Here is a 56,060-nt window from a genome sequence, read left to right as displayed (position 1 = left end):
CCGTGACGCACAGCGCCATCGCCGCGGTGATCAGGATCATCGCGGTCAGCGTCCCGCGCAGCCAGTGTCCGAAACGGGCGCGATGCCGCTGTTCCACCACGTCGATGCTCGCGGCGATGTGCTCCGTCACCATGCGGGCCACATAGGTCTGTTCCGCGAGATACCAGCGTTCGATGTCCGTCCTCTGGTCCTGCGTCAGCCCCGTCTCCTGCGCGGTGAAGTCCGCGACCCGCTGACGTGCCGCTCGCAGATGGGCCTGCCGGTAGAGGAAGTCCTGGATGTCGCTCAGGCCGCGCGCGGCCTCCTCGTTCGTGTCCATGGTGTGCTCCGCAGGTGAGGCGGCGGCGGTCCGGCCGGTCACTGTGGTTCGGGCGCGGTGTACGCGCGTCAGCGCCGGGGAGGAGAGCAGCGCGCACGAACGGTAGGGCCGGGACTGGTCGGGCCGGCGATCTCGCGAACGCCGCGCAGAGAGCTGGAGCAGACAACGTGAACGACCAGCGTGGCAACATCCGCGTGAAGCCGCAAGGGCACCGGCACGGCAGTGTCCTGTCGCCGCGATCTCGCCACGGCTCGCCATGACCGTGACGGCTGCTGCGGGACTGGCCACGGACGGCGAGCACGCGCGTCGGGCTGTTCGAGAAGGCGCCGACCGTACCCGGCACCGATCGCCGACCGTTCGAACTACCCGGGTACGGCTCGCCTACGGCGAACGGCGAACGGCGGTGGCGGTGGCGGTGGCGGTGGCGGTGGCGGTGGCGGTGGCGGGTCGAACGGCTCTTCCGCTCCCCGCGCACCGTCGCCGTCCACCTGCACCAGCTCTTCCTCAGACCGAGCGTGCCCTCCCGCGGCGCCCTGCGCGACGCGCCGGCGGACGACGACGCCTGACCAGCAGGGGACTTGAGGCACGCGCCCGGGTGCCCGTTCCCACCGGCACGCCTCGTTCCAGTCGGTCAGCTGTCGTAGTCGACCGTCAGTTTCTCGGAGACCGGGTACGACTGGCAGGTCAGCACGTAGCCGGCATCCACCTCGGCCGGTTCGAGGGCGTAGTTGCGGCGCATGTCCGCTTCGCCGTCCGTGATCCGTGCACGGCAGGTGCCGCAGACGCCGCCCTTGCAAGCGAAGGGGAGGTCCGGGCGGATGCGGGCGGCGGAGTCGAGGAGTGCGGTACCGCGCGGAAGCAGGGCGGTGGTGGAGCGGCCGTCCAGGGTGACGGTGACCTCGCTGGCCGGGCCCGTCGCCGCCGCCTCCTCGTGGCGGACGGGTTCGATCGGCTCGTCGGCGAAGAAGAGTTCCTGGTGGATCCGGCCGCCGGGGACGCCCAGCCCGGCCAGGACCTGTTGGGCGTCGAGCACCATGCCGTGCGGGCCGCACAGCCACCAGTGGTCGGCGAAGGCAACGTCGATCAGCCCCGCGACGAGGGCGGCCAGACGGTCACTGTCCAGGCGGCCGGAGAGGATTTCGGCTTCGCGGGGCTCGCGGGACAGGACGTGGGCGAGGTGGAAGCGGGTGCGGTACTCGTCCTTCAGGTCGGCCAGTTCGTCGGCGAACATCACGGTGTCGGTGCGCCGGTTGCCGTAGAACAGCGTCACCTTGGAGCGGTCGTCGGCCGCCAGGACCGACTCGGCGATGGACATCATGGGGGTGATGCCCGAGCCGGCCGCGATCAGCACATGGTGGCCGGGCACCGTGAGGTCGGGGGTGAACGCTCCGGTCGGGGCCATCACCTGGACGGTGTCGCCGGGCCGCACCTCGTGGACCAGCCAGGAGGAGAAGAGTCCGCCGGGTACCTCCCGGACGCCGATGCGGGGCGGCGCGCCGACGGGCGAGCAGATCGAGTAGGAGCGCCGCTCGTCGCGGCCGTCGATCTCGCGGCGCAGGGTGAGTGACTGGCCGGGGCCGAAGGCGAACTCCTCCGCCAGGGCCTCGGGGATGTCGAAGGTGACCGCCACGGCGTCCTCGCACAGGCGCTGGACGGCGGCGACGCGCAGGGGATGGAAGGCTGGGCGGCGCCGGCGGACTGTCGTCGCGTGGGCACCGGCGGTCGGTGCCATCAGCTCTGCCATCAGATCTCCTTGACGTACTCGAACGGCTCGCGGCAGGCCAGGCACCGCCACAGCGCCTTGCAGGAGGTGGCCGCGAAACGGGAGGTCTCCTCGGTGTCGGCCGATCCGCAGCGCGGGCAGGTGACCGTGCGCCGGGTCGGTGACAGGTTCAGCGGGACGGGACCGGTGGGGTGCCGCGGCGCCGTCGTGGGCGGTGCGATGCCGTGTGCGGCGAGCTTGCGGCGCCCTGCGGGAGTGATCCAGTCACTCGTCCACGGCGGGTCGAGGACCGTACGGATCTCGACGCGGTCGAACCCGGCGTCCCGCAGGCACGCGGCGACCCCGGCCCGCATCTCGGCCATGGCGGGGCAGCCCGAATAGGTGGGGGTGAGACCGGCGACCACCGTGCCGTCGGCCTCGATCGTCACGGTCCGCAGCACCCCGAGGTCGGCCAGGGTGAGCATGGGCAGCTCGGGGTCGGGGACCTGTTCGGCGAGGTCCCGGGCCCGCCGGACGTCGGACAGGACGGTCACCATGTCGCCTCCGGGTGGGCGCGGGCCACGCTCTGCAGCTCGGCCAGGAGCGGGGCGAGGTGTGCGGTGTGTCCGCCGTGCCGACCGTGGCCGGGCAGGGCCGCGGTGTGCGGCACTGGGAGTCCGGCCGCGTCCAGGACCTGCTGGAGATCGGCGAGGACCGCCTCGCGCACGTCCTGCGCGGCGAACAGTTCCTCCCAGTAGGGAGCCTGTGATTCCAGAGCGGTCAGCATGCGCGCGTGGGACTCTTCCGTGCCGTCGCCCAGGCGTACGACCCATTCGGCGGCGTACTGCCGGTGGTAGGTCAGTTCCTTCACGCCCTTGGCCGCGATCGCCGCGAGCACCGGGTCGGGTGCCGAGGCAAGTTCGGTGAAGTGGGCGAGGCGCCAGCTGGCGAACACCAGCAGCCGCAGGACGGAGAAGGCGAAGTCGCCGTTGGGGAGTTCGGCGAGGCGTACGTTGCGGAAGTCGCCGGCGTCGCGGAAGTAGGCGTAGGCGTCCTCCGTACGGCCGGTGCCGTCCGTCTGGCCGCAGCGCGCGTACAGCAGCCGTGCCTGGCCGAGCAGGTCGAGCCCGATGTTGGCCAGCGCCACCTCCTCCTCCAGCTCGGGCGCCCGGGTGACCCATTCGGCGAGCCGCTGGGCCAGGACCAGGGCGTCGTCGCCGAGCGCCAGGCACTGGTCGGCCAGCGCGGCGGCGTCGACGCCCTCGGGTACCGCGGTGTCGACGCCGTACAGCGGGTCTTCGAAGCCGGTGCCGAAGGCCCAGCGGGCGTCGCCGTCGTCGTGGCCCTCGGCCAGCGAAAGGTAGACGTGGTCGTCACTCATCACCGGCTCCTAGATGTGCGGGACATCGTCGGGGATGTCGTAGAAGGTCGGGTGCCGGTAGACCTTGTCGGCGCTGGGGGCGAAGAAAGGGTCCTTCTCGTCCCGGCTGGAGGCGGCGATGTGGTCCGAGCGCACGGCCCAGATGCTGACGCCTTCGTTGCGCCGGGTGTACAGGTCGCGGGCGTGGGTGAGGGCCATCTCGTCGTCCGCGGCGTGCAGCGATCCGACGTGGACATGGTTGAGGCCGCGCTTGCCGCGGATGAACACCTCGTACAGGGGCCAGTTCCCCGAGTCGCTCATGCGACTGCCTCCTTACGTGCCCGGGCGGCCTGCTTGGCGGCATGCGCGCCGGCGGCCGCACGCACCCAGGCGCCCTCCTCGTGGGCCTCGCGCCTGCGCTGCATCCGCTGTGCGTTGCAGGGGCCGTTGCCGCTGATGACTTCCTTGAGTTCAAAGAAGTCGGGGGTGCCGAAGTCGTGACGCCCGCGCTCCTCGTTCCAGCGCAGTTCGGGGTCGGGCAGGGTCACGCCGAGCTTGGCCGCCTGGGGCACGGTCATGTCGACGAAGCGCTGACGCAGTTCGTCATTGCTGTGCCGCTTGATCTTCCAGGCCATCGACTGCGCGGAGTTGGGCGAGTCGTCGTCGGGCGGACCGAACATCATCAGGGACGGCCACCACCAGCGGTCCACCGCGTCCTGCACCATCTCCCGCTGGGCATCGGTGCCGCGCATCATGGTCATCAGCAGTTCGTAGCCCTGCCGTTGGTGGAAGGACTCCTCCTTGCAGATCCGCACCATCGCGCGGGCGTAGGGCCCGTAGGAGCTGCGGCACAGGGGGACCTGGTTGCAGATGGCCGCGCCGTCGACGAACCAGCCGATGACCCCGACGTCCGCGAAGCTGGGCGTGGGGTAGTTGAAGATCGACGAGTACTTCTGGCGGCCTTCGAGGAGGCGCTGGGTGAGCTCCGCCCGGTCGATGCCCAGGGTCTCGGCGGCCGAGTACAGGTACAGGCCGTGGCCGGCCTCGTCCTGGACCTTGGCGAACAGGATCGCCTTGCGGCGCAGCGAGGGCGCCCGGGTGATCCACTCGCCCTCCGGCTGCATGCCGATGATCTCCGAGTGCGCGTGCTGGGCGATCTGCCGGACCAGTGTCCTGCGGTAGCCCTCGGGCATCCAGTCGCGCGGTTCGATCCGCTGGTCGCGCGAGATCGTCGTCTCGAAATGGGACTCCAGGTCGTGCTCGGCGTCCCTTCCGGCCGCTTCCGTCATCTCCACCCACTCCCTACCGACCATTCGTTCGGTTTATCATAAGGTATACCCTCCCTGATCTGGCAAGAGCCGTACCGGACCGGTGCCGGCAGCAGACGGCCGCCGTGGCGTCCGGGGACGGCCCGGCACGGTGATACGGCGGCCGGCCCGCGCCGGTCACCAGGTGTAGAAACCCTGGCCCGTCTTCTGTCCCAGTTCGCCGCGGGCCACCTTGTCGCGCAGCAGCCGCGGCGGGGCGAAGCGGTCGCCGAGGGTGGCGTGGAGGTGTTCGGCGATGGCGAGCCGGACGTCGAGTCCGACCAGGTCGGTCAGGCGCAGGGGCCCCATGGGGTGCTTGTAGCCGAGCCGCATCGCGTCGTCGATGGCCTCGGGGGCGGCGACGCCCTCCTCGACCATGCGGATCGCCTCCAGCCCCAGGGCCAGGCCGAGCCGGCTGCTGGCGAAGCCGGGCGAGTCCTTGACGACGACGTCCTGCTTGCCGAGCGCCCTGGTCCACTCCAGGGCGGCCCGGACGGTGTGCTCGGCGGTGTCGGGGGCGACGACGATCTCGACCAGCGCGGAGGCGGGCACCGGGTTGAAGAAGTGCATCCCGAGGAACCGGTCCGGCCGCCTGAGGACGGCGGCGAGATCGGTGACCGACAGCGAGCTGGTGTTGGTGGCCAGGACGGTCGTGTCGCCCACGGCTTCCTCGGCGGCCTTCAGGAGGCGGGCCTTGAGCGCCGCGTCCTCCGGTACCGCTTCCACGACCAGTTCGGTCCCCGGCGGCAGGGCGTCCACCGTGGGGACGACGCTCACCCGGCCGGCCACCCGCTCCGCGGGCTCGCTCAGACGGCCGCGCTCCCCGGCCCGCCGCAGACTGCCGCCGATCCGCTCCAGCGCCGCCGCGGCGGCCTCTCCTCCACTCTCCACCACGGTCACGGCGGAACCGGCGGTGGCGAAGGACTGGGCGATCCCCGCGCCCATCCGGCCGCCGCCGATCACCGCGACGGTGTCGGGTGCCGACGTCATGCGCGACTCCTCTTCTCAAGAGAACCTGTCATGCGGTCCTCGACGATCACGCGGCCGTTGACGGTGGCGCGGGCCTCGGGGCGGTGGCGGGCGACGACGACCCGGTCGGCTCGCTCCGCCACCGGCGGCGTGCCATACGCGTACGCGTACGGCGGAGAGCTGGTCACACCCGCTCCACCAGGAGCGCGACGCCCTGGCCCACGCCCACGCAGAGCGTGGCCAGCCCGCGGCGGCCGTTCTCCCGTTCGAGGCGGCCGAGGAGGGTCAGCAGGATGCGGGCACCGGAGCAGCCGAGCGGATGTCCGAGGGCGATGGCGCCGCCGTCGGCGTTGACCTTGTCCTCGTCGAGCTTGAGACGGCGGATGACGGCCAGGGCCTGCACGGCGAACGCCTCGTTGAGTTCCACGGCGTCCAGATCGTCCGGCTGCCAGCCGGCCCGGGCCAGCGCCTTCTGGGTGGCGGGGACCGGGCCCAGACCCATCAGGTTGGGCTGCACGCCGGCGGAGGCCGAGGCGACGATCCGGGCCCGTGGGGTGAGGCCGTAGCGCTCCACCGCCTCGGCTCCGGCGACCATCAGGGCCGCCGCGCCGTCGGACAGCGGGGAGGACGAGCCGGCGGTGACGACGCCGTCCTCGCGGAAGACGGTCCGCAGGGAGCCCAGCTTCTCCAGGGTGGTGGCGGGGCGGGGGCCCTCGTCGCGGGTCACCTCGCCGTCGCGCACGGGGACGGGGACGATCTCGCGGTCGAAGCGGCCCGCCTCCTGGGCGGCCACGGCCCGCTGGTGGCTGCGCAGGGCGAAGGCGTCGGACTCGGCGCGGGTGATGCCGTCCAGGGCCGCGACCTCCTCCGCGGTCTCGCCCATGGACAGCGTGACCTTCGCCGTCTCCGGTCCGGCGTCCTCGGGGACGGCCCGGTCGGCGGCGGTGAAGCGCGGGTTGGTGAACCGCCAGCCCAGGGCCGTGTCGTGCACCTGCCCCGGTTTGGCCCACGGGGTGCCGGGCTTCTCCATCACCCAGGGTGCCCGGGTCATCGACTCCACTCCCCCGGCGACGACGAGGTCCGCCTCTCCGGCGCGGATCGTCTGGGCCGCCGAGGCCACCGCCGTCAGGCCGGACGCGCACAGGCGGTTGACGGTGTAGCCGGGCACGGTGTGCGGCAGCCCGGCGAGCAGCACCGCCATCCGGGCCACGTCCCGATTGTCCTCGCCCGCCTGGTTGGCGGCTCCGAGGACGACCTCGTCCAAGGCCTCGCCGGGCACTCCGGCGCGCCGGACGGCCTCGGCGACGACGAGGGCGGCGAGGTCGTCGGCGCGTACGCCGGCCAGGGCACCGCCGTAGCGGCCCTGCGGGGTGCGGGCCCCGTCGATCAGGTAGACGTCCGGCATCAGGCGGCCTCCTCGGCTGCGGTGGGGACGGGGCGGCGCGACCGCGGGGCGGCGAAGACGAGGCGGACGGGTCCGAACCACTTGCGGGACCGGTGGTCGCGGCCCGTGACGGCGTCCGCCGCACGCTCGATCAGCGTGCGGTGACACGCGAAGTGGTCGGGTCCCTCAGGGGTCTTGCGCGGCATGCGGTGCACCTCTTGACATGCGGAGGGCTTGCTGGATTACTTGACCACACCGCACGCTAACCGAATGTTCGGTCGGTCCACAAGGTGGTGGAAATGACGACCCGGGTACCGGATACGACGCCTGGCCCCGTCGAGACGATGTTCGCCGCGGACGAGGCGTCACGAGGGCTCGGCATCGAGCTGCTTGAGCACGGCGAAGGGACCGCCGTGCTGCGGATGACCGTGACGTCCTCCCAGGTCAACGGGCATCGGATCGCCCACGGCGGCTATCTCTTCCTCCTCGCCGACACGGCGTTCGCCTGTGCCTGCAACAGCCACGGCCCCGTGACCGTCGCCGCAGGCGCCGACATCGACTTCATCGCACCCGCGTACGAAGGCGATGTGCTGGTGGCCACGGCGCGGGAGCGCGTTCGGTTCGGCCGCAGCGGTGTCTACGACGTGAGCGTTGTGCGCGGAGACGAAGTGATCGCGGAGTTCCGCGGGCGCAGTCGCACCCTCCGCGCACGGATTGAGGAGCCGTGATGAGCAGCGAAGTGATCGCGCAGGAGCCGAGGGCCACCCGCCGGGGGGAGCCACTTCCCGAGGCACTCCTGGACGACGCCGAGCGGATGTCCCGCGAGGAGCTGGCGGCGCTCCAGCTCACCCGGCTGCGCGCGACGCTGCGGCACGCGTACGACAACGTGGAGCTGTACCGCAAGAAGTTCGACGCGGCCGGCGTGCGGCCCGAGGACTGCCACACCCTGGCGGACCTCGCCCGGTTCCCCTTCACGACCAAGGCGGACCTGCGGGACACCTACCCCTTCGGCATGTTCGCCGTCCCGATGTCCGAGGTGCGGCGCGTGCACGCGTCCAGCGGCACCACCGGCCGTCCGACCGTGGTCGGATACACCGACAACGACCTGTCCATGTGGGCGGACGTCGTCGCCCGCTCCATCCGGGCCGCCGGTGGCCGGCCCGGGCACAAGGTGCACATCTCCTACGGCTACGGCCTGTTCACCGGCGGCCTGGGGGCCCACTACGGCGCGGAGCGCGCCGGCTGCACCGTGATCCCCGCCTCCGGCGGCATGACCGCACGCCAGGTGCAGATCATCCAGGACTTCCGTCCCGAGATCATCATGGTCACGCCCTCCTACATGCTGACCCTGCTCGACGAGTTCGAGCGTCAGGGCATCGATCCCCGCTCCACCTCCCTGGAGGTCGGCATCTTCGGCGCCGAACCCTGGACGGAGGAGATGCGCCGTGAGATCGAGGAGCGCCTGGACATCCACGCGGTCGACATCTACGGGCTGTCCGAGGTCATCGGCCCCGGCGTCGCGCAGGAATGCGTGGACACCAAGGACGGGCTGCATGTCTGGGAGGACCACTTCTACCCCGAGGTCGTGGACCCGCTGACCGACGAGGTGCTGGCCGAGGGCGACAGCGGCGAGCTGGTCTTCACCTCGCTCACCAAGGAAGCGCTGCCCATCGTCCGCTACCGCACCCGGGACCTGACCCGGCTGCTGCCCGGCACCGCACGTCCCGGATTCCGCCGTATCGAGAAGATCACCGGCCGTTGCGACGACATGATCATCCTGCGCGGGGTCAACGTCTTCCCCAGCCAGGTGGAGGAGATCGTGCTGCGGACGCCGGGCGTGGCCCCGCACTTCCAGATCCAGATCAGTCAGCGGGGGCGGATGGACCACATGACCGTTCGCGTGGAGGCGCGGCACGACGCCGGTCCAGCCGACCGCGAGGCCGCCGCGAAGACGATCGCCCAGGGCATCAAGGACGGTGTCGGGGTCACCGTGGAGGTGGCCGTCGTCGACCCGGAGACCCTGGAGCGCTCGGTCGGCAAGATCCGCCGGGTCAAGGACCTGCGCAAGTCCTAATGCGCTGGCGGGCGAACGGCCGGGGCGCCTACTGTCCTGCCCATGCCTGAGCTGCACCTGCTCCGACCGGACCACGCCCCGGCAATCCTCGCCTTCGAGCGGGAGAACCGCGCCTACTTCGCGGCGTCCATCCCTGACCGCGGCGACGACTACTTCGCCCGGTTCGACGAGCGGCACCGCGCACTGCTGGCCGAACAGGACGCCGGGATCTGCTACTTCCATGTGGTGGTCGACGACGCGGGCGAGGTACTGGGGCGGGTCAACCTGGCGGACGTGGCGGACGGAGGCGCCGATCTCGGCTACCGGATGGCGCAGCGGGCCGCCGGGCGGGGACTGGCCACCTGGGCCGTGCGGGAGATGTGCGGCCTCGCCACCGGGTACGGACTGACCGTCCTGCGTGCCGCGACCACCCTCGACAACGCCGCGTCCCGAGCCGTACTCGCCCGTGTCGGCTTCACCGTCACCGGCGAGACACGGCTCTCCGGCCGTCCCGGACTGACGTATCTGCGCCCTCTGTAGGGATTTTCGGGAACATCCCGGTGGGCCGCCTCGTTGCCTCAGGGCCGATCCCGTCCCCGACCCTGGGAGCATCGTGCCTGAATCCGCGTCCGTCACTTCGACCGTTCTCCCCGCGCTCCCGTCCCTCGGCACGCAGGCCGAGCGGCTCATCGAGTCGGGGGTGCATGAGATCGCCGGACTGTCCGCGGCCGAGGTCCGCGCCGTCGCCGCGGCCCCCGCCGAGGACGGTGCCCTGCTCGCCGTCCACCCGGAGCACGCCCCCGCCTCCTCGCTCGCACCGCTGCTGCGACACGACGGCAGGCCCGGTTTCGTGGTCACCGACATGACCGACGTCGACCTCTTCGCCCCGCTCGGCACGCTCACACTGCCCGACGCCCCGCTCTACGTCCTCACCGGCCTCGACCGGGGCGACCGCATGGCCAATTGGAGCCCGGACGAGGCGCTGCCCGCGCTCGCCGCGCAGGACCGCACCCCGCTGCTGCTCAGCGAGGGGATCCACTGGGTGCTGCAACAGCCCGCCGTCCTGGAGCGCAACCACTGCTTCATGACGATCGGTTCGCGGCTGCGCAAGGCCAACGGGGCCCTGGACTCCCGTACTCCGGCGCTCTGGATCAGCAACGGCACCGGACGGGACGGCCGTGAGCGCCGCAACGCGCCCAAGGTGGGCTGGTGCTGGGCGGGCAACCGGCATACCTGGCTGGGCTTCGCCTCGGCAGCGGGCCGCCGGGGCCGGTAGGTCGCGCCGCCGGGCCGCGGTGCTCGTAACGCACCGCGGCCCTCCCGGAGTCGGTCAGCGGCTCACCGGCCTGCCGCGGCCCCACGCCCAGGCGAGGCGGTCGGCGCCGGACCGGTTCGTGGTGGCCAGCCAGGGGCGGGACGCGTCGCCGATCAGCTTCTGGATCGAGTAGGTGTCGTCGGTGCGCAGGCCGGGCCAGTACACCGAGCCCATGCCGAGCTTGCGGAACAGGTCCGTGTCGGCCTGGATGAAGTTGACGGAGTTGTTGTCGGGCGCCGGCACGTTGTAGTCGAGGCCCGTGGTCATCGGGGCGCCGAACTCGTCGGCGACGGTCCGGCCCGCGCAGTCGCCGAGACGTTCCTTCAGGTCGGCCGCCCACTCGTCGTAGGTGGCGTAGCTCTTCCAGAAGCCGTAGTGGTGCAGGGAGAGGTAGGTGCCCTTCAGGCGTGGGTCGGCGCAGACGGTGGTGACGTGGTCGTTGTAGCCGGCGCCGCTGACGAAGACCCGGTCGTGCGGGACGGACGGGTAGGTCGCCAGCCACTTGGCGGCCAGGTCGGCCCACTCGGCGTCGGTGTAGCCGTGCGGCTCGTTCATCGGCTCGAAGTAGACGTGCGGGTCGTGCGGGTAGGCCTTCACGACGGTGTCCCACATGGGCCAGTAGGTGGCCTCGTCGTCGATGAAGCCGTCCTTGTTGGCGCCGGTGCCCTCCCAGTAGGAGACGATCACCTTGAAGCCCTGTGCCGACGCCGCGTCGATGACCCCGCGGTACGACCTCCAGTAGGAGCCGTTCACCGTGTACGGGTTGATGGGCAGCCGTACGGTGTTCGCCCCTAGGTTGGCTCGGAACGCCGCGATCACCCGGGTCGCCTTGGCGTAGGTCCGGGCGTAGCTGTCGGACAGCGACAGGCCGGACAGCACCACCGGGTCGTCGGCGTAGTTGTCGCGCGGGTCGGCCCAGTTGACGCCCTTGAACTGGCTGGTGCCGTGGCCGGGCACGGCGGCGGACGCGGGGCTGCCGGTGAGGGTCGTGGCACCGACCGCGGCGATCGCGACCGCCGCCACAGCGGCGCGGGTCCGAGGGGTGATACGAGTTCCGGCGGGGGTCTTGCGCATCAACGTGCCCTTTCAGGAGACGGCGGCTCGACACGGTGGCTCGTTGTCCCGGTCGCGTGTTCACGTAAACATCGACCTGGCGTGTTTGCGTGGACATCCCCTGCGCGACGAGGCGACGGGATCTCCGTCCGGGCTGGTCACACGGCGATGTTTACGTAAACTCGAAAGCGTCGGAATCGTGGCATCCGCTCCTGCGGCCGTCAAGGTTTCCCGCTCCGTAACATCCGGTACGCGAAGGAGACTTGAGGGGTGAGGCGATGGAGCTGAACGAGCCGGGGCCACGCGTCCCGCCGGCCACGGGCGGTGCGCGGCGGGGCGGTTCCGGGGTGCCGGGCGGGCGCCGTAAGCAGCGGGTCTCGATGGCGGACGTCGCCAAGCTCGCCGGGGTCTCCTCACAGACGGTCTCCCGGGTCTCCAACGGCCATCCCGGGGTGATCAGTTCCACCCGGGAGCAGGTGCTGGCCGCGATGCGGGAGCTCGGCTACCGGCCCAACAGCGCGGCCCGCGCCCTGCGTTACGGCCGGTTCAACACCATCGGCGTGATCCTGTTCAGCCTCTCCTCGACGGGCAGCAGCCGGACCGTGGAGGCGATCGCCACGCACGCGGCGGCCGAGGGGTACGCGATCACCCTCATCCCCATCGACGTGGCGACGCAGGACAACGTGCTGGGGGCCTTCACGCGGATGGGCGAGCTGGCGGTGGACGCCGTCATCGTCATCATGGAGATCCATCTGCTCGACACCAGCACGGTCCAACTGCCGCCCGGCGTCCATGTCGTGGTCGTGGACTCGGACGCCGGGGACCGCCACAGCGTGGTCGACACCGACCAGGCCGACGGCGCGCGGAAGGCCGTTCGGCATCTGCTGGAGCTGGGTCATCGGACCGTATGGCATGTGACCGGTCCCGGGACGTCGTACGCGGGCCAGCGCCGCACCCAGGCCTGGCGGGCCGCACTGGAGGAGGCGGGACGCCCGGTTCCGGCGCCTGTGGACGGCGACTGGTCGGCCGAGTCCGGTTACGCGGCCGGACTCGCCCTCGCCCAGGAGCCGGAGTGCACCGCGGTGTTCGCGTCCAACGACCAGATGGCCCTGGGCCTGCTGCGCGCCTTCCACGAGCAAGGCCGGTCCGTGCCCGCCGACGTGAGTGTCGTCGGGTTCGACGACACGCCCGACGCGGCCTTCTTCATCCCGCCCCTCACCACCGTCCACCAGGACTTCGCCGAGGTCGGCCGCCGCTGCGTCGAGGGCGTGCTGCGCCAGATCCGCACCCGGGACGACTCCCGTCCCGGCACCGATCTCGTCCCGGCCCGCCTGGTGGTCAGAGACAGTACCGCTCCCCCGCGCACTTCACCGGGCCGCGGACAGCCGCCGCAGTGTCCGCCTCGGACGGGCAGGTACTGACGTCGGATTCGCCGTTGCGGTTCCGGGAGCGGGCGGAGGTCGAGGCGGACTGGTCGCGGCGGGGTTCACGCTGCAGGTGGTTCGGGCCGCGCCCGACCGGCCGGGGCGGGAGTTCGTGTCCCTTGGTGCGGCGGCCGGGGGGCGGGTGAGGTACATGGTGCGGGGTACCCGGGTGCCGAACGCGGTGAACGGCACCGCACTGACGTGGAAGGTCAGGCGTCGAAGCCCCATGTCCATGACGCATCCTGCCGAGCGCACCAGCAATGGCCGGGGCTGGTTCGAGCGGCTGGCGGAGACGGCCTCGAACGTCACCAGTTCCCTGCTGTTCATGTGTTTCTGCCTGGCCATGGTCGCGGCCTTCGTCGCCGTGCACTTCTCGGGCCTCGATCTGAGCTGGCAGCTCCTCGTCGGTGATGTCATGACCTCCCTGAACCTGCTGCTGCTCGCCCTGCTGAAGAACTCCGAGCGTCGCGCGGAACACGCCATCCAGCGCAAGCTCGACGGCATCGCCGCCGCGCTGCTCGATCAGCGCGCGGGCGAGACGCAGGAGGACGCGGCGGCGGAGCTGCGCAAGGTGATCCGGATGGAAGAGGAACTCTGACGCCGTCGAGCCCGGTGTGCGGGCCGTACCGGGCACCGGTCGCGTCCTCGTACCCTGTTCGACGTGGCTCCCACCCGTCTGCATCGTGTCGCCGTCCTCGTGCTCGAGGGGGCGAAGCCCCTCGACGTCGGTATCCCGGCGCAGGTGTTCACGACCCGGGCGAGCATGCCGTACGAGGTGCGGGTGTGCGGTGCGGCGCCCGGTCTGGTCACCGGCGGCGACGGGCTGTCCTACCACGTCGCTCATGGCCTCGACGCGCTGGAGTGGGCGGAGATCGTGTTCGTGCCCGGTTACCGGTTCCCCGACCGGGAGGACCCGCCTCGGGCGGTCGTCGACGCGCTGCTCGCCGCGCACGACCGGGGCGCGCGGCTGGCGGCCATCTCGACGGGAGCCTTCGCGCTCGCCGCGACCGGGCTGCTCGACGGCCGGCGCGCCACCACGCACTGGCACTACACGCGCGCGCTCGCCGAGAAGCACCCGCTGGTCAAGGTCGACGAGAACGTGCTGTTCGTCGACGAGGGCGGCGTGTTGACGTCGGCCGGCGCCGCCTCGGGCATCGACCTGTGCCTGCACATCCTGCGCGGTGACCTCGGGGTGGCCGCGTCGAACCACGCGGCCAGGCGGCTGGTCGCGGCCCCCTACCGCAGCGGCGGCCAGGCGCAGTACGTGCCGCGCAGTGTGCCCGAGCCGCTCGGTGAGCGGTTCGCGGGGACCCGTGAGTGGACGCTGCACCGGCTCGGCGAGCCGCTCACCCTCGATGCACTCGCCCGGCATGCGGGGGTGTCGGCGCGTACCTTCTCGCGGCGGTTCGTCGAGGACACCGGGTACACGCCGATGCAGTGGGTGATGCGTGCCCGGATCGACCTGGCCCGGGAACTGCTGGAGCGGTCGGAGCGGAGCGTCGAGCAGATCGCCGACGACGTCGGTCTCGGCACCGGGGCGAATCTGCGGCTGCACTTCCAGCGGATTCTCGGTACGACGCCGAGCGACTACCGGCGCACCTTCGCCAAGGGCGAGTAGCCGCCCCAGGACGGCGCCGGTCGAGCACGTGCTCTCGCTCGACCGCCCCGAGGGTTCCCGACTTCGCCCACGCGGTGCGCATCCACCGGCTCATCGCCGGCATCGAGGCCGCCGCCCACCGACGACCGCCAGGCATGACGTCGACGCCGTCAGCCGGCGCCCTGGCCTTCGGCCTTCCCGCCCCGGTCGCGTTCGGCGCGCTCACGGACGCAGCCGTCGCGGTGCTCGGCAGGGCTCCTTTCGAGGCCGGGGGCGGGAGGCCGGACGGCTCCCGGCCGTTCGTGCGGCACCGGAATGCCGCCGCCGCGCGCGGGCTCGCATTGTTCGGCCACCGCTCCCCGCGATGTCCCGACACGCCGGGCGGCGCGGGCTGCCGCTCGCGTGATCCCGGTGCGTGCACGGATCAGCGAAGCGGCCGCCGCGATGAGGGCCATGACGATGGCCAGGGCGAAGACGACGACCAGGCCGTCGTGGAAGGGACGTGCGATCAGGTGGGGAAAGAACTCCCGCCCGGTCAGAAGGGCGGCGTCGGCGGCCGGCAGGTGGCCGAGGAGGGCCGGGCCGAGGAGCTGCCGGATGGGGTTGTAGCCGAGGAAGGCGGCGAACAGGACCTCGACCGGCGGCAGCGAGGCGACGTGGTGAGCGGCCGGCGCGGGCACGTTCTGGGCGGTGAGACCGGAGGTGAGGGTGTGCGGCAGCGAGCCGGCGAGTCCGGCGACCATCAGGGAGAAGAAGATCCCCAGGGACAGCACCATGCCGGCGTTCTGGAACGTGGCGCGCATGCCGGAGGCGGCACCGCGGGCGTCCGGCGGGACGCTGGACATGATGACCGAGGTGTTCGGCGCCGCGAACAGCCCGTTGCCCAGGCCGTTGAGGAAGATCAGGGTGGCGAAGGGGCCGTAGGAGAAGTCGGTGGGCAGCAGCAGGAGCCCGGCGAAGGAGGCGGCGGTCACGAGGCAGCCCGCGACGGCGAACGGCCGGGCTCCGAATCTGTCCGACAGGGCTCCGGACACCGGCCCGGCGGCCAGGAAGCCGATGGTGAGGGGCAGCAGGTAGAGGCCGGCCAGCAGCGGGGTGTCGGCGTAGTCGTGGCCGTGCAGCGGCAGCCAGATGCCCTGCAGCCAGATGATGAGCATGAACTGCAGGCCGCCGCGGGCGATCGCGCCGAGCAGCGTGGCGGCGTTGCCGCCGGCGAAGGAGGCGTTGCGGAACAGCCGCAGCGCGAACATCGGTTCGCCGGCCTTGGTCTCCACGGCGCAGAAGACGGCCAGCATGAGCGCGCCCCCGATGAGACCGGCAAGCACCCAGGGGTTGGTCCAGCCCATCGTGTGGCCGCCGTACGGCTGGATGCCGTAGGTGATGGCGGCCAGCACCCCGGTGAGCCCGGTGGCGAAGGTGAGGTTGCCCCACCAGTCGATCCGCCCGGGAGCGCGGATACCCGTCTCGTGCAGTGACTTGTACGCCCATACCGTGCCGATCAGCCCGATGGGCACGTTGACCCAGAAGACGGAGCGCCAGTCCCACTCCACGAGCACGCCGCCGAGGACCAGTCCGAGGAACGAGCCGGAGATCCCGGCGACCATGTTCACGCCGAGCGCCATGCCGCGCTGCCGGTCGGGGAAGGCGTCGGTGAGGATGGCGGTCGAGTTGGCCATCAGCATCGCACCGCCGACGGCCTGCACGATCCGCCATCCGATCAGCCACAGCGCCCCGGCCGAACCCTGGAGCGGGTCGACGGAGAGGATCACCGAGGTGACGGTGAAGATGACGAACCCAAGGTTGTAGACGCGTACCCGGCCCCGCATGTCGCCGAGCCGGCCCAGGGCCACGACCAGCACCGCGGTGACGAGCAGGTAGCCCATCAGCATCCACAGCAGGTAGTTGACATTGCCCGGCCGCAGCGGGTCGAGGTGGATGCCGGTGAAGATGCCCGGCAGTGAGATCAGCACGATCGAGGTGTTGATGCTCGCGATCAGGACGCCGAGCGTGGTGTTGGTCAGCGCCACCCACTTGTAGCGGGGGTGGTCGGCGCCGATCCAGGTGCGGCGACCGCGGGCCCGGACGCCGGGGGCGCTGCCTGCGGGGCGGGGACTTGGGTCGGTGGTCACCGGCGCTCCTCCCTCGTCGCTTCCGATGAGGAACCGGCGGTCAGTTCACGATGGCCGGGCTGCGCTCGGGGGCGGCCCGGAACGCTGTCCACGGCGTGCGGTCGACGACCAGGCGGCGCAGCGTGCGCACCTGGCGCGGGGCGTTCCAGCCGAGTACGCCGACCACTCTCCCGTGATGTCCGTAGGCGGCGGCGAAGTGGCCGTCCGAGGGATCTCCGTGGACCAACCGCAGCTCCGCACCCGGCGGAAAGATGCCGTACGCCTGGATCCTGGTGTCGTACTGGTCGGTCCAGAAGTAGGGAACGGGAGCGAACGGCGTGGCGTCGCCGAGCAGGTTGCCGGCCGCGGCCATGGCCTGTTCGGTGGCGTTCATCCGGTGCTCGAGGCGCATGCGGGTGCCGAAGTGCGGGTTGGGCCAGGAGGCGACGTCGCCGGCGGCGTAGATGCCGGGTGCGGTCCGGCAGTACGCGTCGCACTCCACTCCGTCTCCCAGGCGCAGGCCCGAACCCGCCAGCCAGCCGGTCGCGGGCGTGGCGCCGAGGGCCAGGACGACGACGTCGGCCGGCAGCGTGGTGTTGTCGCCGAGTTCCACTCCGGTCACCCGGCCGCTCGCGCCGCGCAGACGGCGTACCGGCACCCCACAGCGCAGCCGCGTTCCGTGGTCACGGTGCAGGTCGGCGACCAGTGCGCCGAGCCGGTCCCCGAACGGGCGCCGCACGGGGACCGGCTCCGGCTCCACCACGGTCACCTCCAGGCCCATGGTCCGGACGGCCGCGGCGACCTCGGTGCCGAGGAATCCGGCCCCGACCACGACCACCCGGGGCCCGGCCCGCAGCGCGGCACGCAGGGCGATCGCGTCGTCCAGCGTGCGCAGGACGTGGACTCCGGCCAGGTCGCTGTCGGGCAGGCGCCGGGGGGCCACACCGGTGGCGATGACCAGCGCGTCGAAGGCGACGCTCGCACCGTCGGCCAGCCGCACCCGGCGGCGCGGGACGTCGAGGGCGGTGGCGCGCTGTCCGAGCCGCAGCTCGGCGCGCAGCCGCGCGAGATCCGGCAGCGAGCGCAGGGTGGCCCGTTCGGGCGCCCAGGCGCCGGTCAGGATCTGCTTGGACAACGGTGGCCGGTCGTACGGCGGACGGGACTCCGCGCCGATCAGGGTGAGGGTGCCGCCCCAGCCCCGGCGGCGGATGGCCTCGGCCGCGGTCAGTCCTGCGGCCGAGGCTCCCACGACGACGATGCGCTTCACCGTTCGCCCCCCTGTTCCTCCAGCCAGATCGCCTGGGCCGGACAGAGGGCGGCGGCCTGCCGGACGTCGTCCTCGACGCCCTCGGGCGGCGTCGCAGCGAGCAGGACGACGATGCCGTCCTCCTCGCGCTGGTCGAACACCTCCGGCGCGCTGAGCACGCACTGGCCGGAGGCCACACACTTGTTCTGGTCGACGATCACCTTCATCGGATTCTCCTTTCCTGCACGGCAGTCGGCCGTGGTCACCAGGTGACGGGCAGCTCGTAGACGCCGTAGACGTTCCCGTCGTGCTTGAACGGGATCCGGTCGAGATCCACCGCGAGCCGCAGCGTGGGGATCCGGCGGTAGAGGGTGCTGTAGACGACCTGCAGCTCCACCCGGGCCAGCGGCTGGCCCAGGCACTGGTGGACGCCGAAGCCGAAGGCCACGTGGTGGCGGGGGTTGCGGTCGATGTCCAGCCGGTCGGGGGCGGGGAAGACGTCGGCGTCGCGGTTGGCGACGTCGCCTGCGAGGACGACGCCCTCGCCGGCGCGGATGGTCACGCCGCCGGCCTCGATGTCCTCCAGGGCCACCCGGCGGCGTCCGCTGTGCACGATGCTGAGGTAGCGCAGGAGTTCCTCGACCGCCGAGGCGACCGTCTTCGGGTCGTCGCTCTCGCGCAGCCGGGCCAGCTGGCCGGGGTTCTGCAGCAGAGCCAGGGTGCCCAGCGCGATCATGTTCGCGGTGGTCTCGTGTCCGGCGATCAGCAGCAGCATTCCCGTACCGGCCGCTTCGGCCCTCGGGAGTTCACCGGTCCTGACCCGCTCGGCCAGCGTGGAGAGCAGGTCGTCGGCCGGGTGGGCCGGCTTGCCGCCGATCAGCCGGTCCAGGTAGTCCATCAGCTCCTGGGTGGCCGCCCGCGCCTGTTCCACGGTGGTGGTGCGCCTGATCAGGATCTTGCTGTTGGCCTGGAAGAAGTCGTGGTCGGCATACGGCACGCCGAGCAGCTCGCAGATCACCAGTGACGGCACCGGCAACGCGAACTCCTGGACCAGGTCCACCGGCCTGGACCCGGCGAGCATGGTGTCGATCAGACTGTCGACGATCTTCTGGACGGCCGGCCGCAGCGCCTCGACCCGCTTGATGGAGAAGGCCGCGGTCACCATCCGGCGAAGACGGGCGTGCTCCGGATCGTCCATGTTGATGAATGCCCGCGCCTGCTTCCGCCGCTCCATCGTGGCCGGGCTCTGATGGGGGAAGTGCGGGTGGGTGCTGTCCGAGCTGATCCGGGGATCGGCCAGCAGCGCCCGTACGTCCTCGTAGCGCGTGACCAGCCACGGGGTACTGCCGTCCCACAGCCGGACCCTGCTGAACGGGGCCCGGTCCTGCAGGGCACGCAGGGTCGGCGGCGGGTCGAACGGGCAGCAGGCCGCCCGGGGCATCGGGTAGTCCGGCAGCTCGGTCGGCAATACGTCGGTGCCAGGTGCCGCGTAGTTGGTGCTCATGGGTTCTCCGTCCTCTCCGGAAAGGTGGTTCGGGAGGCAGGTCCTGCCTGCAGGAGGAGACATCGAGGAGCGGGCCCGGAGGTTCAGACGGCCGGCGGTCCGCCGCCGTCCTTGACGGCGGTCCGCGGATCCGTCCCGAGCATGCGCCGGATGATGGGCATGACCGTGTGTACGGCCACTCCCAGCACCTGCACGTCGTGCTCGGGCAACCTGGCCAGCAGTTCGGCGAGCCGGACGTCCCCCGCCCGGCGGTGCTCGGCCAGGAGTTCACGCCCGGCGTCCGTGATGGCGACGAGGCGGACCCGCCCGTCCTCGGGATCACTGACCCGCGATGCCAGGCCCTGGGCTTCCAGCCGCTGCACCAGCACGGTCATCGACGGCTGGGTGACCCCCTCCGCCGCGGCCAGCGTGGTCAGCCGGACCGGGCCTTCCCGGCCGAGTTTGCTGAGCGTGGCGGCGGTGGTCAGGCTCATGCCCTGCCAGGTGGACATGATGTGCCGGACCAACCCGGTGGTCAGCTCGTGCAGCGCCGCCGCGACCCGCTGGGCTCCTTCTTCGGATGTCTCATCCATACCCACATTCATAACACGATCTATATACAACGTCTATGTAGCTTGGATAGTAAATGTCCATATTCTCCAACGCCCCAGCAGGGGTCCGGAAGGGCCGTGACGGGCATGGCGCCCGCCATGAACTAGGACATTTCAGAATCTATATAGACAAACTATATAGAGAGTGCTATAGATGGTGGCGAGCCCTTCGGGGGTGCCGGAACGGAGAAGGTGATGACTGTGACCGGCGCCTGCACCCCGGCCCTCGCCTGGCCCCTGACCCACCGCCCGGAAGCCGCCGGCGAGGCCCGTCAGATCACCAAGGACGCACTCGCCCGGTGGCGGGTCGCCGACGACCCGGCCGACTCGGTGCTGCTGGCCGTCTCCGAACTCGTCACCAACGCCGTGGAGCACGCCCAGCCACCACTGAACCTCAGGCTGAGCCATGACCTGTACACCCACCAGGTGCACATCGAGGTCTCCGACGGAGGCCCGGCGGCCACGGACGGTGACTGGGCGGCCAGTTGCACTCCCGACGAGCACGGCCGCGGCCTGGAGATCATCGACTTCCTCACCACCGCACACGGCGACCGTCTGGAGCGGGGCCACGCGATCCACTGGGCCGACGTGTACGCCGCCGCCTGACCGCGACTCGAGCGGTCGGGCGCCACCCGCGAGGTGGGCGTGCGGCGGGCTGGCGGGATCCTTTTGAACCATGGCGGTCTCGCCGCTGTCGTGTCCGGGCGCGGCTCGCGAACCTGGTGGCATAGCGAAGGGACACCACTTATGACTCGTATCGCCATCAACGGATTCGGCCGCATCGGACGCAATGTGCTGCGTGCGCTGCTGGAGCGGGACAGCGACCTGGAGGTCGTCGCCGTCAACGACCTCACGGAGCCCACGGCTCTCGCACGGCTGCTGGCCTTCGACTCGACGGCAGGGCGCCTCGGCCGCCCGGTGACCGTGGACGGGGACGTCCTCGTCGTCGACGGCCGTCGTATCAAGGTGCTCGCCGAGCGCGAACCGGCGCAGCTGCCGTGGGCCGAACTGGGCGCGGACATCGTGCTGGAGTCGACCGGCCGCTTCACGTCGGCGAAGGCAGCCCGCGCCCACCTCGACGCGGGCGCGAGGAAGGTCCTGGTCAGCGCGCCGTCGGACGGTGCCGACGTCACGCTCGCGTACGGCGTGAACACCGGCGCCTACGACCCGGACACGCACACGGTCGTCTCCAACGCCTCGTGCACGACCAACGCGCTCGCGCCGCTGGCCGCCGTGCTCGACGAACTCGCCGGTATCGAGCACGGGTTCATGACCACGGTGCACGCCTACACGCAGGAGCAGAACCTGCAGGACGGTCCGCACCGCGACCCTCGTCGTGCCCGTGCCGCCGGTGTCAACATCGTGCCGACCACGACCGGCGCCGCCAAGGCGATCGGCCTGGTGCTGCCGAACCTCGACGGCAGGCTGTCCGGTGACTCGATCCGGGTGCCGGTGCCGGTGGGCTCGATCGTCGAGCTCAACACGACGGTCGCCCGTGACGTGACGCGCGACGACGTGCTGGCGGCGTACCGGGCCGCCGCGGCAGGGCCGCTCGCGGGCGTCCTCGAGTACTCGGACGACCCGCTGGTCTCCTCGGACATCACGGGCAACCCTGCCTCGGCGATCTTCGACTCGGCCCTCACCCGCGTCGACGGCCGCCACATCAAGGTGGTCGCCTGGTACGACAACGAGTGGGGCTTCTCGAACCGGGTGATCGACACCCTCGAACTGCTCGCACGCTAGCGGGCCGAGCGCCGAGCGGAGCGGCGGGCCGTCATCGGCCGGCCGGCCGCTCCGCGGTGCGCCTCAGCTCGCGGCCCCGGCGGGATGTGCCGTCGCCTCCGCGGTCGCCTGCGGGGCCCGTGCCGGGCGGATCCCGATCAGGGCCACGGCGATGACCGCGGCCGCCAGCATCCCGATCCCGCCGACGAGGGCGCAGGTGTGCAGGGCGTCGGTGAAGCTCGCGCCGTAGGCGGCCTGGGCCTGGCCGGTGCTCTCGGGGGTGTTCAGGTGCAGGAAGGCTCCGGCCTGGATACCGACGCTGGAGACCAGTCCGCCGACCTGCCCCTGGTCCGCGGGGCTCAGCCCGGACGAGGCGAGGTGTCCGGGCAGGGTCGCCAGGGTGCGGTGGGTGAGGATGACGCCGAAGACGGCCGGGCCGAGGGCGCTGCCGATCTGGCGGAGCGCGCTGTTGGCCGCGGCGGCGGTGCCCCCGAGCCGGTGCGGCAGGGCGTCCATGGCGATGGTGGTGATCGGCGCCATGGCGAGCGCGATGCCGATGCCGAGCACTCCGATGACCAGGGCGGCCTCACCGGTGCCGGTGTCGGCCTGGAAGACGTTCATGATGAGGGCGCCGATCCCGCCGATCACCAGACCGGTGACCAGCAGCAGCCCGGGCGTGGCCCGGTTCATCAGCCGCCCGACCAGCGGGCCGAGCACCACCGTGAAGCCGTTGATGGCGATGAGGCGAATGCCGATGTCCAGGGTCGAGGCGTGGTGGACGAGCCCGAAGTACTCGCTCAGCGCGAAGACCAGGCCGACCTGGGCGAACAGGGTGACGGCCATGACGAGCGCCGCCCCCGAGAACGCCGCGGACTTGAACAGGCGCATGTCCAGCATCGGGCAGGAGGAACGGAGTTCCACCAGCACGAAGCCGACCGCGCCGCCGGCGGCGGCCACGAAGGCGATCACGGCCTGGGCCGACGACCAGCCGTCGCTGCCGCCCTCGATGACGCCGTAGACCAGCCCGGTGATGGCGACGATGGCCAGGAGCTGCCCGGGGACGTCCAGGTGGCGTTCGCGCTCCGCGCGGGAGTCGGTCAGCACGGCGGCCCCGATCACCGCGGTGGCCACGCCGACGACGAGCGAGGGCAGGAAGATCCACCGCCAGCTTGCGTGCTCCACGATCACGCCGTTGACCACCGGGCCGAGGGTGAGTCCGAGGCCGAGGGCGGCCGTCCACAGGGCTATCGCCCGGGCACGCTTACGGGGGTCCGGGATCACATGGCCGATCAGGGCCAGTGTGGACGGAAGCAGCGCGGCCGTGCCGACGCCGGTGAGTGCCTGGCCCACACAGACCTGGACGACGCTGCCGGCGGTCAGGCACACCACGCAGCCGATGCAGAACAGCACCAGCCCGGCCAGATACGTCTTCTTACGGCCGTACAGGTCACCCACCATGCCGCAGGTCAGCAGCAGTGCGGCGGTCGGCAGGATGAAGGCGTCGGTGATCCACTGGAGCCCGACGGTGGAGGCGTCGAGTGCCTGTTGCATGACCGGAAGCGCGACGGAGACACCGACGACGGGCAGGTAGGAGACGAACACGCCCAGGCAGGCCAGCACGACGGTGGCCGTGAGGTGCCGGGTGCCCGTGTCGGGCGGCGCGGACGGGGACGAGGCAGAAGAAGGCATGGCCACAGGGCACCTCGAAGCAGTGGAGTGACAGGGCGACGTGCTGGGGCGGTGATCGGCGGCCCGTCGACTCCCGATCGACTGGCGCGCCGCGGCTCTACCGCCGGTCCGACAACGCGGACCCGGTCATGTCGATCCCGTCGGCCGGCCGCGCGGCGCCTGCGCGGTGGGTTCGGCCGGAATCTCCATTGACGTGGGCCAGTTCTGTCGGGGCGAGCGTTACGGACCGTATACCGAGGCGTGGCCTGCGGAGATGCCCTTGGGCCTGCAACCTAAGGTGAACGCCGCTGACGCCTGCCCCAGCGCGTGCCGACACGGCGGCCCACCGGTTCCGGAACTTCCGGCAGGCGCCCCGAAGCCTTCCTCTCTCACGTCGGCACCGTGTTCCCCACGCGCCCTCGTCGACGTCCGGTGGGCGGGCGGCGTTCGAGGACGTTCGTGGCCGCCAGCGCGCCTACTCGGTTCGGGACAGCTCCGCCCGCAGCGCGGTCACTTGCATGTCGAGGGCGAATTCGAAGCGCTCGTCGAAGGTGCCGGCGGTGATGTGGGCAGACGCCTCCCGCAGCGCGGGGAACTCCGCGTCGTCGAAGGCGGTCGCGGGGTCGGGCGCCTCGGCAGGCTGGGCCTGCTCTTCCTGTGTGATGCCCAGGATCAGATAGAAGACCGTCCAGTTGGCCCAGGCCGCGGTGCGCGGCGGGAAACCGGCGTCGAGAAGGGTCTGGATCATCGTGTCGGCGAACCGGTAGGTGTTGGTCTCCGTCGTGGCGAGCCCCGCGATCAACCGCGCCGCGTCGCGATGGGCCAGGATCGCCCTCCGGCACCAGCGGGCCAGCGCCCGGACCCGCTCCTCCCAGGGAACGGGCAGGGCGTCGGCGTCCAGACCCGCGAGGATCGCGTCCGACATGAGGACGAGCCGCCGGCTCGATGGCCTTCCTGGACGAGCTGGCCGGCCATCCCGACAACGTCCGGCTCTACCCGAAGGACCGGGGCGGGCGGATCCCGCTGGACGAGTGGCTGGCGCGGCCGCGTCCCGACACCGCCGTCTACGCCTGCGGCCCGGAATCCCTGCTGACCGCGGTCGAGGACGGGGCCGCGCACTGGGCTCCCGGCTCGGTGCGCCTGGAGCGGTTCCGGCCGCGCCCCAAGCCGGCCCGCCCCGACACCGAGGTCGAGGTGGTGTGCGCCCGGTCCGGGCGCGCGGTGACCGTGCCGGCCGGCCGGAGCATCCTGAGCGCGCTGGAGGACGCGGGTCTGCCGGTGACCGGTTCCTGCCGCGAGGGCGTCTGCGGCACGTGCGAGACCCACGTCCTCGACGGCGAGCCCGACCACCGCGACGACATCCTCACCGCCGAGGACCGCGCCGCCGGCGAGCGCATGTACCTCTGCGTGTCCCGCGCCCGGAGCGGACGCCTCGTCCTGGACCTGTAAGGACCCCCGAGCCACCGCCAGGAGGGCCGCCATGAGCCGCCACGACTTCACCCGCGCCGCCCCCGCGGCACGGACCGCTGCCGACGACTACCGCCCCATCGCCATGGACCGCGTCCGGGAGATCATCGGATACCCGGCGCCCTTCATCGCGGACAAGAAGGAAGACCACCTCGGCGAGTTCATCACCAGGTTCATCGCCCACAGCACGTTCTTCTGCCTCGCCACGGCGGACGACGCCGGACACCTCGACATCAGCCCCAAGGGCGATCCCCCGGGAGCCGTACGGGTGCTCGACCCGTGGACCCTGGCCGTCCCGGACCGTCCCGGGAACAAGCTCGCCGACACGTTCGAGAACCTCACCCGCAACCCGGGGGTGGGCCTGGTGTTCCTCGTGCCCGGACTGCGCGAGGTCGTACGCGTGAACGGGGACGCGTTCATCAGCGACGACCCCGAGCTGCTGAACATGCTCAGCGCCGACGGCAAGCCGGCCGTGCTGGCGATCGTCGTGCGTGTGCGGGAGGTGTTCTCCCAGTGCGGCAAGGCGGTGATCCGCTCGAGGCTGTGGGAGGGCGACCCGCGTCACCTCGCCGACGCCGTCCTGCTCGGCGGCGACTTCTACACGATGCATGTCGCCGAGAACGCCGCCAAGATGGCGGACAACCTCGGCGACCGGCTCGGGGAGCTCACCGCGATCGCCGAGCAGCAGTACCGGCACAACCTCTACTGAACAACCCGCTCAGTAGGTCGACCCCAGCGTCTGCGTCGTGTACGCGCACTCCGTGTAGATGTAGCCGTAGCGCAGTTTGGCGGTGTCGGAGCCCGGGGAGGCCGTGCTGTCGTTCTTCGGTTTGTGCACGAAGTACGTGGTGCCGGGCGGGAGGCTGATCGTGCGCTGCGGATAGTTCTTGCCGCTGTCGCTGCACGGCTCCCAGCCGGGCGTGATGGAGCTGACGAGCGAGTACGCCTTGCAGCTGCCGCACGCCTTCAGGGTGAAGCTGCCGGTCACCGGGCCCGTGTACAGGACGGTGATGTCGTCGGGGCTGTCGTTCTGGACGGTCACCGAGATGCCGCCGCCGGATGCCATGGTGGGCAGCTTCTTGCCGGCCGCCGGGAGCGTCTGGGCGACCTCCGCGCCGATGGCGATCTTGCGGGCGCGGTCACGGTTCCTGTCGTGCGGGCTGTCGGAGACGAACTGCCGCATGGTCTCCTGCGCCTGCGCGTAGTCGCCGTCCTGGTACTGCTTGACACCGCAGGTGTACGCCCCCGCGTCCCCGCTGCGGTCGGCCCGGCCGGCGACCTTGACCAGGCCGGCGGCCTCGGCGCCGGTCCCGTTCGACAGCTGGATGATCTGGGTGTTCAGTGTCTGCAACTGCTTGACGGCGCCGCAGGGATCCTTCCCGGAGACGGCCTTCGCCGCCTTCTTCTCGGCCGCGTCGACGGCGGGGACGACCTTGGCGGCCTGGCCGGAGTCGGGGAAGGTGTCCAGGAGTTCGCCGAACTGGGGGACCCAGTCGCCCTCGTCGGCGGCCAGGCCGCCCGCTCCGCATTGGTACAGCGAGGTGGCCAGCCGGTCGTCGGGCCAGTGCGTGAGCGTGCCGAGCTGGTCCCTGGGCATGGAGTTGGGCACCGTCCGCAGGTATTTCAGCGGTGCGACCGCCGTGCAGTAGTCCTTGTGACCGTAGGCCGCCGCGACCGTCGTGTAGTACGTCTTCATACGGTCGGGGACCTGCCCGGCGGCCCGGGAGCCGGAGTGGTGGACCGCGAGGTCACGGTAGACGGCCAGGGCGTCCTGGAAGTCGGACTTGGCGGTGGTGAAGTCCTTCCGCCCGGCCGCGTCGACCCGTTTGTCGGCGACGTCGAGTCGGTCTAGGAGCGCGCGTTCGACGGCTTCATCGTGGGCACTGTCGTACCAGAGCGCGCCACCCACCGGGACGGCGAGGAGGACGACGCCCAGCACGAGTGCGGCGGGCCGCTGCCCCGGCCACACCAGCCGGGTGCGCAGGCCGACGGCCGCGCCGTGGAGGGCCGCCAGCAGCAGGAACACGGCGTAGACGACGAGCGCCGATCCGGGTACGCCGTCGGCGTCCGCGGGCAGGGCGACGAGCAGCAGGACGGCGGTCGCCGCCAGACACGCGGCCAGCGGGATCCATCGTCGGACGAGCAGATAGCCGAGGCCGAGGCCGGTCAGGTTGAGCAGGGCCACGGCGGTGGCACGCAGGGCGTCCGGCGGGGCGGGCGGCGGACTCGACGGCATGGGCGGCACGAAAGGACCCGGGAGCCGGAAGCCCGGCTGCGAGTCCCCCGGGGCCGCGAAACCCTGGCCCGGAGAACCCTGTCCGGGCAAACCCTGGTCCGGGATCCCGAAGCCGGGAGGGCCTTGAGCCGACGCTCCCTGAGGCGCCGGACCCTCATGCGAAGATCCCTGACTCGGCGGTCCCTGACTCGGCGGTCCCTGATGCGGACCGTAGGCATCCCCGGACATGGCGGCCCCCCCAATTGCTGCCGAATCCTTCGGAATTGACAGCGTACGGCCAAGCGTGCGAATTCGACAGGTGTCCGGCCGCCCGTCCCGCCTCCCGTCCGACCGACATCGTTGTCCGAACTCGGTCTGGCCGGCCTTCGTGCCACCCTGGGCCACGGCCGAGGCGGACGGCGACTCCCGTGGCTGCCGGGGTTCTTGGGCAGCAGGCGCTGCCGGTCGACGTGCCGCACCGACACGGACCAGGAGGAGGCCCTGTGCTGACACGCCCACACCTCAGAACGCTCTGGCGGCATGCCGTGGCCGCCTGCGCCCCGGCCGTCCTCGCGGCCACGGCGCTCGCCTTCCTGCGGCACGTCGACGGCGGACTGTGGCCGGCCCGACTCGGCGGCCCGCACGACGGGGACAGCCCCGCCTCTTTCAGGGCGGACACGGCCTGGGCCGTGGCGGCACCCTAGTGCGGGATCTCCTGCTCGGCCCAGATGATCTTGCCCTCCGCGGTGTAGCGGGCGCCCCAGCGGTGGGAGAGCTGGGCCACCAGGAAGAGGCCGCGGCCGCCCTCGTCCATGCTGCGGGCGTGCCGCAGCCGGGGTGCGGTGCTGCTGGCGTCGGCGACCTCGCAGGTCAGCCGGGAGTCCCGCAACAGCTTCAGCCGGATGGGCGGTTCGGCGTAGCGGATGGCGTTGGTCACCAGTTCGCTGACGATGAGTTCGGTGGTCATCGCCAGCTCGTCGTAGCCCCATGCCGCCACCTGCCGGGCCGCCCGGGACCGGACGTCGGCGACGGCGGCCGGGTCCACGGGCACCTCCCAGGAGACCACGTGGTCGGCGCCCAGGGCGTGGGTGCGGGTCAGGAGCAGGGCGATGTCGTCGGGCTGGGGCACGGGGACCAGTTGCCGCACGGTGGCCGTGCACAACGTGGCGAGGTCGGCGTCGGGGCTGGCCAGTGCGGCGCGCAGGCGGGCCATGCCCCGTTCGACGTCCTGGTCGGCGCCTTCGATGAGGCCGTCGGTGTAGAGGCCGAACAGGCTGTTCTCGGCGAGTTCGATCTCGGTGGCCTCGAATGCCATGCCGCCGAGCCCGAGCGGCGGTCCGGCGGGCATCTCGGCGAACCAGGCCCGCCCGTCGGGTGCCACGACGACCGGCGGCGGGTGTCCGGCCCGGGCCATGGTGCACCGCCGGGTCACCGGATCGTAGACCGCGTACAGGCAGGTCGCCCCCACGAACGTGGCCGTGCTGTCCTGGGAGGCCGTGCTCCCGCTCGACTCCTCCCCCAGCCGCAGCACCAGGTCGTCGAGGTGGGCGAGGAGTTCGTCGGGGGGCAACTCCATGTCGGCGAGGGTCTGGACGGCGGTGCGCAGCCGGCCCATGCTCGCCGCCGCGGTGAGGCCGTGGCCGACCACGTCGCCGACGACCAGGCCGACCCGGGCGCCGGACAGCGGGATCACGTCGAACCAGTCACCGCCGACGCCGTCGGTCGCGTCCGCCGGCAGATAGGAGGACGCCACCTCCACGGCCGTGCCGCCTGTCAGGACCTGGGGCAGCAGACTGCGCTGCAGGGTGACGGCCGCCGTGTGCTCCCTGGTGTAGCGGCGCGCGTTGTCGACGCAGACGGCGGCGCGCGCGACCAGTTCCTGGGCGAGCAGGACGTCGTCGGGCTGGAAGGAGACCGGGTTGAGCGAGCGGGCGAACGTGGTGAGGCCCAGGGCGGTGTTGCGGGCCCGCATCGGGACCGAGATGAGGGAGTGCACTCCGAACTCCCGCATGCGCGCGATCCGCTCGGGCTGCTCGGCGAGCCACAGGGGGTCCTCCGGGTCGAGCTCGGCGATGAGGATCGGCTCGCCGTTGACGAGCAGGTCGATGCCGTGCGCCGGGGGCAGGAAGTCCACCGGGTCACCGATGTGCGCCACGACCTCGGGGTTGCCGTCGCGGACGGTCCTCAGTGCGGCACGCCGCATCACCGGCCCGGTGGGCGCCGGGGCGGCATCGCTCAGCCAGGTGCCGAGGTCCTCGGTGCTGAGGACGGGCTCCAGGAGGTCGACGACGACGAAGTCGGCGAAACGGGGGACGGCGAAGTCGGCGAGTTCCTGGGCGGTGCGCAGCACGTCGAGGGTGGTGCCGATCCTGGTGCCGGCCTGGTTGACCATCGACAGCCGCTGGCGCGCGTTCCACCGCTCGGTTACGTCGGAGACCATGTAGCAGACCCCGGTCACGGAGTCGTCGGCGTCGACGAGCGGGAAGAACGAGGTGGAGTAGGCACGCTGGCGGTGCGGATCGGCCCAGCTCCAGCCGATGTACTCGTAGTCGGTGACCGGCTCGCGGGTGGTGAGCACCTTGCGCATCAGGCTCTCGATGGTGGTCGCCTGCAGCCCGGGCAGCAGCTCGCGCAGCCGGCGGCCCAGGCGCTGTTCCCGGGGCACTCCGCCGAAGCTCTCCAGGGTGTCGTTCAGCCACACGTAGCGCAGCTCCGGGTCCATCACGGCCATGCCGATCGGCGAGCGGGTCAGGAACCCGTCGAGGACGGACTGGCCCACCGTCCACTGCGGCCGCCGCTCACGGGCGGAGAGGAGGAAGCACTCGTCGCCGTCGATGTGGAAGGCGGCGGAGACCCGCAGGTCCACGTCGAGGGTGCGGCCGTCGCGGTGCCGTACCGGGATGAGCCCGCTCCATCCCACGCCGGAGCGGCAGCGCTCGGCGACGCCGGCGGCGCGCGCCGGGTCGGCGCGCATGGCGAGCAGCTGTGCCGCGGGACGGCCGACCACCTCGGCGGCCGCGCGGCCGAGCAGGGCCTCCGCACCACGCGTCCAGCCGATCACGACGCCCTCGGCCGACAGCACCGCCGCCGCGTCGCTGGAGGCGTCGAGGAGGTCGCGCGGGCCCATGGAGGGCGGCGCGTCGAAATCTTCTCGCGGAAAATCCATTGGCTACATCCTCTACGTACCCCAATGTTCCTGCTTGTCCACTTGATGCGCACAGCTCCCAGGGGAACGCGGGCGAGGGCTTCGAGGTCACGCGGGTGCAGGGCGGGAGCCCCGCGCTGATCGGGGTACTCGGCCCGGGTCGGCGCGGTCGGGCGGCCGGGGGCAGCATGGAAGTGCCGTGGCAGCGGTGTCGGCCCGCCGGCCGGTGGAGGTGGTTGAGGCATGGCTGTGGGATTCCTGCGGTCCGGTGGCCCGGACGGCTCGGGCGGTGAGAAGTACGGCCTCGGCGGAGCGCGTCCGACCGGTCTGCTGGACGTGCTGAGCGTGGCCGCGGTGGCCCTGGACTCGCAGGGCCGGATCGTGTTCTGGACCCCGCAGGCCGAGGAACTCTTCGGCTACACGGCCGAGGAGGCCCTGGGCAAGAACGCGGCGCGACTGCTCGTTCACCCGGAGCATCTGAAGGCCGCGGTGAACGTGTTCATGGAGGTGCTGGAGACCGGCCACAGCTGGGCCGGCGCCTTCCCGGTCCGGTGCAAGGACGGCGGCAGCCGGCTGATGGAGTTCCGCACCATGCGGCTGCTGGACGATCTCGGCGACGTGTACGCACTGGGCATCGTGGCCGACCACACCATGCTCCAGCGGGTGGAGACCGACCTGGCGCTGTGCGAGCGGTTGATCAACCAGTCCCCGATCGGCCTGGCCCTTCTCGACCCGGATCTGCGCTATCTCCTGGTGAACCCGGCGCTGGAGCGGATCGACGGCGTCCCCGCCGAGGAGCACATCGGCCGCCATCTGCGGGAGACCCTGCCGTTGCCCGACATCGACAGCGTCGAATCGGCGCTGCGCCAGGTGCTCACCACCGGCACTCCGCTCCTCGACCAGTATCACGTGGGCCGTCCGCCGACCGATCCCGAGCACGAGCACGCCTGGTCGCTGTCGTTCTACCGGCTGGAGGATCCCGGCGGCCGCGTCCTGGGCGCGGCGACCTCGGTCGTCGACGTCACCGAGCGGCACCGGGCGGCCGCCGAGGCCGACCGGGCCCGGCGCCGGCTGGCCCTCATCGCGGACGCCTCGGCCCGGGTGGGCACCTCGCTGGAGGTGGAGCGCACGGCGCACGAACTGGCCGAGATCGCCACCCCGGTCCTCGCGGACGTGGTCGCGGTGGACGTGCTGGACTCGGCGCTGGCCCTGCGCCGTTCCCGCAGACCGGAGAACGGTCCGGAGCTGTTCCGTGCCCTCGCCATCGAGGCGGCCCATCCGACGGTCGCGCTGCGGGCCGCCGACCCGCCCGGTGACCTCGCGGCCTACGAAGGCGACCGGCTGGTCACGCTGTGTGTGCACACCGCGCGGCCGGTCCTGGTCCCGCGGGTCGGCGCACACGATCTGCCACGCATCGCCCGCAACGCGGAGGCGGGCGAGCTGCTGGCGGAGGCCGGTGTGCACTCGTATCTCGCGGTGCCGTTGATCGCCCACGGTGAGGTGCTCGGCGCCCTGGACCTGAAGCGGACCCGCAATCCGCTGCCCTTCGACGAGGACGACGTCGTCCTCGCCATGGAGCTGGCCGGCCGTGCCGCCGTGGCCATCGACAACGCCCGCTGGTTCCAGAGCGTCCGCAACACCGCCCTCACCCTCCAGCGCAGCCTGCTCCCCGACCACCCGCCGCACCACACGGGCCTCGAACTGGCCTCCCGCTACCAGCCCGCCCAGGCGACCAGTGAGGTCGGCGGCGACTGGTACGACGTGATCCCGCTGTCGGAGGACCGGACCGCGCTGGTCGTCGGTGACGTGATGGGCAACGGCATCGACGCGGCCGCCACGATGGGCCGGCTGCGCACCGCCACCTGCGCTTACGCGGACCTGGAGCTGCCCCCGGCCGCGGTGCTCCAGCACCTGGACAAGATCACCTGCGATCTGGAGCACTACATCGTCACCTGTCTCTACGCGGTGTACGACCCGCGCACCCGGCGCTGCGAGATCGCCAACGCGGGCCACATGCCGCCCGCACTGGTGCACCGCGGGGGGAAGCCGGCCCTGCTGGAGCTGCCGCCCGCCGCCCCGCTCGGCGTCGGCGGCATCCCCTTCGAGACCAGCACCATCGACCTCGCCGCGGGCGACCTCCTGGTCCTGTACACCGACGGCCTCGTGGAGACCCGCCGCCATCCCATCGACGACCGTCTCGGCGTCCTGCTCGGCTTCCTGGACGAGCCGAACCGGCCGCTGGAGGAGACCTGCGACCTGCTGCTGCACGGCCTGCGTCACCCGGACGACCACGACGACGTGGCACTGCTGGTCGCGCGGACGCTCTGAACCGGCTCCCTACGGCGTACGACAGCAGTCGGTACGGCAGAAGCAGGAGGCGCCGATCGGTACGTCCGCCGTCGCCGCCGCGAGCTTCAGCTGCTGGGCCACGATCCCTGCCTCACCCTCCTTGCCGAGCCGCTGGAGGCATTCGTGGAAGCCGTGCAGGGACCAGACGTTGCCCGGGTGCTGCAACGACCGGGGCAGGGTGTCGTCCAGGCCGAGGTCGGCCCGGTAGACCGCCTCGGCCTCCTCGACCCGGCCGCGCTCCAGGAGCAGGGCGCCGTAGGCGTGCCGGGTGGGCTGCATCCAGCCCCAGGGTTCGTCGTAGGGAAGGTGGTCGTCCAGGTCGGTCGACCGGCGCAGTTCGGCGAAGGCGGTGTCGTAGTCGCCCCTGCGGTAGGCGAGTTCGCCGTCGAGCATGGCGGCGGCGATGGCCAGGATGTCGGCGCAGGTGTTGTTGAACAGCATGCGGGTCCCGGGGACGGCGGCGGCCGCCTCCCGGAAGCGGGCGCGGTCCGCCCCGGCCTCGGCGGTCCGGCCGGTGGCGGAGTGCGCGACACCGCGCGCGTAGTGCAGCATCGCGGTGGTCACGCAGTACAGCCGGGGGTCGGCGGGCAGCGGCAGGCGCAGGATGTCGTCCCAGCGGCCGAACCGGATCAGGACGTGCACCCGCATCGCCAGGAAGCCCTCCAGCCAGTCGGCCATCGGCGGGCTCTGCACGCGCAGCAGCTCTTCGGGTACGGCGGCTTCGAGCCGTTCGGCCGTGGCGAGGGCGTCCTGGAGGCGGCCCAGGAACATCGCGCCGTAGATCCGGAAGTGGAGGTTGTGGCAGCGGTAGAGGGTGTAGAAGTTCATCGCCCCGGCGCGGGCGTGGTACTTCTCGTCGGCGGCGGCGGCCGCGGCGTTGTCGGAGATCACGCGCCGGTAGTCGCCGCAGAGGACTTCCAGGTGCGAGGGCATGTGCTGGAGGTGGCCGGCGTCGGGGACCAGGTCGCGCAGCAGGTCGGCGACGGGCAGGGCGGCCTCGGGGGTGGGCGACATCTCCATCAGGTGGATGAAGAGGTGCAGCAGGCCGGGGTGGCGGGTGCCCGCCTCGGTCCCGAGGGCCTGTTCCAGTACGGCCCTGGCCTCCGGCGTCCGGGCGCCCTCGGCCGGTCGGCCACTGCGGATGTCCCAGAGCTGCCAGGGGGTGAGGTTCATCAGGGCGTCGGCGTACAGGGTGGCCACGTCGAGGTCGCCGGGCGCCAGTTCGTACACCCCGCGCATGCTGTCGGCGTAGGCCGTGCTCCATACCGAGCAGGCCTCCGCGTCGGGGGCCGCGGCCTGCGGGTAGCGGGCGCGCAGCGCCTCCACGAGGGCGCGCTCCACGGGGGTCGCGTGGACGGCCTTGGCGTGGGCGCGCTCCACGGCGGCGTGCGTACGCTCCACCGTGCGCGCCAGGTCCTCCTGGTCGAAGAACTCCCAGGGCTTGTTGTAGTTGGGGCCGAGGGCATAGGCCACACCCCAGTCGGCCATGGCGCACTCCGGGTCGGCCGTGCCGGCCGCCTCGAAACAGCGGACGGCCTCCTCGTGGTTGAAGGCGTAGGTCCAGATGAGCCCCCGGTCGAACCACGTCTGCGCCTCGGGGGACGACGTCGTCACGCGCCGGCTGTGACTGCCCAGGTCGTAGTAGTCCACGCCCACGAACCTAGCGGTGCACAGCGCGCGAAGGATTCGTGTTCATCCGAACTCATGAGGACGGCGCGGCGGTCGACGGACCGCCGCGCCACTTGTGCGGGTGTTCTCAGGGCGCGACCGCGTGGCCGGTCCCCGGGGAGATGCGGCCGGAGCACAGGCCCTTGGCCGCAAGGGTCTGCGCGATGCGCGGGATCGCGGCGAGCGTGTTGGCCGGCCACTCGTGCATCAGGATGGTCTGGCCGTTGGTGAGCCGGGAGACGGCCTGCACGATCGCGTCGGTGCTCGCGCCGTTCCAGTCCTGCGAGTCGACGTCCCAGATGATCTCGGTCAGCCCGTACTTGGCCTCGACCGTGCGCACGGTCGCGTTGGTCTCGCCGTACGGGGGCCGGAACAGTACCGGTGTCCCGCCACCGGCGCCGGCGACGGCGGACTGGGTGCGGGAGATCTCCGAGTCGATCTGCGCCTGGGTCTCCTGGGTCAGGTGCGGGTGGGTGTAGCTGTGGTTGCCGACCCACATGCCCGCGCTCACCTCGGCCCGGACCTGGGCCGGGTAGGCGGCCGCGTACTGGCCCTCGTTGAACAGGGTGGCCCGCAGCCCGTTCGCCTTGAGGGCGCTGAGCAGGCCCGGCGTGTGGGCGTTGGACGGCCCGTCGTCGAAGGTGAGACCGACGTAGCCCACGCAGGTGGCGGAGTGCGCCGGGCCGGCGCCGAGGGCGAGCGTGCCCGCGGCGGCCAGCACGAGGGCGGCGGCGATCGCCGGCAAGGGGCGCGACGAGCGCTCCGATACGGCACTCATCACGCCACCGTGATGGTGGAGCTGCCGCTGCTCTGGTAACCCTCGGTCGCGAGGATCTGGTAATAGCTGAAGCTGCCGAGGGACATGCCGGCCCTGGCCCAGGCGTCGAAGTGGTTGCCGGTGGTGATGGTGCCGCCGGTGCGCTTCGACTGGCGGACGCTCCAGTACTGGTTGAAGGTCTTGGTGCCTTCGACGGACGGGGCGTTGTACCGCGTCGTCAGGTAGATGTCGTAGGTGCCGCCGTCGCTGGTGACGCTGCCCTTGTACGTGCCGGTGGGCCGGTAGGTGCCCCAGTTGTCGACGATGTAGTACTCGACGAGCGGGTTGGACGTCCAGCCGTAGAGGGACAGGTAGCCGTTGCCGGACGGGCTGAAGCTGCCCGAGTAGGTCACGTTGCGGCGGGCGCCGGTGCTCCAGCCCTTGCCGCAGACGAAGTTGCCGGTGTTGCGCCAGCTGGTGCTGTAGTTGCCGCCGGAGCCCAGGGTCATGGAGACGGTGCCCTGTGCGTCGGTCCAGAACGAGTAGTAGTAGCCGTTGTTGGTGCCCGTCTGGTTCGTGGTGATGACGGTGGCGGCGCGGGCGGTGCCGGGCAGGGCCAGCCCGGCGGCGGCGCCCAGCAGCAGGGCGCCGGCGCTCCGGCGGCTCAGTGCGTGGTCGAGCGGTTTCATGCGGTGCCTCCTCGTATGGCCTGTGCGGGTGTGGCTTGGTGGGGAGTGTTGGTCTGCCCATGCCAGCTGTCAACAGTTTCGGTAATTAATTCGAAACCTTCGCTTTACCCGATCACCTATTTCCGCACTTCACGTCCTTGACGGGCGAATAGTGGATCGACTCTGTCGACAATCGGCCAATCCAAGATCAGAGCGATGCTCATCAAATCCTCGAATGTTTCGACATCGAACACGAATGCTGCCGCGGACGTCGGAACTTGCCGCTGAGTGGAGCAATCACCGGCGCGGCGGGCGGCGGCCCGAGAGGCTGGGCCTCTTGTCGAGATTCGTATGCCAGGAGCCCCGGGTGAGGCACGACGGTCGCAACTCAGCACTGCCCGCGCCCCCCGCGTGGATGCGCTGGCTTCCGGTCCTGTACGTCATCGGTGTACTGCTGATGGAGCCGGTCACCCCCGTGCAGTGGCCGGTCAGCTTCGCGCTGATCGCCCTCCCCCTGGTGACCGCCTTCGCGCACCCGCCCGTAGTCGTCGCCTGCGCCACCGCCTTCGCCATCGGCCTCGAACTCCTACTGGCCGGAACCCCGTGCTGCGCGGGACGCGACGTCGGCTACCTCTGGGAACGGCACTATGTCGCCGCCTACGCGTGTACGGCCCTGGTCGGCGCCCTGGGCACGATCCTGGCCGCGCACCGGATCCGCCGGGAACGCACCCTGGCCGACGTCCGGTCCGTGGCCGAGATCGCCCAGCGCGTCCTGCTCAGACCGGTCCCGTACCGGATCGGGAACCTGCTGCTGGAGAGCTTCTACCTGTCCGCCGCCGCGGAGGCACGGATCGGCGGCGACCTCTACGAGGCCGTGCCGACCGCGTACGGGGTCCGGCTGCTCATCGGCGACGTGCGCGGCAAGGGCCTGCTCGCGGTGGAGACCGCGGCCGCGATGCTGGGCGCGTTCCGAGAGGCCGCACACGACGAACCCGACCTCAACGCCCTGGTGGAGCGGGTGGACATCAGCATGACGCGCCGGGCCCACCAGCTCGGCGGCACCGAGACCGGCGAGCGGTTCGTCACAGCCGTCTTCGCCGAGATCCCCGAGGACGAGAGGATCGTCCGCGTCCTCAACTGCGGCCATCCGCCACCGCTGCTCATCCGCCCCGGCGAGGTGAGCGAGCTGGACCGGGGGCGGTCGGGGCCGCCGCTGAACCTCGGCATGCTCGTCGGGGACCCCTATCACGTCGACACCTACGCCTTCGGCCCGGGCGACCAACTGCTGCTCTACACGGACGGTGTCACCGAGACCCGTGACCCGGACGGTTCCTTCTACCCGCTGCTCCAGCGGATGCGCTCGTGGGGACCGATGCCGCCCCCGGAGCTGCTGGAGCGGCTCCATCAGGATCTGCTGGCCTACAGCGGCGACCAGTTGCAGGACGACACGGCCGCGCTCACCGCCTTTCTGCTCCCGGCGGGAGCGGCCGGCGCGCCGGGCGACGACCACGACGGCGCCGGCACCGAGGGGGTGGACAACCCGTCGGCGTGACGCGTGTTGTGAGGGTTCTGGGCCGGTCTCCGGCAGGCCCTGTGGGGCAGATCACGGGTGACTACACTCCGCCACCGTGAGTTACCACCACGCGGGTGACGTGCGGCGAGGGGCGGGGCGGTGCTGGTAGAACCCGAGGCCGGAGACAGGATCTCCGGCCGGTACGTTCTGCGGGAGGCCATCGGCCGAGGCGGGATGGGAGTCGTCTGGCGGGCCTGGGACGAGCGCCTGCAGCGGCGGGTCGCGGTCAAGTGCGCCCGCCTGGACGACCCCCGGGCCGCCCAGCGGCTGATGGGCGAGGCGCGCAACGCGGGGCGCCTGCACCATCCGAACATCGTGGGCGTCTTCGACTTCGTCGACGAGGGCGCCACCTGCTGGATCGTCATGGAGTACGTGCCTTCGCGCAGCCTCGCCCAGCTCATGGCCGAGGACGGTCCGCTCTCCCCCGAGGACGTCGGCTCCGTCGGCTGCCAGATGGCGGACGCGCTCGCGAAGTCGCATGCCGAGGGTGTGGTGCACGGCGATGTGACTCCGGAGAACATCCTGGTGACCGCCGAAGGAGTCGCGCGGCTCACCGACTTCGGGATCTCCCGGGCCCTGTGGAGCGACACCACCCAGAGCGTGACGGGTGGGGTGCGCGGCAAACCCCGCTATCTGGCCCCCGAGGTGGCCAGGGGACGGCAGCCCGGCGAGAAGGCCGACGTGTTCTCGCTCGGTGCCGCACTGTTCGCGGCGGTCGAGGGCCGGTCGCCGTACGGGGAGGCCGAGCACCCGATGGCGTACGTCGCCCGGGCCATCGAGGGACATATCGAGACCGCGCGCCGGGCCGGCCCGCTGGCCGAACCGCTCGCCGCGCTGCTGGAGTTGGAGCCCCGGCACCGCCCGGACGCCGCACGGGCGCGCAAGCTCCTGCTGAAGGCGGCCGGTCCGTCCGCGCACCTGCACGACCAGCGCACCATCGACCTCACCCCGCTCACGCTCCGGCTGCCCCGCCCGGTACGCCGTCGCCGCCGCCCGTTGCTCGTGGCGGCCGTGGCCACGGTGGCCGCGGTCACGGCCGGACTGGTCCTGCTCGCCCCGTGGAACTCGCAGGACGCCGGCGCCGGAAGCACCGCCACGGACGCGAAGCCGCCGGCCACCGCGCGGGCCGCCGGGACGATGGGCGAGGCCCGCACCGCCGACCCCTGCAAACTGCTCGACGCGGCCTCCCTGAGCCGTTTCGGCGCTACCGAACTGGACCCGGACTACGGGGAGATCGATCGCTGCGACGTCCTCGTCGAGAACACCCACGGCGACGACAACGCCGACGTCCAGGTCAATCTCGACGCGGACCAGGACGACTACGAGGGCGACCTCACCACCCGGGTCGTCGGGCACCTCACCGTCGTCGCCCTCAAGCCCGACGACGACTCCTGCGAGCGGGCCGTCCTGACCGCCGACCGCCACCAGATCCGCATCGTCGGGAAGCGGCTCGGGAAGGGCGCGCCCGACCCCTGCGACCTGGCCGACGCCGCCACCGACCACGTCGTCGGCGTTCTGGACGACGGCCCGGTGCCCCGCCGTACGGCCCAGCCCGCCGCGGACTCCCTGGCCCGCCTCGACGCCTGCGCCCTGCTCGGCGCGCCCGACCTGGCCCGCGTGCCCGGCGTCGACGCGGACAACCGGGACCGCGGCTTCGGCGGCTGGGACTGCGACTGGTCCAGCGACGACGGCAACCGTGAGGTGGAGATCCAGTTCAGCCGCGACAACTCGCTGGACTCCGACGACGGGCATCCGGTGGAAGTCGTCGGCACCCGGAGCTACTTCGTCGCGGACGAGGCCGAGGACGACACCTGCACCGTACGGACACCCCACCGGACGTACACGGACTCCGCCGGCGACCACACGGTGGAGCTGTTCCAGCTGACCGTGTACGCCCCGCTGCCGGAGAAGAAGCTGTGCGGTGACGCCGAGAACCTCGCGGCGGCCGTCGTCGGGAGCATCGCGAAACGGCTCCCGGGGACGTGAGACGGGCCGCCGCCCGCCTTCAGGGCCTCGTCAGAGGAAGCTGACGCCCTGGGCCAGGGTGAGTTCGCCGGAGTAGTTGACCGTGTTGGTGGCCGCGCGCATGTACGCCTTCCAGGCGTCGGAACCGGACTCGCGGCCGCCGCCGGTATCCTTCTCGCCGCCGAAGGCGCCGCCGATCTCCGCTCCGGAGGTACCGATGTTGACGTTGGCGATGCCGCAGTCGGAGCCGGCCGCGGACAGGAAGATCTCGGCCTCCCGCTGGTCCCGGGTGAAGATGCTGGACGACAGGCCCTGCGGGACGTCGTTGTGCAGCGCGATCGCCTCGTCGAGGGTGTCGTAGGTGAGGACGTACAGGATCGGCGCGAAGGTCTCCTCCCGTACCACGTCGGTCTGTTCGTCGACGCGCACCAGGACGGGCTCGGTGTAGGCGGCCGCCGGTGCCGCCTTCGCCAGGCGCCGGTTTCCGCCGGCCAGGATCTTGCCGCCCTGCGCCTGGACGCGGGTGAGGGCGTCGTGCATGGCGTCCAGGGCGGCGGTGGAGATGAGCGGGCCGACCAACGTCGTGTCGTCGAACGGACTGCCGACGGGCAGCCTGCCGTAGACCGCGGTCAGGCGCTCGACCAGGGTGTCGGCGAGGTCGCGGTGGACGATGAGGCGGCGCAGTGTGGTGCAGCGCTGGCCCGCCGTGCCGGCCGCGGCGAAGACGATGCTCTGGACGGCGAGGTCCAGGTCGGCGGAGGGGGCGACGATCGCGGCGTTGTTGCCGCCGAGCTCCAGCAGGCTGCGGCCGAACCGGGCGGCGACGCGCGGGCCGACCGCGCGGCCCATGCGGGTGGAGCCGGTGGCGCTGACGAGGGCCACCCGGGGGTCGTCGACGATCCGCTCGCCGACCGTGCGGTCACCGAGCAGGAGGCGGTGTACGTCACGGGGTGCGCCGGTCTCTTCGGCGGCCCTGGCGAGCAGGTGGTGGCAGGCCAGGGCGGTCAGCGGGGTGAGCTCCGAGGGCTTCCAGACCACCGTGTCGCCGCAGACCAGGGCCACGGCGGTGTTCCAGGACCACACGGCGACGGGGAAGTTGAAGGCGGAGATGACACCGACCACGCCGAGCGGGTGCCAGGTCTCGGCCAGGCGGTGGCCGGGGCGTTCGGAGGCGATCGTACGGCCGTACAGCTGGCGGGACAGGCCCACCGCGAATTCGCAGATGTCGATCATCTCCTGGACCTCGCCGAGCGCCTCGGAGCGGATCTTGCCCGCCTCGACGGTGACGAGATCGGCGAGGTCGCTCTTGTGCTCGCGCAGCAGCTCCCCCAGCCTGCGCACGAGTTCGCCGCGGCGCGGGGCGGGGGTGGTGCGCCAGGTCAGGAAGGCGGTACGAGCTGCCGCGAGGGCCTCCTCGATGTCGTCGCCGGTGGCGGCCTTCAGCCTGAAGAGGTGCTCGCCGGTGATGGGGGTGCGGGCCGGGAAGTCGTCGCCGTCCGCGACCTGCACGCCGATGGTCCGCAGGCAGGCCCGGGCGCGGGTACGCAGGTCGTCCGTGGTGGGCAGCGCGGTGCTGGTCATCGTGGGACCTCCAGGGATGAGGGGTCAGCGGAGGGTGCCGGTGAGGCCCAGGGCGCGGGCGACCTGGGCGAGGGAGCCGTTCTGCTGCTGCTCGTAGAGGGCGAAGGGGTCGAGGACCTCGCGGCCGATGGCGCCGGAGAGCCAGTCGGCGTCGTAGGCGGTGCCCTGCCGGCCGTTGTCGCGGGTGCCCTGGCCGGTGAGGTTGGACTGGAAGATGCCGGCGGCGGAGCGGGGCAGGAAGTCCTCGTAGACGACGGGCTCGGCCACCACCCAGCCCTGCCGGACCAGTTCACCGACGTCGGTGGGCGGCCTGCCGCCGTCGTGCGGCCGCCCGTCGGCGAGCCGGTAGGTGAAGTACGCCAGGCCCCGCGCCGCGAGTTCCTCCTCGCTGCCGGGCATGTGCCGCTCCCAGACGGCGCGCGCGAGCTCATCGCGCGCCCCCGCGGGGTGCTGGGACGCCTGCTCGTCGACGCGGCCGAGGAGTTCGTCGTAGTGCGCCCGTCCGGTGCGGGTGAGGGCGATGCCGCGGGCCTCGACCTCGCCGAAGCGCACCCGAAGGGAGCCGGTGACCACGCTGCCGTCCTCGGTGCGCATCGGGCGGGACTCGGCCAGCGCCCGGAAGGAGGTCTGGCGCAGCAGGACGTCGGGGCCCTTCCAGGCCGGCGGGCCCTGGATGGTGTCGATCATCTCGATACCGCGGTCCGTCATGCGGCGGTACAGCTCGTCGATGTCCAGGACACGCGGGGTGAGGTGGTTGATGTGCGTGCCGCGGACCCCGCCGATGTCGGCGGCGACGGCGGAGACCCTCTCCAGGGTCCGGTACCAGTCCCGGTCCACCGGTTCCCTGGACAACTCGAAGACCCGCACGGCCAGTCGCAGGAAGCGCTCGGCGTCGTCTTCCGGCAGTTCGCGGTCGGCCGCGGCGCGGTCGGCCAGCGTGAGCAGCTCCGGGGGGAAGAGCTCGCGGCCGGCCAGGAAGGTCTCCAGGCGCGCGCGCAGGTCGGGGTCGAAGAAGCGCGGGTCGGCGACGGTGAGCATGGAGGTGAACACCCGGAAGGGGTTGCGGGCGAGTTCCGCGCCGTCGACCGGCCGGAAGGCGGTGGAGACGACGGGGACGGCGCTGGCGGCGGCCTCCCGCAGGTCGTAGAGGCCGACCGGCTGCATCCCGAGGGCGCCGAAGATCCGGGCGACCTGCCGCAGTTCGCGGGGGGTGCCGACCCGGATGGCTCCGTGCCGCTCGGCGGTCACGCGGCCGATGGACCCGAGGCGTTCGGCGTCGGCGCCCCGGGCCCGCAGCACGTCCTCGTTGACCTCGCGCGAGACGTCCACCAGCGTCGTGTAGGCGGGCACCTCCCGGCCGTACATCTCCGACAGCCGTTGCGCGAACGCGGCCCGCAGCTGCCATTGACTGGTCGTTGACATGGTTCGGCCTTCCGGGCGGGCGGCGGTACGGCGATCATGTCCTCGATGGTCGCCGACCGGGCCCCTGCCGTACAGATGACGGGGCCGCGCGCGAGACGGTCGCGGCGCTGCCGGAAACCCACTGGACCGACCTCCACCCGTGATCCCTACCATATGACCGCAAGACAACTATGCGACCGGCCCGTCGGATGCGGGCCGGTCGGGGTCGCCGATGCCAGGGTCCGCTCCCCGGGCTGCGGTGATCTTCCTACCCAGGAGGACCTTCCGCATGTTCCGACGTATTGGCACTGCCGTCGTCCGGCATCCTGTCTGGACGATCGTGGCATGGCTGATCGCGGCGGTGGCCATCGTCGCCACCGCCCCGAGCCTGCCCTCGAACAGCGACGAAAGCAGTTTCCTGCCCAAGAGTTACGAGTCGATCAAAGCGGCCGATCTCCAGCAGAAGGCGTTCCCCAGCGCCTTCACGCCGTCCGCGATCGCGCTGTACCAGCGCACCGACGGCGGCAAGCTCAGCCAGGCCGATCTGAAGGACGTCGCCCGGATCACCACCGAACTGGGCGACAAACACATCGATCAGGTACAGAAGGTCGTCCCCGGCCCGCCGTCCAAGGACGGCAGGTACACCCTGACCCTGGTGCAGATGGACAGCAAGAAGGCGGGTCAGCCCGTCCAGGCGGACGCCGCCAAGGTGTTGCGCGACGACGTCAAGCAACTGGCCAAGGGCACGGACCTGGAGGTGAAGCTCGGCGGCTCGGCCGCGCAGGCCCTGGACCAGCAGGACTCGTCCAAGCGCGGTGAGGCGCTGATCGGCATCGGCACCTTCGTGATCATCCTGGTCACCCTGCTGATCATCTTCCGGGCGCCGATCCTGGCGTTCCTGCCCCTTCTGCTGATCGGCGTGGTGTCGGCGATCGCCAACGGGCTGATCGCGTACGCCACCAAGCTGTTCGGCCTCCAGGCCAACAGTTCCGTCTCGTCGATCCTGATCGTCGTGCTCTTCGGCGTGGGCACGGACTACTTCCTGTTCCTGATGTTCCGTTACCGCGAACGCCTGCGCGCGGGTGACGAACCCAAGCAGGCCATGATCAACGCGGTCGACCGGGTCGGTGAGGCCATCGCGTCGGCGGCCGGCGCGGTCATCATCGCCTTCCTCGCGCTGGTGCTGTCCACGCTGGGCTTCCTCAAGCAGATGGGCCCGGCGCTGGCCATCTCGGTCTCGGTCACCCTGATCGCGGGGCTGACCCTGATCCCGGCCGTGGTCTCCCTCATCGGCCCGAAGGTGTTCTGGCCCTCGAAGTCCTGGCAGCAGGAACCGGCCAACGCGCGTTTCGCGGCCCTGGGCCGTGGCGTGCAGCGCCGCCCGGCGCTGACCGCGGCGGTCTCGGGTCTGATCCTGCTCGTGCTGTCGCTCGGCACGCTCGGCTACAAGGCCACGTTCGACCTGGCCTCGGGCTCGATGCCCAAGACCAAGGAGTCCATGGTCGTCCAGGACCAGATGCAGACGGCGTACTCGGCGGGTGCCGCCGCGCCCACCGACGTCTATCTCTCCAGCAGCGACGGCAAGCCGCTGGACAGGTCCGCGTTCGACGCCTACGCGTCGAAGCTCGGGGCCGTGGACGGTGTCGCCAGCGCCCGGATGTCGCAGGTGAACAAGGCCGGTACGACGGCGGACTTCACCGTCACGCTCAAGTACGAGGCGTCCACGGACAAGGCGATCGACGCCGTGGGCCGGGTGCGGGACGTCGCGCACGCAGACGCTCCCGACGGCACCGAGGCGGTCGTGGGCGGCATGTCCTCGATCTACAAGGACATCGACTCCGCGGTCAACCACGACTACCGGACGGTGTTCCCCGTCGCCGCCCTGCTGATCATGGTGATCCTGGGGCTGCTGCTGCGCAGCGTGGTGGCTCCCTGGTACCTGATCGCCTCGGTGGGTCTGGGCTTCGGTGCCACGCTCGGCGCCACGGTCTGGATCTTCCAGGAGGCGCAGAACAAGCCCGGGCTGATGTTCATGCTCCCGGTGATCATGTATCTCTTCGTGGTCGCCATCGGCACGGACTACAACATCCTCATGATCGCCCGGCTCCGCGAGGAGGCCCGTGAGGGCCGTGAGCCGCGCGAGGCGGCCGGGATGGCGCTGCGGCACGCCGGGCCGACGGTGGCCGCGGCCGGCTTCATCCTGGCGGCGACCTTCGCCACGATGATGCTGGCGGGCAACGCGCTGCTCACGGAGATGGGCTTCGCGGTCTCCTTCGGCATCGCGGTCGCCGCGTTCGTCATGGCGATGTTCTTCACCCCGAGCCTCACCGCGCTCATCGGGCACGCCGCCTGGTGGCCGGGCCACGCCGACCGGGCGGAGCCGGGAGTGGACGCCGGCTCCTCGCCCGCCGCGGACGACGAGTACCAGGCCGCGGGGCGTCGCGGCTAGCGGCGACGGGACAACGGGGGTCTGCCGGGCCATGCGGTCCGGCAGACCCCTTGGCCATTCCAGGAGCCCGCTCAGGTGAGGCGGGTCCGGCGCACGGTGTTGCGGAGTTCGCCGAGGCCGCTGACCCGGGTCACGACCACGTCGCCGTCGGCGAGGAAGATCTGCGGGTCGCGGGCGTTGCCGATGCCGCTCGGGGTGCCGGTGAGGACCACGTCTCCGGCGCGCAGGGTCATGTCACGGCTCAGCTCGGCGATGATCCGGGGCACGGAGAAGGCCATCTGGCCGCTGCTCGCGTCCTGCAGCAGCCAGCCGTTGACCTCGCACCGCACCCGCAGGCCGGTGAGGTCGTCGATCTCGTCTGCCGTCGTCAGCCAGGGCCCCAGTGGCATGGCCGCGTCGATGCTCTTGCCCTTGAGCCACTGGCCGCCGTGCGCCCGCTGGAGATCGCGCTGGGAGACGTCGTTGGCGACGAGCAGGCCGAAGACGTGGTCCATGGCCTTCTCCTCCGGGATCGAGCGCCCGTCCCGGCCGATGACCAGCGCGATCTCGGCCTCGTAGTCCCACTTGGCGGAGAGGTCGGGGTCGTAGGCGATGTCGTCGGCGGGGCCGATGACCGTGTCCGGGCCCTTGGTGAAGAAGGTGGGGTGCCGGGGCCGCCCGTCCGGGTCCTGCCCCTCGCGTTTGCCCTTCGACTCCTCGAAGTGGTCCCAGTAGTTCCAGCCGGTGCACAGGATGTCGCGGTTGAAGCGGTGCAGCGGGGCTTCCAGACGGACCTGGGACAACGGCACGGACTCGCCGGGCGCGGCGGCGGTACTCCGGGCCGCTTCCAGAGCCTCCGGGCCGCCGCGGACGATGTCGTCGACGGTGCCGATCTCCGTCGGCAGGACCATGACCGTCCGCTCGGACTCGTCCACGACGCCGGACCGCCGTACGCCGTCGACGGCGAGGGATGCAAGTTTCACGTCGCCCCTTTCGCTGTGCTGGGGTTCGGTCCCCCTTGACCGCCCGCGGACCGCGAGGCGACGTGTTGACTTCAAATGACGGCCGTGAAAAATACGAGATACTGCTTCCCTCTCCCCCGGAAGGCCGACCCATGGCTCCTGAAATGGCCCGCGCCGTCCACCGGTGCCGGGTGGAGTGGCCGGACACCGATGCCTCCGGGCACTACCACAACTCGGCGGTGGTGCGGTTCGTGGAGGCGGCCGAGGCGGCGCTGGTGCGCGAGCGTGGTGTCGTCGGCTATTTCGGTGCCGCGCCCCGCGTGCGCTACGAGGTCGACTTCGCCTCCCCTCTCTGGTTCCAGCAGGAGGTGACGACGGTCCTCGACGTGGAACGCATCGGCACGTCCTCCCTGACCTTCCGGTTCGAGGTGTGGGGCGAGGAGATCGACGGCCGGCCGCGCCGACTCGCCGCGTCCGGCCGCTACACGGTCGTCCACGTGCCGCAGGGGGAGGAACGGGGGAGCGCACCCTGGCCCGCCGAGTGGATCGCCGCCCTCGCCGCGGCCCCGGCAGACGCGGAAAGGGCCGGGCCGGGCAGCCGTAACCGCCGCTGGGAGGTGCCGCCGAGCCGATGAGGGCACGGCACGCGGCGGGCCGGCCACGGGAGCCGGACCGCCGCGCCGTGCGGGCGGGTCCTACACCGCCGAGAATCGCCGTGGGCGGGTCCTACGCCGCAAGGGCGTGGCCGGGATGCAGGACGACCTTGGTGTAGCCCTCGATCCGCTGGTCGAACTTCTCGTACGCGCGGGGCGCGTCCTCCAGGGGCAGTTCGTGGGAGACCACGAAGCTGGGCTTGGCCCGCCCCGCGATGATCAGGTCACGCAGTTGCCGGTTGTACTGCTTGACGTTGCACTGGCCGGTGCCCATCCGCTGGCCCTTCTCGAACATCCTGCCGATGGAGACCAGCAGCTGGCCGTGCTTGGCGTGCTCGTCGGGTCCGCCCGGATCGGACGGGACGTACAGGCCCGGGATGCCGAGCATGCCGGTCGGCCGTACCGTCTCGACGAGGGTGTTGAGGACCACGGCGGGTTCCTCGTGGCTGGCGTCGGGCGCCTGGGCCTGGTAGCCGACGGCGTCGACGCCCTTGTCGGTGCCCTCACCTCCGGTCTGTTCCTTGATCTGCTCGGCCGGGTCGCCCTTGGAGAAGTCGATCGGTATCGCCCCGATCTGCTCGGCCTTGGCGAGCCGCTCGGGCACCCGGTCGACCGAGAACACCTTGGCGGCGCCGCGCAGCAGCGCGGAGTACGCGGCCATCAGCCCGACCGGGCCGGCCCCGAAGACGGCGACGCTCTCGCCAGGGATCACCTGGGCCAGCTCACAGCCGTGGTAGCCGGTCGGGAAGATGTCGGCGAGCAGCACGAAATCGGTCTCGAACTCCTCGCCCGGCGGCAGCTTCAGGCAGTTGAAGTCGGCGAACGGCACCCGTAGCAGCTCTGCCTGACCGCCCTCGTAGGGGCCCATGGCCACATAGCCGTAGGCTCCGCCGGCGAAGCCCGGGTTGACCGTGAGGCAGAAGCCGGTCTTGCCGGCCAGGCAGTTCTTGCAGAATCCGCAGGCGACGTTGAACGGCATGACCACGCGGTCGCCCTTGGACAACGAGGTCACACCGGTGCCGATCTCCTCGACTATGCCGAGGTTCTCGTGTCCGAAGACGATGCCCGACTCGGCGGCCGTACGGCCCTCGTACATGTGCAGGTCGGATCCGCAGATGGCGGTCGACGTGACGCGTACCAGCACGTCGTTCGGGTGCTGGATGCGCGGATCGTCGACGTCCCTGACCGCGACGCTGAAGGGCTTCTCATACACAACGGCTTTCACCTGGTTCACCTCCGCGTGGAACGCCGGGACACGACGACGGACCGCACAGACCGAGGCTCTGGCCAGGAGAAACATGTCGAGACAGAGCCCCCGGTCCATGCCGCAACCCTAGGCGCTCGTGTTTCACCATCGGATACTTCCAGAAAACGCCGGTCCCGCAGGCGCTGCAACCCCCGGGGTGGATCGCCGCCCGGACCGCCGGTCCCCTGGCCGCGCGCCGCGCCGCCGCAGCGGCTCCGCCGCGCCGCGGTTGTCCCGTCCGAGGGCCGCGCGGCCCTGGCGACCGTGGCCACCACGAGGAGAGCGCCTGGATGACTTCGGGCCACGGCCTGATCGCCGTCGGTGGCGGACCGGCCGGATCGACCGCCGCGACGGCCGTGGCACTGCGCGGGCACCGTTGGGACACACCCCGGGCGGACAGCGCCGTCGCCGCGAGCGCCGGGCGCCGGGCGCCTGCGGGCGCGGGCGCCCGGTGTCTGCGGGCGCGGGCGCCCGGTGTCTGCGGGCGCGGGCGCCCGGTGTCTAGGGTGTGAGCCATGGACGCCAGTACAACGCCCCTTGCTCCGGCGGCCGTTGACCCCGCGGAGCTGCTCGCCGACCCGTACGCCGTGTATGCCAGGCTCCGGGAGGCCGGACCCGTGCACCGTGTCGCCGGAACCGACGGGCTGCCGGCCTGGCTGGTGACGCGGTACGAGGACGTGCGGCAGGCCCTCGCCGACCCCCGGCTCTCGCTCGACAAGGCCCACGCGAAACCCGGCGGCTACCGGGGGCTCGCCCTGCCGCCCGCGCTCGACGCCAACCTGCTGAACATGGACCCGCCGGACCACACCCGCGTCCGGCGCCTGGTGTCCCAGGCGTTCACCCCGCGTCGTATCGCCCTCCTCCGTGGACCCGTCCGCCGGACCGCCGACGCGCTGCTCGACGCCATCGAGCCGCTCGGCCGTACCGACCTGATCGCCGGCTACGCCGCGCCGTTGCCCATCGCCGTGATCTGCGAGCTGCTGGGCGTGGCCGAGGAGGACCGGCCGGACTTCCGGTCCTGGACCGACGCGCTCGTCATCCCCGACGCCGCGCGGCCCGAGCGGGCGAAGGAGGCGGTGAAGGCCCTGCTCGCCTTCTTCGCCAGGCTGCTCGCCGGCAAGCGCGCCGAGCCCGCCGACGACCTGCTCTCCGCGATGATCGCCGTACGGGACGAGGAAGACCGGCTCAGCGAGGACGAGTTGATGTCCCTGGCCTTCCTCATCCTGTTCGCCGGATACGAGAACACCGTCCACCTCATCGGCAACGCCACCCTCGCCCTGCTCCGCAACCCCTCCCAGCTGGCCGCGCTGCGCGCCGATCCCACCCGGATCGGTCCGGCCGTCGAGGAACTGGCCCGCTACGACGGCCCCGCCCCGCTCGCCATCCGCCGTTTCCCCACCGAGGACGTCGCCATCGGCGGGGTCACGGTCCCGGCGGGCGAGACCGTACTGCTGTCCCTGGCGGCGGCCCACCGCGACCCGCGCCGCTTCCCCGAACCCGACCGGCTCGACATCGGCCGCGACGCCACCGGGCACCTGGCCCTCGGCCACGGCATCCACTACTGCCTCGGCGCACCGCTCGCCCGCCTGGAGACCGAGGTCGCCCTCGCCGCGCTGCTGGAGCGCCTCCCCGGCCTCGAACTCGACGTCCCCGCCGACGACCCGCACTGGCGCCCCTCGATGCGCACCCGCGGCCTGCTCGGCCTACCGGTGCGGTTCTGAGCGGTTCCGGCGGGAGAAGGGGCGCACCTCCGGGAAGCGGTCCGGGAGGGCTTCGCCGGTACGGCCGCGCAGGCGGCGGTCGAAGAACGCGGCGAGGCAGGCCCGTTCGGCGGTGGTCGCGCGCCCCGGGGCGATGGTGCCGATGTTCTCGACGACCGTCCTGCGGGGCAGGCCGAGCTGTCGGGCGATCCCCGGGATCATCGCCTCCGCGTCGGTGTAGGTGGCGTGTTGGGCGCCGCGCAGGGTCAGGCCCTCGCCCCGGCCCCGGCTGTGCCGCCACAGGGCGTTCCAGGAGGGCACCGTGCTCAGGTCCTTGCCGTCCTTGCCGACCAGCAGGAACGGGCGGTCCAGGCCCTCGGCGGCGACGGAGGAGAGGTAGCCGGAGTCGCTGTCCTCCTGGGCGTGCGCGAGGACGCCGTCGAAGTCGGCCGCCGCGGCGATACGCCGGTCGTCGTGCATCACCTGCAACGCGGTGAAGCCGCCGGCCGAGTGGCCGAACATCCCGAGCCGGTCCCAGTCCGTGCCCGGCGGACCGCACCCGGTGAGCACGGTCTCCCTGCGCCTGGTCGACACCTCGTCGCACAGGGGGGTTGGCCGTACCCCGGGCCGGGGGCGCACGGCCGGTCCGGCGCCGGGTGACGGCGGCTGTCAGGAAGGGGTCAGGAAGCGGTGAGGCGCAGGTAGTCGAGGTTGAAGCCGCCGGTCTCGCAGTAGACGGTGACCGTCTGTTCCCCGGCCCGCAGGGCGACGGGTACGTGCACCGACTGGTAGCTCGCCCAGCCGCCCGTGGGCGGCACGGACGCCGTCGCCAGGGTCTGGCCGCTGTCGTCCCGGAGGGACACGGCGTTCGCCGCGGTGGCGGCCGTGCCATTGGCGACGCGCAGTTCGAGATCGTACGAGCCGGTCGCCGGCACCTCGACGCGGTACGTCAGCCAGTTGCCGGCGGCGGTCCAGCCCACGTTCCTGCCGCCGCTGGCGACCGGGTTGCTCTCGATGAAGTTGCTGCCGTCGGCGGGCCAGCCGTGCTGGTCCGTGTACCCCTCGGCCTCGATCTTCTCCCCCACGGGTGCCGCGTGCGGACGGACGGTCAGGTGGAGGGTCACCTGGTCGTGGGCCCTGCCGTCGGTGGCGTAGAAGGTCAGGTCCTGCTCGCCGGTGGCCGTCGGACGGATGGTGACCAGGCCGGTCGCCGGGTCGAGGGTGACGCCGTCGGGCAGTTCGGTCGCGTAGTAGGAGAGCCGGTCGCCGTCCCGGTCGGTGGCCTTCAACTGCACCCGCGTGGTGCCGTACTGGTCGGCGACGACGTCGGCGGCCGGCGCGAGGACCGGGGCGTGGTTGCGGGAGCCCGTGGCGGCCTTGCCCTGCCACCGGTAGGTGGCGAAGGAGCCCGCCGGTACCGTCACGACGACCGTCTGGTCGCCGACGACCATCCGGACCCTGCGGTCGGATCCGGCACCGTTGCCGAGGACGGCCACATAGCCGCCGTCGTGGGTCCGGTAGACGACATTGCTGACGCCGTCCTGCGCGGCGCTGGACTCCAGGCGTACGTCACCGGGTGACAGGTACTTCGCGAACTGCCCCAGCTGGTACAGCTCGTCGCGGACCGTGAACTCCTTGGTGCCGGTGTTGACCGTGACCAGCCGGTCGGGCCACTTGGTGGTGGCCGCGACCTCGTCCCAGTCGATGTTGTTGTCCCGCGACGGCGTCCAGTGCAGGGTGCCGCCGTCCTGGTCGGTGGTCTGGGCCCACAGGATGTAGGAACCGGCGTCGAGGCGGAAGTCGTCGAGGACGGTCGAGGGCGACAGGTCGCTGGTCTCCGTGAGCTGGACCGGCTTCCCGGTCTGCTCGTAGGCGTCGCGCATGACGGTCGGGTCGCCCCAGTAGGGGTGGAAGGCGATGGCGTCCGCCGCCTTGCGGACCTGGGCGCCGGTCACCGAGCCGTCCGGGGCGTCCTCGAAGATGCGGTAGTAGTTCTTCGTCGCCGTGCTGTTGGGGTCGTGCCAGTCCCAGAAGTTGAAGTCGTGCACATACAGCTGGGTGCCCAGATGGGCGGCACGGACCTCACGCTTGATCGCCAGCGCCAGCTTCTGCTGCTGTGCGACGCTGATGTCCATGGCCGGGTAGACGACGTCCATGCCCGGCTCGTTCAGCAGGGTCAGCGCGTCCACGCGGATGCCCTGCCGGGCGTACGCCTGGACGAACTTGACGTAGTACCGGGCGAACACCTCGATGCAGTCGTCCCGCAACTTGCCGACCTGGTAGTAGTCCGTGCTGCTGCCGGGCTTGAGGGCGACCTCGCCGAGGAACCGGTTGTTCGTCTTCATCCAGGCGGGCGCGCTCCACGCCGACGCGAAGAACGTGGCGTGGGGGTTGTAGCGCTGGATGAGTTTGATGGTGTCGACGATGTGCAGGTCGAGGTCCCGCCGGATGGAGAAGTGCTTCAGGCCGAAGTCCTCGGTGACTCCGGCGGGCAGGTCGTCCTCCGACCAGAACGGGAGGTGCTCGATGAGATCGGGGCTGCCGATCGTCAGCCGGAACCGGTCGAGTCCCGCGCCGTGCTCGGGGTCGACCAGGAGCCGGATGGCTTTGGCACGTTCGCCGGGGGTGAGCTTCCACAGGTTGGACACGCTGGTCTCGTCCAGGGAGAAGCCGATCCCCGTGTACTGCTGCCGGAGGGCGCTGGGGTCGGCGACCACGGTGGCGTCGACGGGGCCGCCGGTGTCCGTGCCCGTCCTGACGATCGGCAGGGGGCGCCAGGCCTGCGCACCGCCGGTGGAATAGGTGCCGGTCACGACCTGGCCGTGTCCGGTGTGCCCGCTCGCGGCCCGGTCGGCCTGCGCGGTCGGGCCCGCGCCGATGAGTGGCAGTGTCATGACAGATACGGCCGCGATCGTGGTGAGCGTACGTCTCACAACTGCTCCTGGGCTCTGGTGGGTCGGGGGTGTGCCGTGCCGAACCGGAGGCGCGTGACCGCTGCGTCACCAACGGCACACAAGGAACGCCGAATTGAGATCCAAGCAATGTCCCCGATGTTAAGTCAAGGCGTGAAGAAAGGGATTCGCGGCGGACGGTGCCGGCGCCCGGCCGGTGTCGCCGGGCTGTGTGGCCGACCGCCGTCACGGGTACGGCGGGTGCGGCCGGGCGCCGACGGCCCGTCAGGTCAGGGCCGGTGAGGTGTCGGCTCGGACCAGCTGCCGGGCGAAGAAGCGGACCGCGCTGTCCGCCTCGAACCTGGGCAGTTCCTTGTGGCTGCCCGTGTTGGCGTGCAACGCCTTCTCCTTCGAGGCGAAGGCGTCGAACAGCGCGAGTCCGGCCTCCCGTGGAATGTGCTCGTCGTCCCACTGGAGCGCGAACTCGACCGGGACGGTGATCCGCCGGGCCGCCTCGGCCAGGGCGTCGGGCCAGTGGAGCCCGAGGACCGCGGCGGTGATCCTGGCGTCGGCCGCCGTCAGCGGCACCCCGATCGCGGTGCCCATGTTCAGGCCGTAGTAGCCGACCGGTCCCCCGGCACCGATTCGTCCAAGCGTCCTGGGTCTTTGTCCATGGACGAGGCCGCCGTCGGCGGTGAAGGTCGCTCCATGGGTGAAATCCGGGTCATCGGGGTCGGCGACAGGGCCGCGCCGTCGGACGGGCGCGGGACGGAACCGCGACGGATGCCGATCGGGCTGGTCGCCCTGGCCCTTGGCGGTTTCGGCATCGGGCTGACCGAGTTCCTGATCGCCGGTCTGCTGCCACAGGTGGCCTCGGGGTTCTCGGTGTCCGAGGCGACCGCGGGCTGGCTGATCTCCGGGTACGCGCTGAGCGTCGCCGTCGGCGCGATCGCCCTCACGGCGGCGACGGCGCGGTTGCCGCGCAAGCAGGTCCTGGTCGGGCTGATGGCCTTGTTCGTCGTGGGAAACCTGTTGTCCGCGATCGCGCCCACCTATTCCGTGCTGCTGCTCGGGCGGATCGTCGCCGCCCTGTGCCACGGTTCGTTCTTCGGAATCGGCTCGCTCGTCGCACGTGGCCTGGTCGCGCCGGAACGGAAGTCCCGTGCGGTGGCGGTCATGTTCGCCGGGCTGACGCTCGCGAACGTGCTCGGTGTGCCGTTCGGCGCGCTGGTGGGTGAGCGTTGGGGATGGCGGGCGGCCTTCTGGGCGGTCACCGCGATCGGCGTACTGGCGCTGGCCGGCATCATCGCCCTCGTACCCGGCGGGGCGGGGGCGGCGACCGGCGGCGGGGCGTCGACCGGCCTGCGGGACCAGTTCCGGGCCTTGTGCTCCTGGCAGGTGTGGCTGACGCTGACCGCCACCGCGCTCGGATACGGCGGGATGTTCGGTGCGTTCAGCTACATCGCGTACACCTTCACCGAGGTCAGCGGGTTCTCCGCGGCGACGGTCGCCTGGTTGCTGATGCTGTACGGCGCCGGCCTGGTGGTAGGGAACCTGATCGGCGGGCGAGCGGCGGACCGGGACCGCGACCGCGCCCTGGTGCTGGCGCTGCTGGGACTGACCGTCACGTTGGCCGTGTTCGGTCTGCTGGCCGGCAGTGCCGTGGCGTCGGTGATGCTGGTGTTCCTGATGGGGCTGACCGGGTTCGCCGCCGTCCCCGGCATGATCACTCGGGTGACCGACGCGGCCCACGGAGCGGCACTGGCAGCGAGCGCCAACGTCTCCGCGTCCAACGTCGGCAACGCCCTGGGCGCCTGGCTCGGTGGCCTGGCCATCTCCGCGGGCCTCGGCTACCGGGCGCCGCTCTGCACCGGCGCCGCACTCGCCCTGGCCGCCGTGATCGTCATGCTCATGGCCGCACGCCGGGCGACTTGACGCCGGGGTCCGTACGGGGAACCGTCAGGCGCCCAGGCGGTTGATGTCCTTGCTGTACAGCACCCGGTTCTCGGTCACGCCCGGACGGGTCAGCGCCAGCATGGCGTGGGCGAGGTGTTCGCTGGTCGTCGTGTGGGCGGGCACAAGGCGGTGCAGCAGCGGGTAGAGCCAGGAGGTGAGGGAGTACATGACGCGGTAGGCACGGGTCCGGGAGACCGCTCCGTGGCGGGGCTGGATATAGCCGGGGCGGAACATGTACGCGTTCATCGGCATGGCCAGCAGGGCGTTCTCGGTGCGTCCCTTCACCCGCGCCCACATGGTGCGGCCCTGTTCGGTGCTGTCGGTGCCCTCACCGGAGACATAGGTGAAGGTCGGTCCGGGACCGGCGGCGACCAGCGCGCGGGCGGCGGCGAGGGTGAAGTCGTAGGTGACGCGGGTGTATTCGGCCTCGGTCATCCCCGTGGAGGAGACACCGAGGCAGTAGAAGCAGGCGTCCAGGCCGGTCAGCCGGTCACTGATGGCGGACAGGTCGGTGAAGTCGTCATGGAGGACTTCCGTCAGCTTGGGGTGGGTGACGCCGAGCGGGCGGCGGACCACGACCAGGACGCTGTCGACCGAGGGGTCGAGGAGGCAGGCGCGCAGGACGCCTTGTCCGACCATGCCGGACGCGCCGAAGACGACGACGTTCACAAAGGGCTCCATCACTGGGAGGCGGGGTCCGGCACGGGACCGGACCTCCACCAGGCGGGTGCACAGGCCATGGCCGAGGCGACGAGTTCGTCCTTGGTGGCGGACGGGCCGTCGAGCCAGGCCTTGACGGCCCCGGCGAAGCCGTGGGCCGTGAACTGCGCGATCGCCGTTGCACGGCCACGTCTACGATGCTTTTATACATCTGTCAAACAGACAGACGCAAGAAAGTCCCGAGGAGCCCCTCATGGCCGCCCACACCTCCGTCTCACCTCAGGAAGCCGCCGACCGGCTGGCCATCCGTGAGCTGATCGACGCCTACGCCCACTGCGCGGACCGGCGTGACGCCAAGGGCCAGATGAGCCTGTTCACCGAGGACACCCGTTTTCTGGTGTTCATGGACGCCACGGCGGCGGAGCCGACGCAGGAGCTGCACGGCCGCGCCTCCCTCGCCCCCGTGTTCGACAATCTCAACTCGTATCGGACGACGACGCACTTCAACGGCCAGAGCACCGTCTCCCTCGACGGGGACCGCGCCACCGGCGAGAGCTACTGCCTGGCCCACCATCTCTCGGTCGGGGACGACGGCGGGCGCACGCTGATGATCGCGTCCATCCGCTATCTCGACGAGTTCACCAGGCAGGACGGCGAATGGCTGTTCTCCGAACGCCGTCTGATGGTCGACTGGACGGAGACGCGCCCCTCGACACCGTGACCGGCGGGCGGTGCGGAGAAGGGTGCGCGCGGCGGGACCGGGTACTCGGCGGCCACGGGAGAGCGAGTCGGGACACCGACCGCATCCCGGTGACGAGCCGTTTCCGACGAGGAGGAACAGATGAGCACGGTCAAGAAAGCCGTGGACGTCGCCGTCCCGGTCCACACGGCCTACAACCAGTGGACCCAGTTCGAGGACTTCCCGAACTTCATGGAGGGCGTCGAGGAGGTCAGGCAGCTCGACGACCGGCACAACCACTGGACCACGAAGATCGGCGGGGTACGGCGCGAGTTCGACACCGAGATCGTCGACCAGCTGCCGGACGACCGGATCACCTGGCGGGCGATCGAGGGCGACATCCGGCAGCGGGGATCCGTCAGGTTCGAGCCGCTGGACGAGACGCACACCCGGGTCGAGCTCACGATGGACGTCGAGCCCAGCGGTATGGCCGAGCGGGGGGCCGACGCGCTCGGTCTGATCGACCGCCGCGTCAACGGGGACCTCAGTCGCTTCAAGGACTACGTCGAGCAGCGTGGAGGCGAGACCGGCGCCTGGCGCGGTCGCATCCGCCCCGGCAATCCCGGTTCCGTCCTCTGAGGACTCGATGGAAGAGGGGAAGATCCCGAGAGCGGTCGTACGACCCCGGCCTGGGGCCCACACCGGCCCGAGGGCGGGGTCGTCGCGTCACGCCGCAGTCCCCCAGCCGAAGGGGCCGCAGAAGCCGGGCTACCAG

Annotated in this window: 50 protein-coding genes and 2 pseudogenes (1 of these 52 running past the window's edge); 21 read left to right on the top strand and 31 right to left on the bottom strand. The window is 71.5% G+C overall.

Going from position 1 to position 56,060, the window contains the following annotated elements:
• The 10 genes from AB0D59_RS23790 to AB0D59_RS23745 form a co-directional block, all read right to left on the bottom strand.
• On the bottom strand, positions 1-319 hold the 5' portion of the coding sequence (locus AB0D59_RS23790; protein ID WP_362568676.1) for a hypothetical protein. 23 nt of this gene lie to the left of the window's left edge; the window shows 319 of its 342 coding nt (coding positions 1-319); its start codon is at positions 317-319; its stop codon lies off the left edge, out of view.
• A 631-nt stretch (positions 320-950) separates the two neighbouring features.
• Complete coding sequence (gene paaE / locus AB0D59_RS23785; RefSeq protein WP_362569129.1) at positions 951-2,051, bottom strand: 1,2-phenylacetyl-CoA epoxidase subunit PaaE; 1,101 nt, start codon at positions 2,049-2,051, stop codon at positions 951-953.
• A gap of 11 nt (positions 2,052-2,062) precedes the next feature.
• Positions 2,063-2,578, bottom strand: a complete 516-nt coding sequence (gene paaD / locus AB0D59_RS23780) for a 1,2-phenylacetyl-CoA epoxidase subunit PaaD (protein ID WP_362568673.1) — start codon at positions 2,576-2,578, stop codon at positions 2,063-2,065.
• Positions 2,572-3,402: a 1,2-phenylacetyl-CoA epoxidase subunit PaaC gene (gene paaC / locus AB0D59_RS23775; protein ID WP_362568670.1), complete on the bottom strand. Its 831-nt coding sequence runs from the start codon at positions 3,400-3,402 to the stop codon at positions 2,572-2,574. Before paaC ends, paaD begins: the two co-directional genes overlap by 7 nt.
• A gap of 9 nt (positions 3,403-3,411) precedes the next feature.
• Positions 3,412-3,702: a 1,2-phenylacetyl-CoA epoxidase subunit PaaB gene (gene paaB, locus AB0D59_RS23770; protein ID WP_362568667.1), complete on the bottom strand. Its 291-nt coding sequence runs from the start codon at positions 3,700-3,702 to the stop codon at positions 3,412-3,414.
• A complete protein-coding gene (gene paaA / locus AB0D59_RS23765) occupies positions 3,699-4,670 on the bottom strand; it encodes a 1,2-phenylacetyl-CoA epoxidase subunit PaaA (RefSeq protein WP_362568664.1) in 972 nt (323 codons plus the stop codon). The genes paaB and paaA overlap by 4 nt, the downstream gene beginning before the upstream one ends.
• Before the next feature lie 156 nt (positions 4,671-4,826).
• Positions 4,827-5,678: a 3-hydroxyacyl-CoA dehydrogenase family protein gene (locus tag AB0D59_RS23760; RefSeq protein ID WP_362568661.1), complete on the bottom strand. Its 852-nt coding sequence runs from the start codon at positions 5,676-5,678 to the stop codon at positions 4,827-4,829.
• Entirely contained in the window at positions 5,675-5,845 is a 171-nt protein-coding gene (locus tag AB0D59_RS23755; RefSeq protein WP_362568658.1) for a hypothetical protein, read from the bottom strand. Before AB0D59_RS23755 ends, AB0D59_RS23760 begins: the two co-directional genes overlap by 4 nt.
• On the bottom strand, positions 5,842-7,062 hold the full coding sequence (locus AB0D59_RS23750) for a thiolase family protein (RefSeq protein WP_362568655.1): 1,221 nt from the start codon (positions 7,060-7,062) through the stop codon (positions 5,842-5,844). The genes AB0D59_RS23755 and AB0D59_RS23750 overlap by 4 nt, the downstream gene beginning before the upstream one ends.
• A complete protein-coding gene (locus AB0D59_RS23745) occupies positions 7,062-7,247 on the bottom strand; it encodes a hypothetical protein (RefSeq protein WP_362568652.1) in 186 nt (61 codons plus the stop codon). The genes AB0D59_RS23750 and AB0D59_RS23745 overlap by 1 nt, the downstream gene beginning before the upstream one ends.
• 93 nt (positions 7,248-7,340) lie before the next feature.
• On the opposite strand from AB0D59_RS23745, the gene paaI reads away from it, so the two are divergent.
• From paaI to AB0D59_RS23725, 4 genes are all read left to right on the top strand, one after another.
• Positions 7,341-7,769 carry a hydroxyphenylacetyl-CoA thioesterase PaaI gene (gene paaI, locus AB0D59_RS23740; protein ID WP_362568649.1) on the top strand — a complete coding sequence of 143 codons (429 nt, stop codon included), beginning with the start codon at positions 7,341-7,343 and terminating at the stop codon, positions 7,767-7,769.
• Positions 7,769-9,115 carry a phenylacetate--CoA ligase PaaK gene (gene paaK / locus AB0D59_RS23735; protein ID WP_362568646.1) on the top strand — a complete coding sequence of 449 codons (1,347 nt, stop codon included), beginning with the start codon at positions 7,769-7,771 and terminating at the stop codon, positions 9,113-9,115. The genes paaI and paaK overlap by 1 nt, the downstream gene beginning before the upstream one ends.
• A 42-nt stretch (positions 9,116-9,157) precedes the next feature.
• Positions 9,158-9,634 carry a GNAT family N-acetyltransferase gene (locus AB0D59_RS23730; protein ID WP_362568643.1) on the top strand — a complete coding sequence of 159 codons (477 nt, stop codon included), beginning with the start codon at positions 9,158-9,160 and terminating at the stop codon, positions 9,632-9,634.
• Between the two features lie 73 nt (positions 9,635-9,707).
• On the top strand, positions 9,708-10,370 hold the full coding sequence (locus tag AB0D59_RS23725) for a DUF5701 family protein (protein WP_362568641.1): 663 nt from the start codon (positions 9,708-9,710) through the stop codon (positions 10,368-10,370).
• A 54-nt stretch (positions 10,371-10,424) separates the two neighbouring features.
• On the opposite strand, the gene AB0D59_RS23720 is transcribed toward AB0D59_RS23725, so the two are convergent.
• A complete protein-coding gene (locus AB0D59_RS23720; protein ID WP_362568639.1) occupies positions 10,425-11,483 on the bottom strand; it encodes a cellulase family glycosylhydrolase in 1,059 nt (352 codons plus the stop codon).
• 359 nt (positions 11,484-11,842) lie between these two features.
• Between AB0D59_RS23720 and AB0D59_RS23715 the strand changes: the two genes are divergently transcribed.
• The 3 genes from AB0D59_RS23715 (at position 11,843) to AB0D59_RS23705 (ending at position 14,504) form a co-directional block, all read left to right on the top strand.
• Positions 11,843-12,883 (top strand): LacI family DNA-binding transcriptional regulator, encoded by a 1,041-nt coding sequence (locus AB0D59_RS23715; RefSeq protein WP_362569127.1) that lies wholly within the window; start codon positions 11,843-11,845, stop codon positions 12,881-12,883.
• Positions 12,884-13,118: 235 nt separating this feature from the next.
• Entirely contained in the window at positions 13,119-13,484 is a 366-nt protein-coding gene (locus AB0D59_RS23710; protein WP_362568637.1) for a hypothetical protein, read from the top strand.
• A gap of 63 nt (positions 13,485-13,547) precedes the next feature.
• The gene (locus AB0D59_RS23705) at positions 13,548-14,504 is read left to right on the top strand and encodes a helix-turn-helix domain-containing protein (protein ID WP_362568635.1); all 957 of its coding nucleotides are present in this window, start codon (positions 13,548-13,550) and stop codon (positions 14,502-14,504) included.
• Positions 14,505-14,653: 149 nt separating this feature from the next.
• Here the strand turns inward: AB0D59_RS23705 and AB0D59_RS23700 are convergent, their stop codons facing one another.
• The 5 genes from AB0D59_RS23700 to AB0D59_RS23680 all read right to left on the bottom strand — a co-directional run bounded on the left by AB0D59_RS23700 (position 14,654) and on the right by AB0D59_RS23680 (position 19,913).
• On the bottom strand, positions 14,654-16,540 hold the full coding sequence (locus AB0D59_RS23700) for an MFS transporter (protein ID WP_362569124.1): 1,887 nt from the start codon (positions 16,538-16,540) through the stop codon (positions 14,654-14,656).
• Positions 16,541-16,652: 112 nt separating this feature from the next.
• The gene (locus tag AB0D59_RS23695; protein ID WP_362568633.1) at positions 16,653-17,858 is read right to left on the bottom strand and encodes an FAD-dependent oxidoreductase; all 1,206 of its coding nucleotides are present in this window, start codon (positions 17,856-17,858) and stop codon (positions 16,653-16,655) included.
• Complete coding sequence (locus AB0D59_RS23690) at positions 17,855-18,064, bottom strand: ferredoxin (protein WP_362568631.1); 210 nt, start codon at positions 18,062-18,064, stop codon at positions 17,855-17,857. The genes AB0D59_RS23695 and AB0D59_RS23690 overlap by 4 nt, the downstream gene beginning before the upstream one ends.
• A gap of 35 nt (positions 18,065-18,099) precedes the next feature.
• Positions 18,100-19,341, bottom strand: coding sequence for a cytochrome P450 (locus AB0D59_RS23685; protein WP_362568629.1), 1,242 nt, complete (start codon positions 19,339-19,341; stop codon positions 18,100-18,102).
• Positions 19,342-19,424: 83 nt separating this feature from the next.
• On the bottom strand, positions 19,425-19,913 hold the full coding sequence (locus AB0D59_RS23680; RefSeq protein ID WP_362568627.1) for a MarR family transcriptional regulator: 489 nt from the start codon (positions 19,911-19,913) through the stop codon (positions 19,425-19,427).
• A gap of 213 nt (positions 19,914-20,126) precedes the next feature.
• Between AB0D59_RS23680 and AB0D59_RS23675 the strand changes: the two genes are divergently transcribed.
• Entirely contained in the window at positions 20,127-20,537 is a 411-nt protein-coding gene (locus AB0D59_RS23675; protein WP_362568624.1) for an ATP-binding protein, read from the top strand.
• Between the two features lie 141 nt (positions 20,538-20,678).
• A complete protein-coding gene (gene gap / locus AB0D59_RS23670; protein ID WP_362568621.1) occupies positions 20,679-21,674 on the top strand; it encodes a type I glyceraldehyde-3-phosphate dehydrogenase in 996 nt (331 codons plus the stop codon).
• Positions 21,675-21,737: 63 nt separating this feature from the next.
• Here the strand turns inward: gap and AB0D59_RS23665 are convergent, their stop codons facing one another.
• The gene (locus AB0D59_RS23665) at positions 21,738-23,342 is read right to left on the bottom strand and encodes an MFS transporter (protein ID WP_362568618.1); all 1,605 of its coding nucleotides are present in this window, start codon (positions 23,340-23,342) and stop codon (positions 21,738-21,740) included.
• 454 nt (positions 23,343-23,796) lie between these two features.
• Positions 23,797-24,246 carry a TetR/AcrR family transcriptional regulator C-terminal domain-containing protein gene (locus tag AB0D59_RS23660; RefSeq protein ID WP_362568615.1) on the bottom strand — a complete coding sequence of 150 codons (450 nt, stop codon included), beginning with the start codon at positions 24,244-24,246 and terminating at the stop codon, positions 23,797-23,799.
• Between the two features lie 20 nt (positions 24,247-24,266).
• Here AB0D59_RS23660 and AB0D59_RS23655 point away from each other — a divergent pair, with 20 nt between their 5' ends.
• Positions 24,267-24,770, top strand: coding sequence for an iron-sulfur cluster-binding domain-containing protein (locus tag AB0D59_RS23655; protein WP_362568612.1), 504 nt, complete (start codon positions 24,267-24,269; stop codon positions 24,768-24,770).
• A gap of 31 nt (positions 24,771-24,801) precedes the next feature.
• Positions 24,802-25,497, top strand: coding sequence for an MSMEG_1061 family FMN-dependent PPOX-type flavoprotein (locus AB0D59_RS23650; RefSeq protein ID WP_362568609.1), 696 nt, complete (start codon positions 24,802-24,804; stop codon positions 25,495-25,497).
• A gap of 9 nt (positions 25,498-25,506) precedes the next feature.
• On the opposite strand, the gene AB0D59_RS23645 is transcribed toward AB0D59_RS23650, so the two are convergent.
• Positions 25,507-27,024 carry a hypothetical protein gene (locus tag AB0D59_RS23645; protein ID WP_362568606.1) on the bottom strand — a complete coding sequence of 506 codons (1,518 nt, stop codon included), beginning with the start codon at positions 27,022-27,024 and terminating at the stop codon, positions 25,507-25,509.
• 482 nt (positions 27,025-27,506) lie between these two features.
• Here AB0D59_RS23645 and AB0D59_RS23640 point away from each other — a divergent pair, with 482 nt between their 5' ends.
• Positions 27,507-27,707 carry a hypothetical protein gene (locus AB0D59_RS23640; protein WP_362568603.1) on the top strand — a complete coding sequence of 67 codons (201 nt, stop codon included), beginning with the start codon at positions 27,507-27,509 and terminating at the stop codon, positions 27,705-27,707.
• Here AB0D59_RS23640 and AB0D59_RS23635 read toward each other — a convergent pair.
• Entirely contained in the window at positions 27,704-30,130 is a 2,427-nt protein-coding gene (locus tag AB0D59_RS23635) for a SpoIIE family protein phosphatase (protein ID WP_362569121.1), read from the bottom strand. The two genes, AB0D59_RS23640 and AB0D59_RS23635, sit on opposite strands and share 4 nt — an antisense overlap.
• Before the next feature lie 261 nt (positions 30,131-30,391).
• Between AB0D59_RS23635 and AB0D59_RS23630 the strand changes: the two genes are divergently transcribed.
• Positions 30,392-32,476, top strand: coding sequence for a SpoIIE family protein phosphatase (locus tag AB0D59_RS23630; RefSeq protein WP_362568600.1), 2,085 nt, complete (start codon positions 30,392-30,394; stop codon positions 32,474-32,476).
• 9 nt (positions 32,477-32,485) lie between these two features.
• Here the strand turns inward: AB0D59_RS23630 and AB0D59_RS23625 are convergent, their stop codons facing one another.
• The 3 genes and pseudogenes from AB0D59_RS23625 to AB0D59_RS23615 all read right to left on the bottom strand — a co-directional run bounded on the left by AB0D59_RS23625 (position 32,486) and on the right by AB0D59_RS23615 (position 35,611).
• Positions 32,486-34,147, bottom strand: a complete 1,662-nt coding sequence (locus tag AB0D59_RS23625) for a hypothetical protein (RefSeq protein ID WP_362568597.1) — start codon at positions 34,145-34,147, stop codon at positions 32,486-32,488.
• 109 nt (positions 34,148-34,256) lie between these two features.
• A pseudogene (locus AB0D59_RS23620) lies at positions 34,257-34,943 on the bottom strand (polysaccharide deacetylase family protein); the annotation flags it as partial.
• The gene (locus AB0D59_RS23615; protein WP_362568595.1) at positions 34,943-35,611 is read right to left on the bottom strand and encodes a glycoside hydrolase family 11 protein; all 669 of its coding nucleotides are present in this window, start codon (positions 35,609-35,611) and stop codon (positions 34,943-34,945) included. The gene AB0D59_RS23615 and the pseudogene AB0D59_RS23620, both read right to left, overlap by 1 nt.
• 346 nt (positions 35,612-35,957) lie before the next feature.
• On the opposite strand from AB0D59_RS23615, the gene AB0D59_RS23610 reads away from it, so the two are divergent.
• Together AB0D59_RS23610 and AB0D59_RS23605 are read left to right on the top strand one after the other, a co-directional pair.
• On the top strand, positions 35,958-37,142 hold the full coding sequence (locus tag AB0D59_RS23610) for a PP2C family protein-serine/threonine phosphatase (protein WP_362568592.1): 1,185 nt from the start codon (positions 35,958-35,960) through the stop codon (positions 37,140-37,142).
• A gap of 120 nt (positions 37,143-37,262) precedes the next feature.
• Positions 37,263-39,149 carry a protein kinase gene (locus tag AB0D59_RS23605; protein ID WP_362568589.1) on the top strand — a complete coding sequence of 629 codons (1,887 nt, stop codon included), beginning with the start codon at positions 37,263-37,265 and terminating at the stop codon, positions 39,147-39,149.
• 30 nt (positions 39,150-39,179) lie between these two features.
• Here the strand turns inward: AB0D59_RS23605 and AB0D59_RS23600 are convergent, their stop codons facing one another.
• The gene (locus AB0D59_RS23600) at positions 39,180-40,709 is read right to left on the bottom strand and encodes an aldehyde dehydrogenase family protein (protein ID WP_362568586.1); all 1,530 of its coding nucleotides are present in this window, start codon (positions 40,707-40,709) and stop codon (positions 39,180-39,182) included.
• Between the two features lie 24 nt (positions 40,710-40,733).
• A complete protein-coding gene (locus AB0D59_RS23595) occupies positions 40,734-42,131 on the bottom strand; it encodes a VOC family protein (RefSeq protein WP_362568583.1) in 1,398 nt (465 codons plus the stop codon).
• Between the two features lie 268 nt (positions 42,132-42,399).
• On the opposite strand from AB0D59_RS23595, the gene AB0D59_RS23590 reads away from it, so the two are divergent.
• Complete coding sequence (locus AB0D59_RS23590; RefSeq protein WP_362568580.1) at positions 42,400-44,559, top strand: MMPL family transporter; 2,160 nt, start codon at positions 42,400-42,402, stop codon at positions 44,557-44,559.
• Between the two features lie 71 nt (positions 44,560-44,630).
• Here AB0D59_RS23590 and AB0D59_RS23585 read toward each other — a convergent pair whose 3' ends face one another.
• Positions 44,631-45,521 (bottom strand): fumarylacetoacetate hydrolase family protein, encoded by an 891-nt coding sequence (locus AB0D59_RS23585; protein WP_362568577.1) that lies wholly within the window; start codon positions 45,519-45,521, stop codon positions 44,631-44,633.
• A 131-nt stretch (positions 45,522-45,652) separates the two neighbouring features.
• On the opposite strand from AB0D59_RS23585, the gene AB0D59_RS23580 reads away from it, so the two are divergent.
• A complete protein-coding gene (locus AB0D59_RS23580) occupies positions 45,653-46,135 on the top strand; it encodes a thioesterase family protein (RefSeq protein ID WP_362568574.1) in 483 nt (160 codons plus the stop codon).
• 91 nt (positions 46,136-46,226) lie between these two features.
• Here AB0D59_RS23580 and AB0D59_RS23575 read toward each other — a convergent pair whose 3' ends face one another.
• Positions 46,227-47,378, bottom strand: a complete 1,152-nt coding sequence (locus tag AB0D59_RS23575; RefSeq protein ID WP_362568571.1) for a glutathione-independent formaldehyde dehydrogenase — start codon at positions 47,376-47,378, stop codon at positions 46,227-46,229.
• A 536-nt stretch (positions 47,379-47,914) separates the two neighbouring features.
• Here AB0D59_RS23575 and AB0D59_RS23570 point away from each other — a divergent pair.
• Positions 47,915-49,120 (top strand): cytochrome P450, encoded by a 1,206-nt coding sequence (locus AB0D59_RS23570; protein WP_362568568.1) that lies wholly within the window; start codon positions 47,915-47,917, stop codon positions 49,118-49,120.
• Here AB0D59_RS23570 and AB0D59_RS23565 read toward each other — a convergent pair.
• The 3 genes and pseudogenes from AB0D59_RS23565 to AB0D59_RS23555 all read right to left on the bottom strand — a co-directional run.
• Entirely contained in the window at positions 49,103-49,693 is a 591-nt protein-coding gene (locus tag AB0D59_RS23565) for a hypothetical protein (protein WP_362568565.1), read from the bottom strand. The genes AB0D59_RS23570 and AB0D59_RS23565 overlap by 18 nt on opposite strands.
• Positions 49,694-49,779: 86 nt before the next feature.
• Positions 49,780-51,993 carry a carbohydrate-binding protein gene (locus AB0D59_RS23560; RefSeq protein WP_362568562.1) on the bottom strand — a complete coding sequence of 738 codons (2,214 nt, stop codon included), beginning with the start codon at positions 51,991-51,993 and terminating at the stop codon, positions 49,780-49,782.
• 282 nt (positions 51,994-52,275) lie between these two features.
• A pseudogene (locus AB0D59_RS23555) lies at positions 52,276-52,635 on the bottom strand (alpha/beta hydrolase); the annotation flags it as partial.
• A 138-nt stretch (positions 52,636-52,773) separates the two neighbouring features.
• On the opposite strand from AB0D59_RS23555, the gene AB0D59_RS23550 reads away from it, so the two are divergent.
• Positions 52,774-53,925: an MFS transporter gene (locus AB0D59_RS23550; protein WP_362569118.1), complete on the top strand. Its 1,152-nt coding sequence runs from the start codon at positions 52,774-52,776 to the stop codon at positions 53,923-53,925.
• A gap of 24 nt (positions 53,926-53,949) precedes the next feature.
• Here the strand turns inward: AB0D59_RS23550 and AB0D59_RS23545 are convergent, their stop codons facing one another.
• Positions 53,950-54,615 (bottom strand): epimerase, encoded by a 666-nt coding sequence (locus AB0D59_RS23545; protein ID WP_362568559.1) that lies wholly within the window; start codon positions 54,613-54,615, stop codon positions 53,950-53,952.
• 244 nt (positions 54,616-54,859) lie between these two features.
• Between AB0D59_RS23545 and AB0D59_RS23540 the strand changes: the two genes are divergently transcribed.
• Entirely contained in the window at positions 54,860-55,327 is a 468-nt protein-coding gene (locus AB0D59_RS23540; RefSeq protein WP_362568556.1) for a nuclear transport factor 2 family protein, read from the top strand.
• 120 nt (positions 55,328-55,447) lie between these two features.
• On the top strand, positions 55,448-55,924 hold the full coding sequence (locus AB0D59_RS23535; protein WP_362568553.1) for an SRPBCC family protein: 477 nt from the start codon (positions 55,448-55,450) through the stop codon (positions 55,922-55,924).
• The last annotated feature ends 136 nt before the right edge of the window (positions 55,925-56,060 follow it).

Origin of the sequence: Streptomyces sp. NPDC048417 (assembly GCF_040651615.1) — a bacterium.
GTDB lineage: Bacteria > Actinomycetota > Actinomycetes > Streptomycetales > Streptomycetaceae > Streptomyces.
Note: the sequence above shows the minus strand (reverse complement) of the source record. Positions and strands in the feature narration are given on the sequence as shown.

Bases quoted from the DNA above. Each gene is read 5' to 3' on its own strand.
- paaE (WP_362569129.1), bottom strand. From the start codon at position 2,051: ATGGCACCGACCGCCGGTGCCCACGCGACGACAGTCCGCCGGCGCCGC.
- paaD (WP_362568673.1), bottom strand. From the start codon at position 2,578: ATGGTGACCGTCCTGTCCGACGTCCGGCGGGCCCGGGACCTCGCCGAA.
- paaC (WP_362568670.1), bottom strand. From the start codon at position 3,402: ATGAGTGACGACCACGTCTACCTTTCGCTGGCCGAGGGCCACGACGAC.
- paaB (WP_362568667.1), bottom strand. From the start codon at position 3,702: ATGAGCGACTCGGGGAACTGGCCCCTGTACGAGGTGTTCATCCGCGGC.
- paaA (WP_362568664.1), bottom strand. From the start codon at position 4,670: ATGACGGAAGCGGCCGGAAGGGACGCCGAGCACGACCTGGAGTCCCAT.
- AB0D59_RS23760 (WP_362568661.1), bottom strand. From the start codon at position 5,678: ATGACGTCGGCACCCGACACCGTCGCGGTGATCGGCGGCGGCCGGATG.
- AB0D59_RS23750 (WP_362568655.1), bottom strand. From the start codon at position 7,062: ATGCCGGACGTCTACCTGATCGACGGGGCCCGCACCCCGCAGGGCCGC.
- AB0D59_RS23745 (WP_362568652.1), bottom strand. From the start codon at position 7,247: ATGCCGCGCAAGACCCCTGAGGGACCCGACCACTTCGCGTGTCACCGC.
- paaI (WP_362568649.1), top strand. From the start codon at position 7,341: ATGACGACCCGGGTACCGGATACGACGCCTGGCCCCGTCGAGACGATG.
- paaK (WP_362568646.1), top strand. From the start codon at position 7,769: ATGAGCAGCGAAGTGATCGCGCAGGAGCCGAGGGCCACCCGCCGGGGG.
- AB0D59_RS23730 (WP_362568643.1), top strand. From the start codon at position 9,158: ATGCCTGAGCTGCACCTGCTCCGACCGGACCACGCCCCGGCAATCCTC.
- AB0D59_RS23720 (WP_362568639.1), bottom strand. From the start codon at position 11,483: ATGCGCAAGACCCCCGCCGGAACTCGTATCACCCCTCGGACCCGCGCC.
- AB0D59_RS23715 (WP_362569127.1), top strand. From the start codon at position 11,843: ATGGCGGACGTCGCCAAGCTCGCCGGGGTCTCCTCACAGACGGTCTCC.
- AB0D59_RS23710 (WP_362568637.1), top strand. From the start codon at position 13,119: ATGACGCATCCTGCCGAGCGCACCAGCAATGGCCGGGGCTGGTTCGAG.
- AB0D59_RS23690 (WP_362568631.1), bottom strand. From the start codon at position 18,064: ATGAAGGTGATCGTCGACCAGAACAAGTGTGTGGCCTCCGGCCAGTGC.
- AB0D59_RS23685 (WP_362568629.1), bottom strand. From the start codon at position 19,341: ATGAGCACCAACTACGCGGCACCTGGCACCGACGTATTGCCGACCGAG.
- AB0D59_RS23680 (WP_362568627.1), bottom strand. From the start codon at position 19,913: ATGGATGAGACATCCGAAGAAGGAGCCCAGCGGGTCGCGGCGGCGCTG.
- AB0D59_RS23675 (WP_362568624.1), top strand. From the start codon at position 20,127: ATGACTGTGACCGGCGCCTGCACCCCGGCCCTCGCCTGGCCCCTGACC.
- gap (WP_362568621.1), top strand. From the start codon at position 20,679: ATGACTCGTATCGCCATCAACGGATTCGGCCGCATCGGACGCAATGTG.
- AB0D59_RS23665 (WP_362568618.1), bottom strand. From the start codon at position 23,342: ATGCCTTCTTCTGCCTCGTCCCCGTCCGCGCCGCCCGACACGGGCACC.
- AB0D59_RS23660 (WP_362568615.1), bottom strand. From the start codon at position 24,246: ATGTCGGACGCGATCCTCGCGGGTCTGGACGCCGACGCCCTGCCCGTT.
- AB0D59_RS23655 (WP_362568612.1), top strand. From the start codon at position 24,267: ATGGCCTTCCTGGACGAGCTGGCCGGCCATCCCGACAACGTCCGGCTC.
- AB0D59_RS23650 (WP_362568609.1), top strand. From the start codon at position 24,802: ATGAGCCGCCACGACTTCACCCGCGCCGCCCCCGCGGCACGGACCGCT.
- AB0D59_RS23645 (WP_362568606.1), bottom strand. From the start codon at position 27,024: ATGCCGTCGAGTCCGCCGCCCGCCCCGCCGGACGCCCTGCGTGCCACC.
- AB0D59_RS23635 (WP_362569121.1), bottom strand. From the start codon at position 30,130: ATGGGCCCGCGCGACCTCCTCGACGCCTCCAGCGACGCGGCGGCGGTG.
- AB0D59_RS23630 (WP_362568600.1), top strand. From the start codon at position 30,392: ATGGCTGTGGGATTCCTGCGGTCCGGTGGCCCGGACGGCTCGGGCGGT.
- AB0D59_RS23615 (WP_362568595.1), bottom strand. From the start codon at position 35,611: ATGAAACCGCTCGACCACGCACTGAGCCGCCGGAGCGCCGGCGCCCTG.
- AB0D59_RS23600 (WP_362568586.1), bottom strand. From the start codon at position 40,709: ATGACCAGCACCGCGCTGCCCACCACGGACGACCTGCGTACCCGCGCC.
- AB0D59_RS23595 (WP_362568583.1), bottom strand. From the start codon at position 42,131: ATGTCAACGACCAGTCAATGGCAGCTGCGGGCCGCGTTCGCGCAACGG.
- AB0D59_RS23590 (WP_362568580.1), top strand. From the start codon at position 42,400: ATGTTCCGACGTATTGGCACTGCCGTCGTCCGGCATCCTGTCTGGACG.
- AB0D59_RS23580 (WP_362568574.1), top strand. From the start codon at position 45,653: ATGGCTCCTGAAATGGCCCGCGCCGTCCACCGGTGCCGGGTGGAGTGG.
- AB0D59_RS23570 (WP_362568568.1), top strand. From the start codon at position 47,915: ATGGACGCCAGTACAACGCCCCTTGCTCCGGCGGCCGTTGACCCCGCG.
- AB0D59_RS23560 (WP_362568562.1), bottom strand. From the start codon at position 51,993: ATGACACTGCCACTCATCGGCGCGGGCCCGACCGCGCAGGCCGACCGG.
- AB0D59_RS23550 (WP_362569118.1), top strand. From the start codon at position 52,774: ATGCCGATCGGGCTGGTCGCCCTGGCCCTTGGCGGTTTCGGCATCGGG.
- AB0D59_RS23540 (WP_362568556.1), top strand. From the start codon at position 54,860: ATGGCCGCCCACACCTCCGTCTCACCTCAGGAAGCCGCCGACCGGCTG.
- AB0D59_RS23535 (WP_362568553.1), top strand. From the start codon at position 55,448: ATGAGCACGGTCAAGAAAGCCGTGGACGTCGCCGTCCCGGTCCACACG.